The sequence below is a fragment of the Apibacter adventoris genome, assembly GCF_002964965.1.
GTDB classification, from domain to species: domain Bacteria; phylum Bacteroidota; class Bacteroidia; order Flavobacteriales; family Weeksellaceae; genus Apibacter; species Apibacter adventoris.
Window position 1 is genome coordinate 1 of record NZ_PSZN01000011.1, and the last position, 57,671, is coordinate 57,671.

The following is a 57,671-nucleotide window of genomic DNA, read 5'->3' on the forward strand; positions in this document are numbered from 1 at the left end:
TAGGAAAACGCTGTACCCTGCAACTTAAACAATACGGACAGACCACCTATATCTTTACCGGAATCATAACCCAGATCCGCAACAAACGCATAGACGGTTATAGCCATATAATCTTAGAAGGAAAATCCCCAACCATCCTGTTAGAGAATGGCTTGGATTGCCAGAGCTTCGAAAAAAAGGGACTTAAAGAAATTATTGAAGAATCTACCCGCGAATATCCTTCCGACCTGATTCAGTGGGATATACGTCCGCACCTACAGGAAAAACTGCTATATACCGTACAATATCGGGAATCTGATTATCAATTTATCAGAAGGTTAGCCACAAGGTATGGAGAATGGTTTTACTACAATGGCACCCAGCTGGTCTTTGGCGGGTATGGGGGGAAGACCGTAGAGCTGGTAGAAGAACAAGACCTGTTCGAATACGAACTGAAGATGCAATTAGTCCCCCAAAAGTTCACCTATACATCCTACGATGCCAAGCAGGCAGAGAACTACACCGTAGAATCCGAAAGTGTAAGCGTACAAGGCACCAAGAACCCCTTTCAGCAATATGCAGAAGAAGCCTCAGCCAAGACCTACAACAAAGTACCCCTTTCCTTATACAACCAAAGTTTGATGGAAAGTGGCAGGATGGAGCTTACCTCTGCAGTAAAAAGACAGAAACAAAGCCGTCAAAACGTATTTTATTTAGAAGCCAAGACCCATAATCCAAACATACGTTTAGGCGATATTGTGAAGCTCAAAGCTTGGATGCCGGGACATGAGATCTTCAAGAACGGAGAAGTTCCCTTAGAGAGCTACCGCATTATAGAGATTACCCATAACTACGAAGGCATGGAAGGCTATCATAACTTCATAGTAGGGGTACCCAAAGAAATAGAGACCCCTCCTTATATGGAAGAAGACGCCATACCCCAATGTGAAGAACAGTCGGCTACGGTTATGGATAACAACGACCCGGAAGGGATGTCAAGAATACGAGTGCAGTTTCTATGGCAGAAGCCCTTTAACGGAATGACCCCATGGATACGATCCATCACGCCCTATGCAGGAGCCGGCAAAGGGATGCATGTAGTACCGGAAATAGGAGAAGAAGTGATTGTGAGTTTTGAGAATGGGAATGCAGAGAAGCCTGTTTCTTTGGGAGCGATGTTCAACGGAAAAGGAAAATCAGGTCATGGAGGTAAGGGAAACTATATGAAGGGTTTACAGACCGCAGCAGGAAATAAGCTACAGTTTAACGATAAAGAAGGAAGTGCTATGCTTACGGATCAGCCCGGTTCTGTAAGTATGAAGTTTGATGGTGGAGGAAACTCATCTATAGGAGCTGCTGCTACGCAAGCTATTACCGTAGGTGCTAAAGAAGGAAGCCCAGATGGAGAAGCTAAATTATTAATGGATAATGCCGGAAATATTACTCTTGATGGAAAAACGAATGTTACACTAAAAGTTGGTGCAAATACTTTGGTAATTGACGGAAACGGCTTGACTTTAACAAATAAAGATGGTAACTCTGTAGCCATTACTCCGGATGGTATTACCCATATTGCCAAAACAGGAGATATAGGAACAACAGCAGAAACAGGGAAAATAACTTTAGATAGCAGTGCTTCAGAAATAGGGCTTAGAGCCTCTACCAAAGTAGATGTAACGGGCGGAGCATCTGTTAATTTATCAGCTACTGAAGTAAATTCAAACTAATAAATTATGGGAATTTTACAGGATTTATTTCAGGTGGGAATTGATACCAAAGAAACTATTCCTGCAGTAAATGGTGATATACTACTAAATTATCACTTTATATGTACACGAAAACAGTGGATTCGTAAGCATATAATTGAGCATGAAATAGAAGGAAATATAAAAATAGGTATTTCAAAGTATAGTCAAAAATTTACTAAATGGAGCATTCATTTCACAGATATTGAATGTCGTAAAAAAACTAATTTTATTCCAGAATATTACATCTTATGGGATTATGTACAAAGAGCTGATTTTTTTATGAGTACGGATGGTAAAATAACCACCCATGGTTTTACTGCTTTTGAACAAGAAAGAATTTATAAAGAAAAAATTAAAAAAATATCTCAGTATATACAGGAAGAACCACGAAAAAAAGAGATGCAGAATATTTTGAAGAAAAGTAAGAAAAATTTGGAGATTTTAGCAGCCTTATTAAACATAAATCCTGTTATGCAACTACTATGTAGGGAATTTAAATTTTATCATACCTATAAAAAAACAGAAGACAGAAATAAAGTCAAGCTCTTTTATACCAGTGAGGTTTTAAATGACTATTTTGGCGCAGATATTCATTTACCTATAAAAAAAATTTCTGTATTAGATAACAGAAATAAAGATATGATAGCAGGCTCTAGCGTAGGAGGTGTGGATAAAGGAAAAATGAGAGAAGAAGACTTTTTCAGGTATATAAAAAAAATTGCCGGAAAAGTAGTTATAGGGAGAGAATTGTTATTAGACTATAGTGAATATTACCGATACGATAAGGGGGATTTTTGGAACATATATGGCTTTGAACAAGCAGAAAATTATATACAGACAGCCATATCTGAAGCCTGGTTTTTAGAAGAACAAATTAAGATGAACCGTATAAAAAAACAAGATTATGGCAGTAGATGATTTATATATTCCTGACGGAGTCTTTTTAAAATGTGATCAGGGAGCCGTGTTGACTATTTTGAATGTTACTCCTAAAAAGCATAAATTATATGGAATGGTGATAGCCACAGAAAAAGATAATATACCCATAACTAATATTCCTAGCTTTGGTGCCTGTTCTTCCTCCGGAAGCGCCTGTATACCCAAATCGCCCCAATGGAAAAAAGTACACGAAGGAGGAACTAAAGTAGAAGGACAAAAACCGTTATTAGAGACTTCATTTTGTAAATGTATGCAGGGAGGAAGTATAGATATTTTTTTTAATGACAAAGAAGCCATGGCCTCACTGGAAGCAGACAAGAAAAGCAGGGTAGATAAAATTCCCTGGTTGGACTCCGCTTTAGGTGGAGCCCTTATAGGCCCCATTTCCTTTATATATTATGAAACGATAGGTAGTGATCCGTCCAATATAGGAAGAGGAGTCCGTAAAGGACTGAAAGGTACCTGGAATTTTATTTCCGATGATATGTGGAAAGCAGAAACTTGGAAAGGATTGGGGAAAACCGTAATGACCGGCGTGGTAGGTTACATGCCTCCAATAACTTCCGAATACCCTACAGCAAATGAAATAGAAATGCAGCAACATTGGATGAATACCACTGCTGAAGAGCGTATTGCTTCTTTTGATAAGGATATGGGGACTGATTTAACTTCTACCCACGAAGGATTGAAAAAGGCTGCTTCTGATTTTTATGATAAAAAAATTGAACATGGTACACGGGCGGAAAGAGAAGTAATGGCTGGGGAAGCACTGGAAGTTATATTTGAACTGGGCACAGGCTCAGCTACCGGTGCTTTTGTTAAAGGTGTAAAAGGAAGTGCTGCCTTAGCCAGCGCTTCGGAAAAGCTATCAAAAGCTATTATTACGATTAATGAGTTTGTGAAAGTCTCTAAATTAGGTAAATTAGTTAAACCTTGTGGTATTTTTAAGGTGGGTGCCAGAAAGTTAAAAATACCACAAGGTTTAACTAATTTACAATTTGATGAATTTTCTAAGGCTTTAAAAGAATTATTAAAAAAAGAGGGTATAGAGGGTAAAATAGAAGTGCATGGTAGTAGAGCAAAAGGAACAGCAAGACCAAATTCAGATATTGATATTAAAGTTATTTTAAGTGATGAAAATTTTGCTAAATTAGTTGAAAAAAGATTAAAAGAAACAACAGGACGGAGTAAACAGCTTATTGAAAAAACAGTGAATAATCAGCAAAGAATTCGTGCTAGAGGTATTTCTAATACATTTGAGAGCAACTTATGGGAGGAAGTTTTTCCTACTATAAATAAAAGTGGGATTGAAAAAATTCAGGTTTCTGTTATGAAAAAAAGCTCTCCATTTAATACAGGACCAAGTATTATTATAAAATAAAAAATTAGATATGCAAGATTTTAGTTTTACTATATCAATAAATACAGAAAAATCAGAAGAAGATATTTTTAATTTAATACTCAAAGAAGTACCCGAGTCCATAAAGGAAGTAGGGGCACATATAAGGTTATTTGATAATATAATGAAATTTGATTTGAATTCTGATTATGATCCATTAAAAATATTAGACTCTCAAGAAGGATATTTGTATTATAAATATTTTTTAGATGTTTTCCCTGTGCGAGAAGTTGATTTGGAAAATCAAAAAAGAATAATAACTATATTAATTAATTTGTTTAAAAAATATAATTTTAAAGCAGAATTAATTGCCGATGAAGAATTTTATGAATAATAAAGTTAAACTACCAGAATTATATGTAGCAACAGATGTAGAAGCAGATGGTCCTATACCAGGAGAATATAGTATGCTATCCTTTGGTATGGCAGTAGTAGGAATGACTCATATTAATTTTTATACAGAAATAAAACCTATATCTATTAATTTTCAAGAGAAAGCATTAGAAATATCAGGCTTAAATAGAGAATATTTAAAAAAAGAAGCCCCTACAGCTCAAGAAGCTATGAATAATGCTTATAAATGGATAAATAATTTAAGAAAAATAGGTCGTCCTGTATTTTTAGCTTCACCTGCTGTCTGGGATGGAATGTTTATTCACTGGTATTTTATTAAATATTTGAATAAAAGTCCTTTTGGACAAACTGGATCGGGGATAGATCTAAGAAGTTATTGGATGGGTAAAAAAGGTTGTGAATGGATAAAAACTCAAAAAGGGAAAATAAAATACGAGCTAAATATAGATGGTTTGCCACATATTCATCATTCTAGGGAAGATGCTATAGAACTAGCTAAAATTTTTGAAAAAGTTTTAGAATTAGAGAATTAATTTTAATATAATGGAAAAAAAGAAATATAAGAATTAAATTAGAAGATAAACTTTTTCCTGTTCAGGCCTACTTTAATTCTATTTCTTATAGAAGTTTCTTACGAGTGTTAAAAGGTTTTTCAAAAATATAGAATCAGGATTTGAGGAAACATCTATAAATTTTCCTGAAGAAGCAGAGGAATGGGTTGATGAACCATTTATAGGAGTAGAATTTGGAATACTTGAAAAAGAATTAAGCATTCCAAATGAGGATTTCATAAAATATTTAAGAATAGTTTGTGATGGATATAATGAGGGTCATCCACAACAAAAAGAAGAAGTTGAAAAGTTATTTAATACTATAAAAGTGAATTTTATTTCTAAAAATAGCTCAAATTCCCAATAATTATGTTATAATGAAGAAAAGTAATATCTATTTTAATATAAAAAAGCAGATATTTTATCTGCTTTTTTTGTTAATTAGTGTTGATGATTTTTTCTACTATATTCTAAATTAGCCAAATCAATTAAAGGTATTTTTAAGGTTGGAGTTAGAAGATTAACATTCACAATAGATCCTAAAAAATTTGATTATTTTTTTGGTCGAGTAACATCAGGAAGTACACATAATATTGAAAGATCAGCTCAAAATCTTAAAGATTTAACTACTTTAGGCATTACTAATGAAAAACAATTAATGAATGTTTTTTCAGAAGCTCTAAATAATGGAGTTGAGTTAAAAACAAAAACTAACCAATATGGAACAAGTGTGATAAAGTCCATTGGTATAGGTGAAAAAGGTGCTATTGAAGTTAGTTTTTTATACGAGATAGGTTCTGAAACTCCTAAGGTAACAACATTAATTCCTAAAATTTATAAATAATGATACAAATAATTTCAGAAGAAAAATATAGAAAATTACAATATCCTATCCTTTTTAATGATGAACAAACGGATAGAATTTTTGCTACTTTATCTTATAAAGACACTAATTATAAATTTGCTTGGCAAAGTAACAACATTACTCCCTGCGTTATAAAAATAAGAGAAAATATTTTAGCAATTGGGGTAGATCAGAATTTTATTGTTGTAAATTTTGATTTTGAAAAAATTTTAATAAAATATAGGTTAGATTATTTTTTGTACGATATACAGATGTATAATGATTTTATTTATGTACTAACAGAACTTGAAATTTTAAGGATTGAGAAAAGAACAATGGAGCTGGTAGATAAATATGATTTACCGGATATTTTAGAAAATATTGAATTTAATGATTATCAAATTATTGTTAAATGCATGGATGGAGAGGTCATTAATTTACCAATAAATTGAGCGCTTAAAATATTTTTGAGAAATAAAAATATATTGGTATTATGGTATAGAAAATAAAAGGTGCTTTTTTTTCATTATAAAAAAACCTTGAAATGCCTATAAATAAAGGGTTTTAAATAAAAAAGTGTATAATATTATTTTAATTAGCCAAATCAATTAAAGGTATTTTTAAGGTTGGAAGAAGGTTAAAGATAAGAGGGGTAACTTTTGATGATTTTTTAGCTTCCTGTAAATTTCCTACAGATGAATTAGCTAATAAAGCATGGGATTTATTTTGCAAAGAAGATTGGAAAGGTTTAGAAAAATTATTTAATGATAATAAACTTAATGGAGGATGGCCCCCTAACGGAGGGTTTATAAATACTTCTAAAAGAATATTAAAGCCCGGTGATATAATTGATAGGTATGGAGGAAAAATAGAGAATGGAAAATTTACAGATACAGGAAAATACTTTGGGATAGATGGAGCTTCTTTTGAAAGTAGAGCTTTACAAGAAAGTGCAAAAAATGGATTTTATAATAAATACGAAATTATAAAAGAACTTCCTGTTGTAGAAGGAAAAGCGATTCCTTGGTTTGGTAAGGAAGGTATGGGAACTCAATTTTTAACGGGCGAAGGTGTTGATGATTTAATTAAAAATGGATATATAAAAAAAATAAACTAAAATGATAAAAATAATTGAAAAAAATAGACGAGAACTTTATGATGGATTAGAATCAGAAGAATTATATAATATAGTATTAGTTGAAGGTATAAAATTAAAGGATATTTTAAATAATAATTTCTCAAATTTAAAAGAAAAATTAAATTCTGAGGATTTTAAAATCATTGTGGATCTTATCAAAACAAAACCTTCGAAAGATACTTTATTTTATAAATTTTTCCCGGATAAAGCTAAAGATGATACAAATTATTATTCTTTAGAGGGATTATCACTATATTATAGCATAGTAAATGATAATATTATAGAAATATTTTCATTCGGAGAATTACAACCAAGTCGTTATATCTTATATAGCGAAGGCATTTTTAAAATAGAAAATGAATAAGATACTTGGACAAAAATTAATTTATGGAGGTACAGATCAAGGATTTGTTTTTGATATGAAGCTTGAAAACAATCAGAATGTGAAATTTTTATATATTATAGAAAATAATTCTTTTAAAAATTTAAAAGAAAAAATTAGTATAGAAAATTTCAATTTCATAAAAAAAGATTTGCATATTCTTCATGGAACTGAAACTAGAGAATTTAAAGAAGATCTAAAATCTGGTATTGTAAAAGAAGTCGGTAAAGAATTTTATGACTATTATGAAATAGAAAAAAGTAATTTAAGTTTATATTATTACATAGAAAAAGAAAAAAAAATATATATATATGGTTTCGGTGAAACCCAACCTTGTTTGTATAAACTATATTTAGAAGGAGTATATGAATTATAAATAAAAGGCAGATTGTAAATAGATAAAATATTAGATGATTTTTCCCTTATGGGTAAGTATTATAAATAATGCTTTTGTGTTTTTATGTAAATAACATAACTAGAAAAATAAAACAAGGCTGTCATTATAGACAGCCTTTTGTTTTTTCAACTGTTCAACTTATCCAGGAATTCGAGTTCGTCATCAGGGATAAGAGAACATAGGAATTGTAGGATATTGTATAAATCCAATTTATCATGTTCCGTATAACTCGGAAACGAAATTTCTGCTAACAGAAAAGTTTGGATATTTTTACAGAGAGATTTAAGAGTAAAACATAATTCTCCTAATTGTGAAAGATTATAAGTTTTTAAATCGATTAAATAAAATAAGATTTTTACTTTTGAAAAGAAGCACTAAAAGTTATTTAAAATATTGTAAATGAATATATTAAGTAAGATAGGGTCTGTGAAAGATACAAATTTACAAGTCGATATTTTGAATTTGATGTTTCGGTAGGGGGGGAAATATGGAATTATGAGATAACTTGAATTTTCAAGAGAGATATCAGGAAATGATTGGTGAAAATTAAAGATGTATAGAAGCAAATATTTCTAAAAACAAATATTCGAAGATGTTGAAAAGCATGGAGTACAAAAATATCCAAAAGCTAATCTAGAAGTTATTTTAACACAAATAACTAATGCTATTTTGATGATAAATAATTTCTAATAATATTGTGCAATTAGTGTAATTTGTGTATAAAATATAATTTATCGTTTTCCATATAAAATAATATTTCATTTACTTTTGAAAAATATTATTAAAGTGATAATCCAAAAAATCTTTAGATGGTAAAAATTTTTCAGGAAGACTAATCAAGCTATTCTCGTATTTATAAAAATAGTCTTTAAAAGCTTTATTATCAATACTTTTAATTTTATCTGAGATTTTGATTCTGTATTCTGTAGAAATTGAAATAAGACCTTTATCAAAAGCTTTATCATGTAATGAATTTAGACATAACCCATTATGTGGATTTGTTCTGTTTTTTTTATCTATTGACCATGGCATTATGTGACTTGCTATTAACAAATCTGGTATTGAAATTCCTGTTATGCAGCATTTTGAATTATAAGAAGCTAAAATTGTATTCCTAAAAAAATTTTGATTGATTCTCTGTGTTGTAAAAACTTCCTTATCAATTCCCACGGGAATTGTTTCTAGAGTATTATTTAAATTTAATTTTTTTCTTTTCTCTAAATCTGCAATCAAAAGCTCACTTTGATAGGCTAATTTATCCCAATTGTTACTATATTCATTCCATATATCCCTATCCAGTTTACTAGCATTAGTTAAACCTACAATTCCCTTAGTCTTTAAGTTTTCATCAAAACTTCCAAAATTACCTATCTTCATTTTAACCGAATTGGGACTTCTTCCTATTAATTTTGAAATATAAATTATATAAGGATTAGTTGACGTTGCTTTAGAAAAAGGAATCTGACAATATAATCTTAGTACAATTATCGTTTGATCTCTTGTCCATTTTTCCATTTCTTTTCTTTTTTTATTTCTAAATCTTCAACATCATATTCAATTAAAAGATTATTTAAGAGTTCAAAAGTTATATCAGTTTTTCCTAATAATATAGTTGAGAATATTTCAATCCTATCATCAACTGATAAAGAATTTAACATATTATCATCTCTAAAAAAACGCATGAAATTATCACGATTCATATTTTACGAAATTAGTCATATATATATCTTTTTACAAATGTATAACATTTAGTTATCTTTTTTTATAATAAAAATAAGCGTCGTATATAAATATAATATCAGCGTTCAATTAAACCACGGAGCAGAAAACTGATTATTTGAATCATTATTATTCTCTTAATCAATAAAATATTTTAGTTGAAAAAGTCACAAGCCATTTTTTTCTTAATGCTTGTTTGAAAATCTGTCGAGAAATACATGCTATATTTATATTATCTGCTAATGCTAAAGATTGTAAATTGTTTATAAGATTACTGAATAATATTCATTTCTTTTAGTAATCTGCTTGCTCCTGCATATTTATCTATAATAAATAAAATATAACGAATATCAACCATAATATTTCTACAAATAGATGGATCATAATTCAGATCACTCATAGTACCTTCCCACACACGGTCAAAATTTAATCCGGTCAGGTTTCCGAAAGCATCAAAAGCAGGACTTCCTGAGTTTCCTCCTGTAGTATGATTAGTGGCGATATAATTAACCGGTAAGTTTCCGTCTTGTTCATATTTACCATACTCTTTACTTTTATACAATTCAAAAAGTTTTTGGGGAACATCAAATTCATAATCACCTGGTATATATTTTTCTATTACTCCCTGCAAGGTTGTAAAAGGTTTATAATATACTGCATCTTCAGGAGAATATCCATCAATTTTTCCGTAAGAGACCCTAAGAGTCGAATTAGCATCCGGATAAAACTTTTTTTCCGGAAAAATTTCCAATTGAGCCTTCATATAAATTCTCTGTAGGCTATCTAGTTTTGATTGGTTTGCTATAAAATTTGGTACAATAGATTTTCTATAGATTTCGTAATAAGGCTTCATAAAATTGATCACTGGGTCTTGAGACAAAGTTTCAGCAATCTCTTTATAATTATTGGAAGAAAGTATTTGTATAATATTTCCGTTTTTTCCTGTAAGGGATGATTTTTCCCATAATTGAGTGATGAAATCTTGAGCGGATACATTATCTTTATAATTTTCATACCCAGATGCCTGAAATACTTTTTCAACATTTTGAGAATACATAAATAATAATTTAGCGCTTACCTTAGCATCTATTTCAGCATTGTAATTTTTATACAGTTCTGATATTATATCTGAAACTTTTTTTTGATTTTTCACAAAATTTTCAGGTGTAGAATTAAGCAGGTTTAATATGAGATAAGACATTCTAAAAGTTTCAGAATTTACGTAAAAAACTTCATTAAAATAAGTATGTGCTTTTTTATATTGAGAATTATCTTTATATATTTTATTTAATAAAGAAAGTAAGTTTCCATATTCAGATAAAGTTTCTTTTTTTAATTGTATACGTTGTGTAAAAAGAGATTCAAACTCATTTTTTTTCTGTAGTGCATCAGTTCGTTTTAAACCCTGACTTTCTCCCATCCATTTTTTCCATCCGTTTGCAATGCTTGCATATTTAGCAGCATATTTAATCTTAATTTCCGGTTTTGTACGCATTTCTTCATCTAATATTTTTAAAGAAGCATCTCTTAAAGATATTCTTATTGGATTTTCAATTTCCAAAATTTGAATTAAGGCAGATCCGGTTAAATATTCATCAGTATTTCCCGGAAATCCATATATAAAAGAAAAATCACCTTCTTTTTTTTCTTTAATGGATATAGGTAAAAAATATTTAGGAGTATAGGGAATATTATCTTTAGAGTATTTAGCAGGATGATTATTTTTATCAGCATAAATTCTAAAAATAGAAAAATCACCTGTATGCCTTGGCCATACCCAGTTATCAGTATCAGATCCAAATTTACCAATTGAAGAAGGAGGAGTTCCTACCAAACGAACATCTTCATAAGTTTCTGTGATAAATGCATAATATTGGTTTCCTTTATAAAAAGGGTAGATCATTACTTGCTGATAATCTTTTTTAGGAATTGTAAGAGAAACTTTTTCAATGATAGAATCAATTAAAATCTTTCTTTTTTCCTCAGTAACTTTAGTAGGTAAATTATTAACTATTTCTTGGGTAACTTCTTTGATATCTACAATAAAAGTAGCAGACAGATTTTTATTAGGGAGTTCTTCTTCCAGGTTTTTAGCCCAAAATCCATTATTTAAAAGGTTGTTTTCCATAGTGGAATGTGATTGTATTTGACTGTAGCCGCAATGGTGATTTGTTAAAAGAAGACCTTGGGGAGAAATTACTTCAGAAGTACACCCTCTGCCAAAATGAGCAATAGCATCTTTCAGGCTGGGTTTTTGCGAATTAAATATTTGCTTTGTAGATATTTTCATACCTAGTTGTCTCATTTCTTTTTCATTGAGCTGATTAGGAATCCACATTCCTCCTTCCTGAGAAAAGCAATAAGAAGAAAAAAAGATAAATAAAAGATTTAGGATTTTAATTAATTTCATTTTTATCATTATATTATCGCATTTAAAGTATCAAATATAAATATTTTTAAAGAAAATCATTAAATTTGTAATAGAATAGTATGAGGCTATTGACAACTAATAAAAAACTTATTTTTAATATAATGGGTTTAATAAGAACCATAATTAATAAGATATTCTTATTCAATTTATGTATCAAATAGATTTAGATAAAGAGGCAGAAGAAATTGCAAGGCGCTATAAAAATATGCTTCGTAATACTTATAGGGATTTAACCGAGGAAAATAAAATTTTAATTCGGAAGGCCTTTGAATTAGCCAAAGAGGCACATAAAGACCAAAGGAGAAAAACAGGAGAACCCTATATATATCATCCTTTAGCGGTGGCGAAGATTGTAGCAGATGAGATAGGTTTAGGAGCAACAAGTATAGCCTGCGCATTACTTCATGATGTAGTAGAGGATACTGAATATACCCTTGAGGATATTGAAAAGATGTTTGGACCCAAAATAGCAAAAATTATTGATGGATTAACAAAAATTTCTAATGTGGACCATCAGAATTTGTCTCTGCAATCTGAAAATTATAGGAAACTATTACTTACCTTATCTGAAGATATACGGGTAATTCTTATTAAAATAGCCGACCGCCTTCATAATATGAGAACTTTGGATAGCATGAAAGCATCCAAACAAAAAAAGATAGCTTCAGAAACTACTTATATTTATGCCCCATTGGCTCATAGAATGGGATTATATGTAATTAAGTCAGAATTAGAGGATTTGAGTTTAAAATATACAGATCCGGATAGTTATTATTTTGTAGTAAAAAAATTAGAAGAAACAGAAAAAGACAGGCAAAGATATATAGAGGAATTTACTCAGATTATTAGTAAAAGGCTACAAGAAGAAGGTTTAAATTTAAAAATAAAAGGAAGGCATAAATCAGTATTTTCTATTTTCAAAAAAATGAAGAAGCAAAATGTTTCTTTTGAAGAAGTATATGATTTATTTGCCATTCGTGTTATTTATAAATCAGATAGCAAAAATGAAAAATTTTTAGCTTGGAAAATATATTCCATAGTAACAGATGAATTTACTCCCAATCCAAGTAGGATGAGGGACTGGATTACAACTCCGCGTTCTACCGGATATGAAAGCTTACATGTTACCGTTATTGGTCCTGAAAATAAATGGGTAGAGGTACAGATCCGTTCTGTAAGGATGGATGAAATTGCAGAGAAAGGAATTGCAGCACATTATAAATATAAAGAAGGATATAAAATTGAGGAAGATAATCAAATAGAAAATTGGATAGCACAGGTAAGGGAAACTATTGAAAATCAGACATCTACTAACGCAATGGAGCTTTTAGATGATTTTAAACTGAATCTATATACTAAAGATATTTTTGTATTTACCCCTAATGGAGATTTAAAAGTTTTATCTGTAGGGGCGACTGCTCTAGATTTTGCATATTCTATTCACTCTAATATAGGCGACCACTGTTTAGGCGCTAAAGTGAATAATAAATTGGTTCCGTTAAGTCATTTACTTAAAAGTGGGGACCAAGTTGAAATTTTAACCTCACAGAATCAAAAACCTAAAGCTGACTGGTTGGAATTTGTATCTACTTCAAAAGCAAAATCTAGAATAAAAGCAGCGCTTAATATAGAAAAAAGAAAATACACAGAAGAAGGCAAAGAACTTTTAATAAGGAAATTAAGACACCTAAGAGTTAATTTTTCTGATGCAGAACTGAATTCTATACAAAAGTTTTTTGGAGCAAAAACAAGCCATGATATTTTTTATCAAGTAGCTATAGGACTTATTGATACTAAAGAATTAAAAAAATATATAGATAGTAAAGGAGTTTTCAATAATTTATTATCCAGACTACGGAAAAGACCCACCTTTATTAGCAATAAAGAAAATATAGAACCTAAGGAGGAAGGAACTCTAGATATGATAGTTTTTGGAGATGATGAAAAAAAATTAGATTATCAATTAGCACAATGTTGTAATCCTATACCCGGAGATAAAATTTTTGGTTTTGTTACTATAAATAAAGGTATTAAAGTACATAAAGAAACCTGCCCAAACGCTATTGATATGAGGGCTAATTACGATTATAGAGTAATTCCTGCAAAATGGGTCAATAGTGCCAATAGAAATTTCTTAATTGATATATCTATTGAAGGTATAGACAGAAAAGGAATACTTAATGATATAACAAATTTAGTATCCCATACACTCAACATTGACGTGAAAAAATTTACTATAAATTCAGATGATGGAATCTTCCAGGGAATATTAACCTTATTTATAAAAAATACAGTGCAACTTGAAGAGGTATTGCAAAAATTACAAAATCTGGAAGGAGTAGCAAAAGTAAAACGGCTAGAAAAAAAATAGGTTTTTAATTTTATTTTTCTAATCTCTATATTATCTTTAATTTCTAAAGAATTCTTATGTAATTATAATTTTATTATTGAATTTTATTTTTTTATAATTTAAACAGATAATCATACTTTTAGTTTTTTATTTGATTCTTAAAATTGGAGGTATTTATTTAACAAGATTTATTATCTTTGAAAGGTTTATTATATATAATATCTTTTTATCATTAAAAAATTAAATTTATAAAAATACATATATATATACATTATAGTATTGGTGAAAAAAAATATGAAGAATCAACTAAATGAAGCTATGATATCTTCCATTAGATCGCATATTTCAGAAGGAGATGTACTGGTAAATGTATTAATGGATATACTTTGCATAGGTAAGGAAGCAGCATATCGACGTATTCGAGGAGATGTTTTATTTACATTTGATGAAGTAGCTAAAATATCACATGAATTAGGAATATCTTTAGATACAATTGTAGATACTAATAATAAATCAAAATCTTTTTTATTTAATTTAAATCTATATCCTACAACAGAGTATATATTGGATGTATATTGTAAAATGATGAATGATCATTTAAAAGTATTTTATAAGATGAAAAAAGATTCTGATTCTCTAGCTAAAATTTCATTTAATACTTTGCCATATTATTTTTATAATTCCTTTCAGAATATTTCAAAATTCAGATTATTTAGATGGATGTATCAAACTATGGGGATAAATGCACCGAATAATTTATCCAGTTTTAGTCTTACTTCAGAAATACTAGATTTACAGAAAAAATATGTTATTGAAAGTTCTTTAGTTACAGAATCTCATATTATTTTAGATAAAAATTCTTTTTTATCATTAATTACGGATATTAATTATTTTTATAAATTGAATTTAATTTCAGATAGTGATCTGAAAAAATTAAAAGAAGAATTATTAGAGCTACTTGCAGGTTGGGAACTAATGGCTATGACAGGAAAAACCGAATCAGGAAAAAATATACTTATATATATATCTAATGTGAATTTTGAATCATGTTATAGTTATTACAAATCAAAATCTTTAGAAATCAGTCATATTAGAGTTTATTCAATTAATGGATTAAGCTCAACCAATCCTTATGTGTGTAAAATTCATAATGAATGGATTGAGTCTTTAAAAAGATATTCAACCTTAATAACACAAAGCGGAGAAATACAAAGAATAGAATTTTTTAGAAAACAAAGAGGTTTTATTAATAAGCTACTTTAATGCGAAATTCTAATAAAAAGAAAAAATATTAAAAAAAGTATAAAAATATCATTTTTTATAAAAAGTGTCATTTAGAATATTTTTTCATTATTCATGAAAAAATATTTAAATCATTATTTATAATTTCATAAAATGAAAATATAAGAGTTATATTTTTCAAATTATGAAAAAAAAAATTCATAACAAAGCATATGAAGGCCCTATAAATTAATATTTAAAAATTACCTTTGCAATATCAAAATATAGGGCTAAATAACACTAAATAATTCAATAAAAATTACAATTTGTTTTTTTAATAAAAAACTATTTGAAAAGTTTGATAACTTCAATATTTTCAAATGAAATAAAAAAACAATTTAAAAAAATTTATTCTAAATTTAATAGGATTACTAAAAAAAACTTATTCTTTAAGTAAATTCTTATATGAAATATCAAGTTCTTTTTTTTCTTGGTTATCTATATTCGGAAATTTAGGATGCATCTTTTTTAATGTTTCTTTAATTAAATATCCCATAATAAGTTGACCATAAGATTTATAATCACAAGGTATAATAAACCAAGGAGAATAATCTGTAGAAGTATTTTGCAAAGCCAAAGTAAATGCTTTTTGATATTGGTTCCAAAATTCTCGTTCTTTAAGATCCGAAGATGAAAATTTCCAATTTTTTTCCTTGTTTTCAATTCTTTTTATAAATCGTTTTTTTTGTTCATCTTTACTTATATTTAAAAAGAATTTTAAAACTTGAGTTCCATTATTTTCTAAGAATTTTTCAAATTTGTTTATTTCATCATATCTTTGATTGAAAAACTTTTCATTAATATCATTTAGAGAATTAACACTAGGGATGTTTTCATTGAGTATAAATTGAGGATGAACCCTACTTATTAACACATTTTCATAATGAGAACGATTGAAAATACCTATTTTTCCTTTCTGAGGAATTTTATTTTGATGTCTCCATAAATAATTATATTTATATTCTTGTGAGGTTGGGGTTTTAAAAGAAGTAACTTCTACCCCTTGAGGGTTGACGCCTGTCATAATTGCACGTATAGAACTGTCTTTTCCTGCTGCATCTATACCTTGAAATACTATTAATAAAGATTGTTTCCCTTCTGCATAAAGAATATTTTGATAATAATCAATTTCTTTTACAATATCAGATAACATTTTTTTATTTTTTTCTTTATCATGAAATTCTTTTGGTGCTTTAGTTTCATATTTTTTTAAATCTAGATCCTTGGAAAAAGGAACTATAAAATCTTTCATTTTAATTTCCATAATAATGTATTTTAAATTAAACTTTATTTAACCTTGTGTATATTTTTTTATTAGAAGTATATGAAATAATAATTATCGTATAATATCTTAATTAGCAATTGTTGTAAATATTAAAAGATCTTGATTAATAAGATAAGAAAAATTCATGCCATAAATTCATACCATATTTTTTTATATTTATGAAATATTAATATATGTGTAAATCCTTCAATGACCATGTATAAATAGTTTTAAGCTGAATGTTTATTAAATATAGCTAAGTATATTTTTCATATAGAAATATATCATAAACTTCTTTTTATTTTTTTGCTGAAAATCAATGAATTGAATTTAAAAATAATTATTTTAATTTGAAAAACTCAGTAAATTAAGAAAAATTATTCAAATACTAAGCGGATTTGTGTTCCTATATCTAAGCCCATTAAAGAACTAGCACCTCCTACAGTTTTTAAATTACTTTTATACATGGAAATTTGTATGTATCCTGAAGAATTGAAGATAGCCAAAGCTTTTCCATGAAACTTTTTTTCATCAGGTTCATTCCCTAAAAGATCTGTATATTTTGTAAATATTTTAGAAAATTTAGTATTTCTTGCAAAAAGAGTAAAAGGTCTGTTTTTACCAAATTGTTGAAATTGTTTTTGAGATATATTAGTTACCGCATTTCCATAATTATCAATATAAATTATTATTCCGGTAATACTATTATCCTCATTTTTTTCAATGGGTTTTAATTGTGTAAGTTTTTTAAATGTAGTTATTTTCCGTCCCACTAAATCGAGTTTTCCCCCTCTCGCTAAGTGACAGGCTACAGGGACAAATAGATCTTTTGTTAAAAAATGTATTTCATCATATTTATTAATGGTGATTTCTATTATTTGATCAGGATTTATTTCTTCAGCAATTAAAGATAAAATGCCATTATCATTACAAATAAAAAAATGTCCATTAACTTCTGCCGCAATAGGTTTAATAAATGTATTGGGAAGCGCATCTACTCCTATAATATGAATGGTTCCTTTAGGAAAATCATTATAAGAATTTTTTAAGATATAGGCCGTTTGTATTAAATCAAAAGGCATTATTTGATGAGATATGTCTACTACAGTTACTTCTGACAATTGAGTGTAGATACTTCCTTTCAAAGAAGCGACATGAAAATCATCTAAACCAAAATCTGTAGTAAGAGTTATTATTCCCATTTTTATTATCTCTAACACAAAGTTATTGCTTATTTTTGTTTTATAAAATTTCAAAATCAAGAAAAATTTGAATCATTTACAGATTAATTTAGAAGGAGTAGATTTAAAAATCTTTTATGGAGAATATAATCAGAATTTTAAAATATTGACCGATTTTTTTCCAAAATTAAAAATTACTGGTAGAGATAGAATTATTTCAGTTTCAGGGAATGATGAAGATTTGTTGTTTTTTAAAAACAAAGTAGCTGAAATTATCAAATACATTAATAAATACAACCGATTAAATGATATAGCATTAGAAGGAATTCTGAATCAAAATAAATTAGTAAATGAAACAGAGGCTAATTTAGATGATGTGATTGTTCATGGAATTGGAGGAAAGTTAATACGGGCTAAAACTGAAAATCTTAAAAAATTAGTAGAATCTGTAGGTTATAATGATATGGTATTTGCAATTGGACCGGCCGGTACAGGAAAGACTTATACAAGTGTAGCATTAGCAGTAAAAGCTTTGAAAAATAAAGAAGTTAAAAGAATAATCTTAACGCGGCCTGCTGTGGAGGCAGGGGAGAGTCTAGGTTTTTTACCTGGAGATTTAAAAGAAAAATTAGATCCTTATCTACAACCTTTATATGATGCTTTAAGAGATATGCTTAGTCATGAAAAATTATCTTCGTATTTGGAAAAAGGAATTATAGAAATTGCTCCTTTGGCTTTTATGAGAGGACGTACTCTAGATGGTGCCTTTGTTATTTTAGACGAAGCTCAAAACACAACTCATTTACAAATGAAAATGTTTTTAACACGCATGGGGCAAGATGCAAAATTTATAATAACAGGAGATCCGGGACAGATAGATTTACCTCACCATCAAAAGTCAGGCTTAAAAGAAGCAATTCGATTACTGCATGGTATAAAAGGAATTGGTTTCATTAAATTAACAGAGATTGATGTAGTTCGTCATAAATTAATTAAAAAAATATTAGAAGCTTATAGACAACACGAAGAAAAAGAATAGTATAAAGATATTAACTATAATATAATTATTTGTAAAAGATATTTTTTACGAATAATCAAAATTTGATAAATAGGATTTTTTAAATTATTATAATTGATTGGAATTTTACTTTATATTAAATTAAATATCAATAAAAATAAGTTATAAAGAAAATCTTTTAATAACAATTTGTTCCATTTTTTTGTAGGTTTCTTCTTGTGTTAAATATGTATTATCGATTAAAAATGCATCTGATGCCATAATTAAAGGAGAATCTTTTCTATTTTCATCTATATAATCCCTTTTTTGTAAATTCTTAGTAACTTTTTCTATGGTTAAAGATTTATCTTTTTTATGAAGTTCTAAAAATCTTCTTTTAGCTCTCTCTTCAACACTGGCAGTGATAAAAAATTTTAGGTCTGCATTAGGGAAAACTACTGTTCCAATATCTCTACCATCCATAACAATTCCTCCATTTTCTCCAATTTTCCTTTGTTGTTCAACCAAAAATTTTCTAATTGCAGATCTTTCTGCTATAGAAGATACCCATTCAGAAACTTTCATATTTCTAATTTCATTCTCAACATTTGCTCCATTTAAATAAGTATCGTTACTATAAAAATTAGGATTAAATATAAAGTTAATGTGAATATCATTAAGATGTAACTCAAGCTTTGAAATATTTATATTTTGGTCTTCCCAAAAAAATTGAATTCCATACAATGTTACAGCCCGATACATAGCTCCGGTATCTATATGTTTCCAACCAAATTTTTTGGCTAACATTTTAGCATAAGAACTCTTTCCTGTAGATGAATAACCATCTATAGCAATTATAGGACTATATTTTTTAGGTTGTGGTATACTCATGAAATATTTTTAGTAGCATAAATAATATAACAATTAATCATAAAGATAAAAAAACAAATGTTTAATAACCTAAAATATCTAAAATTTCTTTATAAGTCTGTTCCTCTCTGAAAATTTTATAACTAAATTCACCTTCTTTATTCTTATCAATAAGAATATGTTTGGGTTGAGGTACCAAACAATGGTGTATACCACCGAAACCGCTAATGGAATCTTGGTAGGCTCCAGTATTAAAAAAACCAATATATAAAGGCTTATCTTCACTATAGATAGGTAAATATATAGCATTTACATGCTGTTCAGAATTGTAATAGTCATCACTATCACATGTTAGTCCTCCCAAAAAAACTCTTTCATAAGAATCTTCCCAACGATTGATTGGGAGCATTAGAAATCTTCTGGAAATAGCCCAAGAATCAGGTAGAGTAGTCATAAACGAACTATTTATCATATTCCATTTTTCTCGATCATTTTGTCTTTTTTGATTGAGTATTTTATATATTATACCACCGCTTTCTCCGACAGTATATGAACCAAATTCAGTATATATAGTGGGTTCTTCTACTCCTTCTTCCTCACAGAATTTTTTAATTTGATAGGTAATCTCATTAATCATATAATAATAATCATATTCAAAATTTAAGGAAGTTTTAATTGGAAATCCTCCTCCAATATTTAAAGAATCTACTTCCGGAGCTAATTTTTTAAGACGAGCATAAACCCTTAGACATTTGTATAATTCATTCCAATAATAAGACGTATCTTTAATTCCAGTATTGATGAAAAAATGAAGCATCTTTAACCTTGCATGAGGATGATTCTGAATTTTTTGAGCATAAAATGGAACAATATCTCTATAGCCTATTCCTAAACGAGAAGTATAAAATTCAAATTTAGGTTCTTCTTCAGATGCTATACGTATTCCTACATTAAAGGTAGTATCAATACTATCAGAAAGTAAATCTAGTTCTCTGAAATTATCTAAAACAGGAATAATATTCGAAAAACCACCATTTATCATTTCTGAAATAGTCCGTAAGTATTCATCTGTTTTAAAACCGTTACATATTACTTCAATATCCTGCTTCACCAATCCCTTTTTATATATTTTTCTAATAATTTCCATATCATTAGAAAAAGAAGTTTCTAAGCTAATTTTATTTTTAAGAACTTCTTCTAATACAAATGAAAAATGACTTGATTTGGTACAATAACAATACCTGTAATTATTTTTATAATTATTTTCCTTAAAAGCTTTTTTAAACCAACGTTTCGTTTGCTGTATGTTTTGAGATATCTTGGGCAGGTAATTAAATTTGAAAGGTGTACCAAATTTTTCAATTAAATCCATTAAAGGAATGTCATGAAAAAAAAGTTTACCTTCTTCCACTTTAAATTCAGGTTGTGGAAAATCAAAAGTTTGTTGTATTAAATCGTAGTATTTTATTTTCATTTGATGTTGAAAATTTAAGATGCAAATATCAAGAAAAAATCAGTACTGAAGTTGGATTTTTGTAAAAACTTAATATAAAAAAAATAAAATAATTAATTTTGAGATACCGCTTTCAAACCAATAATGGAACCAATTAAAGTAGTTATAAAAAATATTCTCCAAAAATTAGCAGGATCTTTAAAAACGAAAATTCCTATAAGTACTGTACCAACCGCTCCAATTCCGGTCCATACAGCATAAGAAGTGCCCAAAGGCAAATTTTGTGAGGCCTTAATTAGAAGTAACATACTCATAGTAAGACAAAGTAAAAATCCGAAAAACCAATAATATTTTTCAATACCGTTAACTTCTTTAACTTTACCTAAACAAGTTGTAAAACCAACCTCAAAAAGGCCTGCGATAACCAAAATAATCCAGTTCATTGTATTTGTTTTATAAAAGTTACAAAAATGAAAAGAAAAAAAGACTTTTTTTAATTTATAAAAAAATATTTTAACATTTTGTTCAAAACATTACTATTTGAAGTTATAATGGAAATAAATAATAGCTATAAACAGTTTCATTATAACTTGATGGTAATTTGTATTTATATAACTTAGTGTTAATTAAAAAAAATTTAATAATCTGGAATTAAGTTGCATACAATTCCGGTTAAATTATTTTATGAATAATAGTAGTTTGCATACCCATAATTCCTTAATCTATATATAGTAAATGAAAAAAGCAAATCAATAAGCCGGATTCTGTCATTTTTCAGTTCTGAAAAAGCCCTGTTATTTATCTAGAATAAGAATTACTTCTTACTTCAAACTGCTTACCCCCCGACATCGGACGGATAACCCTTATAAGTCGGTATACATAGCATTGCACCTCACAGAGTTTACCTGATTTCACTACAGCCTAACTGTACTTGCTTTCTGTTGCACTTGTCCTCACTTTACAGTGGACGGGCGTTACCCGCTGTGATATCCTATGGTGTCCGGACTTTCCTCTTTCATTAAAAATGAAAGCAACAAGGTTGATTTGCTTTCTGCAAAAATACGATATTTTCCCTAGTTTTGCATGTGAAAACTTTACACTACTTAAAAAACAATATTGTTGATTTATTTTAAATATAATAAATATTATGTATTCCTTGAAAGAAATTGAAGATGGTAAAATTTTTTTAATAGATAAACCTTTAGATTGGACTTCATTTGATATCGTTAATAAAATAAAATGGAGAATAAAAAAGCATTTTAAACTAAAAAAAATTAAAGTAGGACATGCGGGAACTTTAGACCCTAAAGCTACAGGGCTGTTAATTGTTTGTGTAGGCAAAGCAACCAAAAAGATACAAGAAATACAAGATGCATCAAAAATGTATACAGGTACAATAAAATTAGGTGTACAAACTCCATCTTTTGATACCGAAACAGAAGAATTTAATCATAAAAGCATTAATCATTTAACTGAAAAACAAATAAATGAAAATATACAATATTTTATAGGGGAAGATATTTGGCAAAAACCGCCTGTTTTTTCTGCATTAAAAAAAGAAGGAAAGAGGTTATATGAAATTGCCAGAAAAGGAGAACAAATTGATATACCCTATAGAAAAATCTCAATATATGATTTTAAAATACATCGTATAGAGCTACCTTTCATTCATTTTTCAATACATTGCAGTAAAGGGACATATATACGGTCAATCGCTCATGATTTTGGTAATAAGTTAGGGGTAGGAGGATATTTAACCCAATTACGACGTGAGAAAATAGGGAATTATTTAATTGAAAATTCTAATAATTCAATTATCGAAAAAGATAATTTTTTTCATGAAAACCTTAAATGAAATTATTTAGCAATCACAACTTCAATTCCCAAATCTTCCAGTTTTTTATAGTATATAGAAGAAATTCCATCATCGGTAATTAAAACATGGATTTTGTCTAAATCAGTAATCTTGCCAAAACCGCGTTTTCCTATTTTTGATGAATCCGCAACAACAATTACCTTTTCTGAATTGCGGATCATTAATTGATTCATTTTTGCTTCCAAGGTACTGGAAGTAGATAAGCCAAACTCAAAATCAATTCCATCAGCCCCTAAAAAAAGTTTATTACAAGAATAATTAGTAATCATAAGTTCTGCATATGGTCCCATAACTGAACCAGATTTTGTTCGAACATCACCTCCTAGTTGGATTACATCCAAATTAGGATTGCCATATAATAGAGTGGCAGATTTAAGTGAAGAAGTTAAAATAGTGAGTTTCTCATAATGATTTCCGATGATTTGAGCTATATTTTGAGTGGTAGTACCGGAAGATATTATAATAAAATCATTATTTTTAATAAAATTTAGTGCAGTATTTGCAATTTTTGTTTTTTGTTCTACATTAATTGTTTCTTTTTTATTCACATTTCTTTCACCAATAATAAAAGATTCACGCGTTGCACCACCATGAGTTCTATATAATTTTCCTATTTTTTCTAAATGATTTAAATCTTTACGAATGGTTACTGCTGAAACAGTTAATTTTTTACATAAATCGGCAACTGAAACATAATGATTTACATTTAATTCATCTAAAATTTTTTGTTGACGGATATTATTTATGTTATTATTTTTCATTTAAAAATTACTTTTTATTTAAAGTGATAATGAAATGCAAAAATAAATAATTAATTTTATCCTAAAAATTGAAACATTATAAAGATAAATTATAGTAGATGTAAAGTTTCGTTATAGAAACTTGCAAATATATATATAACTATTTGTTTTTCAATAATTTAATCTATGTTTTTGATGTTGTTCTCTTATGTTATCTTATCAAACATGTCATTTATCATAAAAAAAATACAGTTTACCCATTGTATAGTTTCGATTTGGTAAATATATTTGCTTTATTGAAAATTAAATAACATTTTAAACTAAAACCAAAAAATTAAAATTATGGATGTAACAACAAAGTTTGTAGGAGAGTTATTAGGCTCATTCACTTTAATAGCCTTAGGGTGTGGAATAAATATGAATCTTAATCTCAACAAATCCTATGGCGAAGGAAACAAAGCAGCGATAAGCGGACCACTATCTTGGGGTTTTGCTGTAGCAATGGCAGTAATTGTATCTTCTCCTTTCGATACAGGGGGGCATTTTAATCCGGCTGTAACAGTGGGTCAATGGGCAGCAGGAGTTTTAGATGCTAAATTTTTATTACCCTACATCGTAGCACAATTTATAGGTTGTTTTTTAGGAGCTATAGTAGTGTCATTTGTATATAAAGGACATTTTGATGCCACTTCTGACGACCCAGGAAAACTATTAGGAGTATTCGCTACAAGTGCTTCAATTAGAAAGAATAACGGAGTTTTCAATTTTTCTGCAGAAACAATAGCAACTTGTTTCCTTGTTTTTATAGGATTAGCAATGGGGGCTAACCATGGTGGAGAAGTTGTGGTAAATGCTCAAGTAAAAAATGTAAGCCACATGGTAGGATTTGGATCTTTAGGCGCTTTGCCTTCCGGATTTATGATTTTTGCTATAGGTATGGCTTATGGAGGGGTAACAGGTTGGTCTTTAAATCCTGCTAGAGATTTAATGCCTAGATTAGTACATCAGATATTGCCAATAAAAGGAAAAGGTAATAGTGAGTGGGGGTACGGAATAATATATGCTTCTATTGCACCTATGATTGGAGGGTTAATAGCTGCAGCCATATATTTAAGTGTTCAAGATTATTTTATAAAATAAGAATTAAATAATAAAATTTAGAATATAAATATATATTCAAAACAAAAAACAAATTAAAATATCTAAGGATGAAATTTTTTATAGACACTGCAGATTTAGAGCAGATTAAGAAAGCTCAAGAATTAGGAGTATTAGATGGGGTTACTACTAACCCCTCTATAATGGCAAAGGTTGGTATTACCGGTAAAGAAAATATTCATGCACATTATAAAGCTATATGCAATATAGTAGATGGAGATGTGAGTGCAGAGGTACTTTCAACAGATTACGAAGGTATAATCAGAGAAGGAGAGGAACTAGCTAAAATAGATAAACAAATTACAGTTAAAGTTCCTATGATTTATGATGGAGTAAGAGCAATTAAATATTTTTCAAGCAAAGGAATAAAAACAAATTGTACTCTTGTATTTTCTTCAGGTCAGGCTATTTTGGCAGCTAAAGCGGGTGCTACATATGTTTCACCATTTATCGGTAGGTTAGATGATATTTCTACTGATGGGTTAAATCTTATTGAAGAAATTAGAACTATTTATGATAATTATGGTTATAAGACAGAAATATTAGCCGCTTCTATAAGATCGCCTATGCATATTATAAATTGTGCTAAAATTGGGGCAGATGTGATAACATCACCATTAGCACCAATATTAAATCTACTTAAACACCCATTAACAGATAATGGTTTAGCACAATTTATAGAAGATGCTAAAAAATTATAATTTATTTTATTTAATGAACTAAAATATAGAATAAACATTTAAAAAATTAATATGTCAAAAGAAAGTATAGCTTCTGCCCTCAAACAAGCGACAGAAACAAAGTTTTTGGAAATAGGTTCAGGTATTTTAAATAAAGTACCTAATATATTTAAAGATCAGTTTCCAGGTAAAAAAGCTATTATTATAGCAGATCCTAATACCTACAGAGTTGCAGGGAAAGAAGTACATGAAGCCTTAAAAAATGCAAATTTAGAAGGTGTAGAACCCTATATTTTAGATGATCCTAATTTATATGCGGATTATATTTTTGTTGAACAAATAAGAGATTATTTAAGAGATAAAGATGTTACTCCCATAGCAGTAGGATCTGGTGTTATCAATGATTTAACTAAAAGAGCTAGTTCAGAATTAAAACGCCCTTACATGTGCGTAGCTACTGCAGCATCTATGGACGGATATTCTTCTGCTGGAGCATCTATCACTAATAAAGGTGCAAAAATAACTCATGCATGTGAAGCTCCACAAGCATTAGTTGCAGATATTGATATTATATCAAAAGCTCCATCATTAATGACTGCCTCTGGGTATGCAGACTTATATGCAAAAGTAGTTTCAGGTGCAGATTGGCTTCTTGCAGCTGAATTAGCAGATCCAAACAAACCTAAAAAAGGTATAGAACCAATCACAAGTGCATGGAATATTGTACAGGATGGATTAGCAGAATCTTTACAAGATCCTGTAGGAGCTAAAAATGGAGATCATAAAGCTATAGAATTATTAACTGAAGGGTTAATGTTAGGCGGTTTTGCGATGCAATCTATGGAATCATGGGGAGCAGGAGTAAGCCGTCCGGCATCAGGATCAGAACATCAATTTAGCCACCTTTGGGATATGGAACATCATACTTTTAAAGGAGAGATGGCTAAAAAATTTGGATTGTATCCTAACCAAGATGAACAAGCCCCTTCACATGGGTTTAAAGTAGGGATTGGAACTTTAGCAATAACTGCTATGTATGAAGTAATGCTTAAAACTCCAATAGAACAATTAGACGTTGAGGCTGCAGTTGAAAAATGGCCTTCATTAGAAGTACAATTAAAAGAAATTGATGAAATGTTCGGTGGAACAGATATACATCCGTTTGCAACTACTCAAACTTCAGATAAGTATGTAACCAAAGAAGAATTGAGAGAACAATTAAATAAAATTAAATCTAACTGGTCTGTATTAAAAGATAAGCTTAGAAAACAAGTAATTCCTTTTGAAGAAACTAAAAAACGTTTATCAGCAGTAGGAGCTCCTGTAGAACCAGAACAAATCGGAATAACTAGAAAAAGATTAAAAGATAGTTTTTACCGAGCACATAAAATCCGAAGCAGATATACGATTTTAGATTTTGCCTATAGAGCAGGATATTTTGATCAATGGATTGAAGAATTATTTGGAGAAAATGGAGTTTTAAAAGGTTAATATTTAATTATACCACACTTATATTATAATTATTTTTTAGCTTATATAGGTGTGGTTTTTTTATTGAAAATCAAAAAATATGAAAAATCATATTACAGATAATAGTCAAATTTCCCCAGAACTTTTAAATAAAATAAAAAAGATAAAGCATGTAGCATTAGATATGGATGGAACCATATATAATGGAACTACTTTATTTCCATTTACAATTAGTTTTCTAAACAAACTGAAAGAATTAGGCATAAGCTATTCTTTTCTCACTAATAATCCTTCAAAAAGTATTGAAGATTATCTGAAAAAACTAGAAAATTTGGGGATTTCAGCTACAGAAGAAGAAATGTATTCTTCAGCAGTGGCTACGATTGATTATTTGAAAAATAACTATCCGGAAGCAAAAAGATTATTTATACTAGGTACTCCAAGTATGATTAAACAATTTGAAAAAGCCGGATATATTTCAACAGAAGATTCTGCAGAAGATATACCTGATGCATTAGTTGTAGCTTTTGATATGACATTGACTTACGAGAGATTATGTAGAGCTTCCTGGTGGGCAAAACAGAATATTTTATATGTAGCAACAAACCCGGATAGAGTATGTCCTACCGACCAGCCCGTTGTTTTAGTAGATTGTGCTTCAATTTATTCATGTATTGAGACAGCTACAGGACGTAAGCCAGATATTGTTTTAGGAAAGCCGCAAAAAGAAATGCTAGATGGAATTTTAACTTCAAAAAAATTAAAACCAGAAGAAGTAGCCATGGTAGGAGATCGTATTTATACAGATATGATGATGGCTCACAATGCAGGAGCTTTTGGTGTTTTGGTCCTTACAGGAGAAGCAACCTTAGATGATGCAAAAAAAGCAGATCCTGAATTAGACATCATTTTGCCTAGTATTGAAACACTAGGTAATTTAATAGAATATTCACACTTAAAATAGAAAAAAATGGGAAAATATAGCTATATAAAAGAAGAAGCATACGAAGGAAATTTATTACTTCCCAAACTAAACTTAGTATTATTTACTTGGGGAAATGTTAGCGTGGCAGATCATAAAGAAGGTGTATTTGCAATAAAACCCAGTGGAGTTCCGTATGATAAATTAACTATTGAAAGTATGGTAATAGTGGATTTTGAAGGAGAAGTTATTGAAGGAAATTTAAGACCTTCTTCTGATACCCCAACTCATGCAGTTCTTTATCAACATTGGAATGATGTAAATTCTATAGTTCATACACACAGCACCTATGCTACAGCGTGGGCGCAATCACAACTTGATATACCTATTTTCGGGACTACACATGCAGATCATACTACATCTGACATACCATGTGCGCCACCAATGAGTGATGAGATGATAAAGGGAGATTATGAATATCAAACAGGTTTTCAAATACTAAATATCTTAAAAGAAAAAAAATTAAATCATAAAGAAATGGAAATGGTTTTAGTAGGAAACCATGCTCCATTTACATGGGGGGAATCAGCCATAAAAGCAGTTTATAATAGTGCTGTATTGGAAAACGTAGCTAAAATGGCCTATCTAACACGACAAATAAATCCCAAAGCACCTAAATTAAAAGATGCATTAATCAATAAGCATTACGAAAGAAAACATGGGGCTAATGCCTATTATGGACAAAAATAAAATAGACAAATAAATAAGTATAAACACATACAATAAAACTAAATAAAGCAAAAAAAATGGAAAAAATTTCAAATAATTTGGTTATAGGAATTGATTATGGTACAGACTCGGCGAGAGCTATGCTGATGGATGCCGAAACGGGAAAAGAATTAGCACTATCAGTAAAAGAATATCCAAGATGGAAAAAAGGTTTATACTGTGATCCTGTAAATTTTCAGTTTAGACAACATCCGTTAGATTATATAGAAGTGCTAGAATATATTGTAAACGATGTAGTACGTACAGTACCTGATTCGAAAAATAAAATAAAAGCACTAGCTATAGATGTTACTTGTTCAACACCAATAGTAGTAGATAAAGAAGGAACGCCATTAGCTTTAAGATCCGATTTTGCAGAAAATCCTAATGGAATGTTTATTCTATGGAAAGATCATACAGGAGTTAGAGACTGTGATCAGATTAATGAATTTTCTAAAAAATGGCATACAGATTATACAAGATATTGTGGAGGTGGGGGTAATTACTCAGCAGAGCATTTTTGGGCAAAAGCTTTACATATTTTCAGAGTTGACCCTGAAGTAAAGGAAGTAGGATACTCTTTTGTTGATGCCTGCGATTGGTTATCCAATGTAATAGTAGGAATTAACAAACCAGAAGAATTAAAAAGAAATATTTGTACAGCAGGGTTTAAAGTATTATGGAATAAAGAATGGGGAGGCTACCCTCCTAACGATTTCTTTAAGTCATTAGATCCGGCTCTAGACGGGATAGTAGATACTTTCTCTAAAAAAGTCTATACCTGCGTAGAACCTATAGGAAATTTAACAGAAGAATGGGCAAAAAGATTAGGACTTACTACCCAAGTTAAAGTAGCAGCAGGAAATATAGATGCTCATGCAGGAGGTATTGGTGCTGGGGTAAAAAATAAAGCCATAGTACAAATTATAGGAACCTCTACTTGTGACATAATTGTAGGACCTAAGAGCAATGAAAATACATTGATTTCAGGCATTTCAGGACAAGCAGATGATTCAGTAATTCCAGGAATGGTAGGGTATGAAGCAGGACAATCCGTATATGGTGATTATTATGCATGGTTTAAAAAAGTTCTAATGTGGCCGCTTCGAGAAATATTTGCCAAAACCGAATATATAGATGGAGCTACTAAAGAAAAAGTTATACAAGAAGTATATGATAAAATGATTCCTGAGTTAGCTAGACAAGCAAAGGTTATACCTGCAACAGATAGCCATATAGTTGCTACTGACTGGATCAATGGTAGAAGAACCCCTAATGTAGATTATGACTTAAAAGGAACGATTACAGGTTTAACACTTTCAAGTTCTGCTCCTTTATTATATAAGTCTATAGTAGAAGCAACCGCATACGGTTCAAGAGCTATAGTTGAACAATTTATTAATAATGGAATTGAAATAGAAGAAATTATAGCAGTAGGAGGAATTTCGCAAAAATCACCCTATGTAATGCAAGTGCTTTCAGATGTTTTAGGTATGCCTATTAAAGTAATAGCTACAAGAGAAGCTTGTGCTTTAGGAGTAGCAATGTGTGCAGCTGTAACAGCAGGAGTATACTCTAAACTAGAAGAAGCTCAGGAAAAAATGGGAATGGGAATATCTACCATTTATTATCCTAATGAAGAAAATCATTCACATTATAATATTGAATATAAAAAATACCAACAGTTAGAGAAAATTAAAGATCTAACTAAATAGTTAAAAATAGTATAAAGAAGAAAAAAGATAATTTAAATTATTCTTTTCTCTATTTATAAAGTATAAAACTAAAAAAAAACAAAAAAATGGAATTATCAAATAATTTAGTAATCGGTTTAGATTATGGAACAGATTCTGGGAGAGCTATCTTAATGGATGCAGAATCTGGTAAAGAATTAGCGCTTTCACTAAAAGAATATCCCAGATGGAAACAAGGATTATATTGCGATCCGGTAAAATCTCAATTTAGACAACATCCATTAGATTATTTAGAAGTATTAGAATATATAATAATTGATGTGTTAAAAAAAGTGCCTGGAGCAGCTGAAAAAGTTAAAGCTATCAGTGTAGATATGACTGGATCTACTCCTGTAGCGGTAAATAGGGAAGGTACTCCATTATCTCTACTTCCTGAATTTTCAGAAAATCCGGATGCGATGTTTGTCCTTTGGAAAGATCACACAGGACAGAAAGACAATGATTATATAAACGATTTTTCTAAAAAATGGCATATTGATTATACAAAATCTGCAGGATGTGGAGATTATTCAACAGAACATTTTTGGACAAAAGCTTTGCATATCTTTAGAATTCCTGAGATAAGACAAGCAGCTCATTCATTTGTAGAATCAAGCGATTGGTTACCAGGTATACTTTGTGGTATTACAAAGCCAGAGGATTTAAAAAGAGGAATGGGAATAGCAGGTTCTCGTGTAATGTGGAATAAAGAATGGGGAGGATACCCGCCAAATGAATTTTTTAAAGCTATGGATCCTGCTCTAGATGGATTAGTTAATACTTTCAATAAACAAGCTTTCACTTGCGATCAGGCAGCTGGTACTATTACAGAACAATGGGCAAATAAATTAGGCCTGCCTAAAAACGTAATTATAGCAGTAGGAAATTTAGACTGTCATGCAGGAGCAATTGGAGCAGGTGTTAAAGATAAAGCAATGGTGGAAATTGTAGGAACTTCTACCTGTGCTATTACTGTAGGGCCTAAAAAATTAGGAAATAAATTAATACCCGGTATACCTCAACAAGCAGATGATATTATTCTTCCAGGAATGACTGGCTTTGAAGCAGGGCAATCTGCATTTGGAGATTTATATGCATGGTTTAAAAGAATGTTAATGTGGCCATTAGACAATATTATGTTAAAATCAAATATTGGAGATGCAGAGACCCGACAAAAACTGAGAGATGAAGTTTATGCAGAAATGATACCTAATTTAGCAAGACAAGCAAAAGTTATACCTCCTAAAGATAGTCAAATTATAGCGACAGATTGGATTAATGGAAGAAGATCTCCCAATGTTGATTATGATTTAAAAGGAACAATTACCGGACTAGCCCTATCAAGTATAGCTCCTTTGGTGTATAAATCACTAGTTGAGGCTACAGCCTATGGTGCAAGAAATATAATTGATAGATTTATAGATAATGGAATAGAGTTAAATGAAATTATTGCAGTAGGAGGAATCTCACAAAAATCACCTTATGTCATGCAAGTAATGGCAGATGTAATCGGAATGCCAATAAAAGTAATCGCCACTAGAGAAGCATGTGCCTTAGGGGTAGCTATGTGTGCTTCAGTTGTAGCTGGTGTATATGAAAATTTGGAAGAAGCACAAAGAAAAATGGGCATGGAAATTTCAACTATTTACTATCCTAATCAAGAACATCACGAACATTACAATTCAGAATTCAAAAAATATCTACAGTTAGAGGATATAAAAAAACTTGCAGAATAAATAATTAAAAGAACTAAAAATTAATGATTTAGTATCTTTAGAGTATTTTAAATAGTGTTGAAGTTGTTTATTATAAAAAAATGGATGAATCCGTAAAATTATAAACAACTTCAATTGCTATTGTAGAAATTTAAAAAAAAGAATATTACTAAGTACAAAATAAGTCAGTATCAAGAAAAACATTTTTCTTAAAAATCAATCTAAAAGTTCTGATTTTCAACACTATATTATAAATCATGCAAATAAGTTAAAAAGTTATATAGCTGATCATTATGTTTTAGATAAATCTACTTTTTACTTTTAGCTTAAATATTAAAGTCTTTAAATACATTTTTTTATGTAATACTAAATTTTTTGAGAAGAAAATGATTTTAAAAGTTATAATAACTTATAAATAATCAATAATATACAATAACCAATTAACTTATTAAAGTATAGTAGTTAATTATAAATTATATATAAAATTAAATATATAAAAAAAACAATATTAAATAATTTTTATATATTTTGAAATCGTAAATTATATTTCTTTTATTTTATTATATATTTCGAAAAAATAATTAATAAATATTAATTAAATATGGATAAATTTATTTATATGTCTGTAAATTAGTATTTTATATTTATATATTTGCATATATGATTTCTTTCATATATGATATATTTTTATATAATATAGCCTGAAAATATTTTTTAATTCTTTATTTTTGTAAAATAATAATTACCAAACAGAAAGTGAATAAATTTTTTGTATATAGAGTTTTAATTATATAATAAAGATTAAATAATATATTAGAATTAAAAAAAATAATACAATATTGAATAAAATGGCAAATACTGAAAAATCAAAAATAGCAATAATAGGATCAGGAATTATGGCGACAGCCTTAACATTTCCGTTAGCTGAAAATGGACATGAAGTGCATTTAGTAGGTACGCATTTAGATAGGGATATTATAGATTCAATACAAAAAACGGGAATTCATCCTAATTTAGGATTAAAAATACCTTCAAGTGTAAAAGCTTACCAATTAGAACAAATAGAAGAAGCCTTTGACGGAGTAGATGTAGCCATGTCTGGAGTGAATTCATTTGGTGTAGATTGGGTAGGAGAGCAGTTGGCAAAGGTAGTTAAACCTGGAATGATGGTATTTTCCATAACAAAAGGTATGCAAGCAGATTCAGAAGGAAATCTGGTTATTCTTCCTGAAGTGATTAAAAAGTATTTTCCTGAAGATTTAGTTCGTTCTGTTACATGGTCAGCAGTTGTAGGTCCTTCTATAGCCGGAGAAGTAGCAGTACATCACGATACTTGTGTAGTTTTTTGTGGAGAAGATCAAGCATCATTAAATAGACTAGCTAATATGTTCCGTACAGATTATTATCATGTTTGGACATCTACTGACATTGTTGGTATGGAAGTAGCTGCTGCAACAAAAAATATATATGCTTTTGCTGCAGGATTTAATGAAGGTATCAGAGATAAAAATGGAGAGCAAAATGATCGTTATGTGAGATTCAATTACGGTTCGGCCGTATTTGCTCAGGGGCAGGTAGAACTTACACAGTTTATGCAATTACTATCAGATAACCAAGTATTAAGTCCTAAGCATCTCTTAGTAGGTTCAGGAGATATGTTTGTAACCTCTATGGGAGGAAGAAATGTGAAAGCAGGTCGATATGTAGGAGCAGGAATTCCATTTTCAGAAGTAAGAGATGTCCATATGAAAGGAGTTACTATGGAGGGTGTGGCAGCAATAAGAGTAATTGGAGGAGCTATGGCACCTTTAACCAAACGAGGAATAATAAAAGAAACGGATTTCCCTTTATTAAGACATCTTTATGATATTATAGTTAATGACAAACCACTTAATATGCCTTGGGAAAAGTTTTTTGACGGAGAAAAATAGAAAAATCTCTTTAAAAACTAAAAAAGAAAGAAAATAAACACAAAACAAAACTACACAAAATAATGGAGAAAGATAGTTATATATTAGGAGTAGACTTTGGTACTCTTTCAGTAAGAAGTACAATTGTTAGAGTAAGTGATGGCTTTGAAAAAGGAACAGCAGCCGTAGAGTATAAGCATGGAGTTATGGATACTCACCTTACAGCTAGTGAAGGTGAACCTTTGCCTCCGGACTTTGCCCTACAGGTACCTGCAGATTACTTAGAAGCATTTCACAAATCGGTTCATGGGGCTATTGAAAATTCTGGAGTATTAATACGTCATATTATAGGAATAGGGATTGATTTTACCTCTTCAACAGTTTTAGCTACAGATGAGAAAGGTACTTCATTAAGTGATTATCCTCAATTCAAAAATCGTCCACATGCATATGCAAAATTGTGGAAACACCATGGAGGGAATAGCCAAGCAAAACGTTTGCTAGAAGTGGCAAAAAAAAGAAATGAATCGTGGTTACCTCGTTATGGAGGATTACTATCTTCAGAATTGGCATTACCTAAAGTATTGGAAACCTTTGAAGAAGATCGGGAAATATATGATAAAGCTGCCTATTTTGTAGATGCAACAGATTGGATTGTTTGGCTTTTAACAGGGAAATTAGTATATGCCAGTGGAGACTCAGGATTTAAAAGACATTTTCAGGATGGGCAATATCCAAGCTCTGAATATTTAGAAGCAGTAGCGCCCGGATTTGGGAATATGTTTATTGATAAAATGAGTGGACCTGTACAACCTTTAGGTTCAAAAGCCGGAGAGTTAACAGATAAAATGGCAGAATGGTTAGGATTAAATCCCGGAATATCCGTAGCTGTAGGTAATATAGATGCGCATGTAACCGCTGCAGCTATTAAAGCAGTAGAACCGGGTATTATGACAGCCATTATCGGAACTTCAGCTGTTTATTTAGTGAATGCCGAAGATTTTAAAGAGGTTCCGGGTATGTTGGGAATTGTGTATGAAGGAATTAATGAAGGGTTATGGTGTTTTGAAGCAGGACAGTCAGCATTTGGTGATTTATTTGCTTGGTTTATATCAAATTGCGTACCCGAAGAATATGAAGTAGAAGCTAAAAAAGAAGGAATAAATATTCATGATTACCTAACCAGAAAGGCCTCATCTCAGGAAATAGGAGAACATGGACTTATCGCATTAGACTGGCATAATGGTAATCGATCCATTTTATCAGACGCACATCTTTCCGGACTTATTTTAGGACAGTCATTAATAACCCGGGCTGAAGATATTTACAGAGCATTATTAGAATCTTGTGCATTTGGAGCTAGAAAGATCATTGAAACAATTAAAAATAACGGAGTAGAAATTAAAGAAATTGTTGCAGCAGGAGGTTTATTAAAAAACAAATTCTTAATGCAAATGCTCAGTGATGTTACCCGAATTCCACTTTCAATTTCAGATGCCTCCCTAGTAGGAGCTTTAGGTTCTGCAATATACGGAGCAGTAGCCGCAGGGTGTTATAAAAATTTGCAAGAGGCTTCAAATGCAATGGGAAATAAAGTGCCTAATGTATATAAACCTCATGAAAATAGATCAATAAAATATGACAAATTATATCAGGAATATTTAATTTTACATGATTATTTTGGAACAGGGCAAAATGATGTAATGCATAGACTTAAAGCCATTAGAGAGGAAGCAATTAAAGAAAAAAACTATAAAAAAAATTAAGATAAAACAAAAAAATAAACATGAACGATATTAAAATTTTAAATAAAGCAGCAGATAACATTAGAATTTTAGCTGCTTCTATGGTAGAAAAAGCAAAATCAGGGCATCCGGGCGGAGCTATGGGAGGAGCTGATTTTATAAATATTTTATATTCCGAGTTTTTAGAATATGATCCTAAAAATCCAAGATGGGAGGGAAGAGACAGATTTTTTATGGATCCGGGGCACATGTCTCCGATGTTGTATTCTACTCTGGCTTTAGTAGGTAAATATTCTATGGATGATTTAAAACAATTCCGCCAATGGGGAAGTGTTACTCCTGGACATCCGGAATTGGATGTAGATAGAGGGGTAGAGAACACTTCAGGACCTTTGGGACAAGGTCATGCTTATGCAGTAGGAGCCGCTATTGCTGCAAAATTTTTAAAAGCACGTTTAGGAGATGTAATGAATCAGACTATTTATGCTTTTATTTCTGACGGAGGAATTCAAGAAGAAGTTTCCCAAGGAGCCGGACGTATTGCAGGACATTTAGGATTGGATAATCTTGTTATGTTTTATGATTCAAACGGCATACAACTATCTACTAAAGTAGCAGAAGTAAATGAAGAAAATGTAGCTGCTAAATACGAAGCATGGGGGTGGAAAGTAATTACCATAGAAGGCAATAATCCGGAAGCAATACGTAAATCATTAAAAGAAGCAAAAGCCGAAAAAGCAAAACCTACTTTAATTATAGGTAAAACTATAATGGGCAAAGGAGCGGTAACAAAAGAAGGTAAATCTTTTGAAAATCAAGTATCTACTCACGGACAACCTTTAGGAGATGCCGGAGCAAGTTTAGAAAAAACTATTGAAAACTTAGGTGGTAATCCACAAGACCCATTTGTTATTTTTCCTGAAGTAAAAGAACTATATGCCAAAAGAGAAGCAGAGTTATTAAAATTAGTAGAAGAAAAAAAATCTCAAAAAAATAAATGGGCTCAGGAAAATCCTGAATTAGCTAAAAAGTTAGAAGTTTGGTTTAGTGGAGTAGCACCTAAAGTGGATTGGAGCAAAATTGAACAAAAACCTAATGCAGCTACTCGTGCAGCTTCTGCAACAGTATTAGCAACCTTAGCCCAACAGGTGGAAAACATGATTGTTTCTTCTGCCGACTTGTCTAATTCTGATAAAACTGATGGGTTTTTAAAACATACACATGCTTTAACCAGAGGAGATTTTTCTGGTGCATTTCTTCAGGCAGGAGTTGCTGAATTTACCATGGCTTGTTTATGTTTAGGAATGAGTTTACATGGAGGAGTTATTCCAGCTTGTGCAACATTTTTTGTATTCTCAGATTATATGAAACCAGTAATCAGAGTAGCAGCTTTAATGGAGCAACCTGTTAAATTTATTTGGACACATGATGCTTTCAGAGTAGGAGAAGATGGACCTACCCATGAACCTGTTGAGCAAGAAGCACAGATACGTTTAATGGAAAAATTACAAAATCATAAAGGTCATAATTCTATGTTAGTTTTACGACCTGCAGATGTACAAGAAGCAACTGTAGCTTGGAAATTAGCTATGGAAAATACACATACACCTACAGGACTTATTTTTTCTCGCCAGAATATAAAAGATATTCCATCTCAGGGAAAAAGATATGAAGAGGCATTACAATCAGAAAAAGGAGCTTACATTGTACAAGAAGATAAAAACTTTGAAGTTATTTTATTAGCTTCAGGATCTGAGGTATCAACATTAGTAGAAGGAGCTGAATTATTACGAAAAGACGGAATAAAATCAAGAATTGTATCTGTTCCTTCAGAAGGATTATTCAGAAGTCAATCTAAAGAATATCAAGAATCTATATTACCTAAAGATAAAAAGAAATTTGGTTTAACTGCAGGTTTGCCTGTAAATTTACTAGGATTAGTAGGAGATTCAGGTAAGATATGGGGATTAGAATCTTTTGGTTATTCTGCACCTGCTTCAATCCTAGATCAAAAGTTAGGTTTTACCCCTGAAAATGTATATAAACAAGTTAAAGAATATTTAGGTTAAAATTCATAAAATTGTAAAGGGTCCATATTTGTGGTTATTTGTGGACATATATAGAAAGAAGAATTATTTTAATTCTTCTTTCTTAATTTTACTAAATTAAAAAAAAGAGTATGGAAAATATAAAAGCTTTTTTATTGGACATGGATGGTGTGGTTACCAATACGGAATCACAGTATGAAGCCTTTTGGGATCGGTTGAAAGATAAGTATGGATTAAAAATGGATGATTTTAAACATAGAGTAAAAGGTAAAAGATTAAAAGACATTGTATCTGAATTTTTTTCATTCCTTCCTATAGAAAAACAAAAAAATGTAGCCAATGACATAAGAACTTATGAATTGGAAGAAATGGTTTACACACCAATTAATGGAGTATTAGAATTTGTGAAATCCTTAAAAAAATCTAAATATAAAACAGCCTTAGTTACAGGATCTTTAAGAATAAGAGCTCAAAAAGCGATGAAAGACATAGGCCTTACAGATTATTTTGATATTTTGATTACTGCAGATGATGTAACTAAAGGAAAGCCTGATCCAGAATGTTTTAAAATGGGTGCTGAAAAATTAGGAGTATTACCATCTGAATGTATTGTATTTGAAGATGCTTTTAATGGAATAGAATCTGCAAGGTTAGCAGGAGTTGAAAAGATTGTTGGAATTATGACTAATTATTCAAAAGAAGAACTGACTAAAGTGGCAACCATAGCCATTCCCGATTTTGAAGGACTTACCATAGAAGACGTTTTACTTAAAATTAAATAAAAAAATATATGAGCACATTAAAAGCTTACCTTTTTGATATGGATGGGGTAGTTGTAAATACAGAGCCACAATATGATTTATTTTTAAAATCTTTTATAGTGGAATATAATTTACCTTCAGATTTTTTATCAAAAATAAAAGGTGTTCGTTGGCCTGAAATTATTAGTATGTATTTCTCTGATTTATCAGAAAGTGAGAAAAAAAAGTTGTCTGATAGAGTGGCTAATTTTGAAATAAATGAATTAAAATATATTCCCATACCTGGAGTTAGTGAATATATTCATCAACTAAAAAAACAAGGAATAAAAATAGCACTAGTAACCAGTTCTTTAAAATTTAAAGCTGATATTGCTTTACATAAAATGAAATTAGAAAATGTCTTTGATGTAGTAATTACAGGGGATGATATAAAAAATGGTAAACCGGATCCGGAATGTTACTTATTAGCTGCTGAAAAATTATGTATTAAACCAGAGGAAAGTGTTGTTTTTGAAGATTCCTTTGCCGGTATAGAAGCCGGTAAAAGAGCTGGTATGAAGGTTATAGCTTTATCTACAACCAATTCAGAAGAATCTTTACATTTAAGGGTAGATAGAGTAATACCAGATTTTATAAATTTTACCATTTAATTCATCTATATAAGTAAATTATAAACATTTATTAGTGTTTTTTCAAATCTAAAATAAAAAATATCTTATTATACTAGGAGTTAGATTGTTGGTAAGAGAGGTAATTTATATTATATCATATTTATAATAAACAATTAAAAATAATGTAAAAAAACAATATTTATAAAGCTATAATTTTTAATTATAAATTAGAAATTTATGTTATTAATATATAAATTCAAAAATAAAATTAAGGATTAAGCTTTTTAAATTGTTCTTCATATATGGGAAGAGATATTTCATTAGAGTTATCGTAGTAAATATTTATGCTATCACCGGGTTTATTTTTAGTTTTCTCTAGTTTTTTTATAATTGTTGAGTGAATATTACCCTGGCTGTCAGTATATATAATAGTCCATACATTTTTTTTTACATTTCCAATATCAACATTTTTTCTTTCTCCTGTAATTAGAGCTTTAGTTTTTTGAGCATTTGAAATATTTATAATATCCTCAGGAGGCAATACGATCAGATCTCCTTTTTTTTCTTTTTGCGTACAATTGATTAAAAAAGAAAAATTTATAAGGCAAATAAGAAAAAGAATTTTTTTCAATATGTTCATAATTATTAGGATTTGAGTAATATAAATTTTTTTTGCGAAAAGATTATTCTATTTCGTAAGTGGTTTCTCCTTTTCCATCTTTCAAAATAATTCCCGATTCAGCTAATCGATCTCTAATTTCATCAGATAAAGCCCAATCTTTTTCTAAACGAGCTTTGTTTCTTAGATCTATTAGTACTTTCATGGCATGGTCTAATTTGCTATGATCATTTAGAGTGTCTGATAATAATTCTAACCCTAAAATATCATAGAAAAAAGCATGAATAGCTTCTTGTAATTTAGATAAATCTTCCTGATTTAATGTTTCGTTACCTAGTTCTAAATTATTTATCAATTTTACCGCCTCAAATAAATATGAAATTAAAATTGGAGTATTAAAATCATCATTTATTGCACCATAACAAAGGTCTATCCAGTCCTGAATATTAAAAGTAGAAATTTTTGAAGATTTTATCGAAGATAATTTTTCTATAGCAGAAGAAAGACGTATAAATCCTTTTTCAGCAGCTATCATAGCTTCATTCGATAAATCCAAAACACTTCTGTAATGTGCTTGTAAAAAGAAAAAACGAACAATAATTGGATGAAATGGTTTTTCAAAAAAGTTATTATTTCCTTGGATTAATTCTTCCGGTAAAATAGTATTTCCTGTAGATTTACTCATTTTTTGTCCATTGAGTGTTAACATATTGGTATGCATCCAATATTTTACAGGTTCTACACCCAAAGTACCTTTGGCCTGTGCTATTTCACATTCATGATGAGGAAATTTTAGATCCATGCCTCCACCATGAATATCAAACTTTTCACCTAAATATTTTGTACTCATAGCTGTACACTCTAAGTGCCACCCAGGGAAACCATCTCCCCAAGGGGAAGGCCAACGCATGATATGTTCTGCCGAAGCTCGTTTCCAAAGCGCAAAATCTTGAGGATTCTTTTTTTCTCCCTGACCGTCTAAATCACGTGTATTGGCAATCATGTCTTCAATTTTACGTCCACTTAATTCCCCATAATTACCTCCTTCCATATTATATTTATTTACATCAAAATATACAGAACCATTAACCGTGTACGCCAATCCGTTTTTCAGTAATTTTTTTATAAGTTCTATTTGTTCTACAATATGTCCGGTAGCTGTAGGTTCTATATTCGGAGGTAGTAAATTAAAAAGAGAAAGAACATTATGGAAATCTACCGTATATTTCTGTACAACTTCCATAGGTTCTAGTTTTTCTAAAACAGATTGTTTTGAAATTTTATCTTCTTCATTATCTAGCAGATGTCCGGCATCTGTAATATTTCTTACATATCGAATTTTATATTTAAGATGTCTAAAATATCGATTAATTACATCAAAAGATAAAAATGTTCTTACATTGCCTAAATGCACTTTATTATAAACTGTAGGTCCACAAACATACATTCCTACAAATCCTTCATGTAAAGGAATAAAGAGTTCTTTTTTACCATGTAAGGAATTAAAAAGTTTAATTTTATTGTTATGATAAGTGCGCATTTAAACTAAATTTTAAAGTGGGAATCTATCCCTATATAATGAAGAAATTCTTTTCGTGTGGTAGGATTATTTCTAAACATGCCACTAAGTTCAGCTGTCACTGTGCTGCTGTTAGTATCCTGTATTCCTCGGGAATTTATACAAAGGTGCTTGGCATCAATAACACAAGCTACATCTTTAGTGTTGAGAGCTTCACTCATTGCTTTAACAATTTGTCTAGTAAGTCTTTCTTGTACTTGTGGGCGACGAGCATAATAGTTTACAATCCGGTTTATTTTAGAAAGACCAATTACAGTACCGTTTGATATATAGGCAACATGAGCTCTTCCAATAATAGGTAAAAAATGATGTTCACAAGTAGAATATACGGTAATGTCCTTTTCAATTAACATTTGACGATATTTATATGTGTTTTCAAATGTTGAGATTGAAGGTTTATTTTCAGGTAAAAGTCCTCCAAAAATTTCTTTCACATACATTTTAGCAACTCTTTTAGGGGTATCTTTTAAACTGTCGTCATTCATATCCAAACCTAAAATTTTCATTATTTCTGTGAAATGATCTTGTATGAGTTCCTGTTTTTTTTCAATAGACATTTCAAAAGCATCCTTTCGGATGGGAGTATATTCTGCATTAGAAAGATGGTCTATATCTTCGTCTTCGGTAAACATATTATATGCTAAAAGTTATATTTTACAAAAATAAGATTTTTTAGCTTTGGTGAATGTATGTTCAGTTTAAAAATAATAATAGATGAAAATTTTAATTTTATTTATATAAAATTATTAATTTTATTTTTTTTATATATTTTAATTAAAAACATTTTATATATTTGCTTTTATAATAAAAAAAGTATTTAAAATTATGTTCTTTGTTTATAAATTTAATATTATTTATGTTATAAAAACTTTTTAAAAAATCAAAATATACATATTATGATAAAAATTAAGCCATTGATTTTTATATTATCGATCTTTATTTTATGTACAAATCTTTCTTGTAATGACGATGATGATCACTCAGGAAATTATCAGTTAAATGTTTCAAGTACCAAAAAATTAAATGATTTTATTTCTTCTATAGAAGATAATGATAGAGGGATGGGAAGTGTATCAATTTTCAAAGGAGATCAGCAAGTATATAGTAGAAGTTATGGCTATGCAGATATAGATGCAAAATTAAAAGCTAATAATAATACCATATATAGGATTGGTTCTGTAAGTAAAACCTTTACAGCAACTGTTATTATGAGGTTAATAGAAGAAAAAAAATTAACTTTAGATACTAAACTTAGTAAATTTTATCCTCAAATTCCTAATTCAAATCAAATAACAATAGAATATTTGTTAAGACATAAAAGTGGCGTTATAGACTTTACCTCGGATCCGGATTATTTGACATGGTATACCAAACCTCAAACAAAAGATTATTTGATTAATAGATTGACATTAGGTTCAGATTTTCCCCCTGGTACTCAAACCTTGTATTGTAATTCAAATTATTTATTGTTGGCTTATATTGCAGAAGATGTAAGCAATCAGTCCTATTCTGATTTGATTAAGAAATACATTTCAATTCCTTGCAAATTAAGTAGAACAGGAGAAGGAGATGCTATCAATATCCATAATAATGAAGCTAATTCTTATCTAAGAGCAGGAAATCGATGGAAACTGGATAAGGAAACTGATAAGACGGTTTCAATAGGAGCTGGGTCTATTGCTACTACAGCCTATGAATTGAATGTGTTTTATAATAATTTATTTTCATGTAAGATTGTTTCTAAAAACAGCTTGAATCTTATGAAAGAAATTATAAATGGATATGGTTTGGGATTAACTCAGTTTAATGCTGATGGAGAAATAGGAATAGGACACAGAGGGGCAATAGATGGTTTCTATACGGCAGTATTTTATTATCCGCAATATGGAGTTACAATTTCTATATTAACAAATGCATCAAACTACTTTGTAGATGATATGATGAAAGGTATAGTAAGTATATACTTAAATAAACCTTTTGATTTACCGGTATTTAAAAAACCTTTGGATTTGAAAAGTGAAGATTTAGATAAGTATTTAGGTAATTATACCAGTCAAACATTTCCATATCCTATTACCGTAAGTAAACGAAATAATATATTAGTTGTTAATATTGCTGGATTATTGGAATATGAACCCATATGTTATGAACCAAATGTTTTTGTTTATGAATCTTTAGGGGCTGTATTTACTTTCATTCCCCAAGAAAATAAAATGCGATTATTTTATGGACAGCAAGAATATATTTATAACAAAGTAAATAAATAGAATTTTATTTATAAATATGGTAACTTTCAATTTTTATAATTTTTAGTTACTGCGTTATAATTATAAGCGATTAACCAATTACTATTAAATTATTTATAAATTTTATTTTAACTAATTAAAGTAAAATGTTGTAAATTTGTATAGATTAAGTCTAAATAAAAAATTATGAATATTTATGTTCAATATATTTTTATAGCAATAGTATTGGTTTTTGCGGTAGGCTATGTAGTTAAATTATTTAAAAATACTTTTTTTAATAAGAAAAAAGGATGCGGAAGTACAAATTGTAAATGTGGAAAGTAGATAAATTTTTTTATTTTTGGAACAATAATTGAAATTAATAGCTATAAAAGATATTTATTTCGTTCAATGAAAGCAAAGACAATTGTAAATATAGTTTCAAAAAATAAATCTTTTTTAACAAAAATTCCTCAATTATTTAAAATGTTGAGGCAGTCCTTGCAAGGCAAATATAAACCGGGCAGAAAAAATATATTTATATTTTCTTTTTTAATGCTATATTTATTATCTCCTATAGATCTTATTCCTGATTTCATTATCGGAATTGGTTTTTTAGATGATATAACAATTGCATTTTTTGCGCTAAACAAATTATTCCGAGAAGTAGATAAGTTTACAGAATGGCAGAAAAAAAAGGATTCAGTTATTACCATTGAGTAAAAATCATAAAACTTTATTGTGTATAATAGGTCCTACTGCTATAGGTAAGACAAGTTTATCTATTTCCATAGCTCGAAATTTTAATACAGAGATTCTTTCTTGCGATAGCCGTCAGTTTTTTAAAGAATTAAAAATAGGTACAGCTATGCCTACACAGGAAGAACTTGCTTCTGTTCCGCATCATTTTATCGGAAATATCAGTATAAAACAAGAATATTCGGTAGGAGATTTTGAAAAAGAAGCTATTGCTAAAATAGATCATTTGTTCAGCAAGTATGATGTATTGGTAATGGTTGGTGGATCAGGTTTATACGAAAAAGCAGTTACAGAAGGGTTAGATACTTTCCCTGAAGTTACACCTGTTATTAAGTCTGGTTTAATTAAAGAATTACAAGAAAAAGGAATTGAATTTTTACAAAAAAGACTATTAGAGGCAGATGAAGAATACTATCATCAGGTAGATATACATAATCCAGTAAGAATAATTAGAGCCTTGGGCGTATATGAAGTTTCAGGAAAACCGTATAGTTATTTTCGGAAAAATAAAAAGAAAACCAGAAATTTTGAATATTTAAAAGTAGGTTTAACAGCTCCAAGAGAAATTATTTATAGTAGAATTAATTTACGGGTAGATAAGATGATGGAGGAAGGATTATTAGAAGAAGTGAAATCATTATATCCCTATAGAAGCCAAAATGCTTTGCAAACTGTAGGTTATAAAGAACTATTTGATTATCTGGACGGGAAAATTTCGCTCGATTTTGCTGTGGAAGAAATAAAGAAAAATACACGCAGATATGCTAAAAGACAACTTACCTGGTATAGACGCGATGCACATGTTCATTGGTTTGATTATCAAAATACAAATCAGATTGTAGATTTTATATCTAAAGAAATAAAATATTAATGTTAAATTTTTTTTGTTTTTTAATTTTAGGTAAGATCATAATCATATTTGCTTAATTAGTAGATTTCATAAAACGTAATTTATTTTTGTTTAAATTTTTTTCCAATAAATTCAATTTAATTATTAAATAAATTGAATTTAAATATATAATATTTATTTTATAAACTTTATTATTAACAATAAATGAATTTTCTTTTTTATCTAATTTATCTCCATATATCAGGCTTTGTTAAAGCATCATGTGCTAAATGATTTAATCCACTGGTAATTATCCCTTGTCTAACTCCCATCCAAAAATTACCACCGGCAATAGAAGAGGAAATACCTCCGCTTAATCCTCCGGAAGCAATTGATGCTGCTTTATAATAAGTACTTGCCCCAAATTTAGATGTGCATTATTATCCTAGCTATTTTAATTTTTCTAATTCATATCTATTTCCATCATCCGGATCACCAATCCAAATAAATAGTTTTTTCCAAGGAGTTTTATTTTCTAAAATTCCACTTCCTTCAAAGTTTAAATAAGTAATAAGATGTCCTGATCTAATAGATATATAAGTAAATTCTAGGTCTATACATAGTTTTTTATCATTTATTTTCCATATTCCTTTTCCATTAAAATTTTTTTTGAATAGTTTTCTGATTCAGAAAATACTTTTGTAGGCACTTTTTGCGCGTAAAACGTGTTATCACTATTAAAATGAAAAATAGTATTATTAGTAGATTTCCATGTACCTATTACTTCTTTATTATTAGGTACATCATTCTTGCAACTATTTACTATAAACAGAATATTAGATATTAATATTATTTTTTTAATATTTATCATTTTTAAATTTTTACCAATTTAGTTTTTCAGTCCATTTAAATGTTTGAGTAGTTATCGACATAGGTCTATTTTTTTTCCAATAGAGTTTTGGTACCACTTTTTATATCTAATAACAGGTGGTCGGAAACCAGATTGAGCGGTGGAAGAATTATGAACAGTCATTTGTATTGTGGCAGATTTATTAAATATAGCTATTACTTCCCATTTTAATTGATATGACCCTAAATATGTAACAGCTAGATTTCCTGTTATTCCGCCTGTTAATAAAGTTGAGTAATCTTTTAAATATTTTCCAACCCCACCAGTTCCACTTAAGGTATAAGGATTATCACCAGAAAGTGTTTCTAAATTTCCTGTAATAATCTTTCTTTTAATCATTGTTAATGTAGATTTAATATGATCATGTTCTCTTAGTAATTTTGTAAAATAATCTCCATTTGTAAAATCTCTATGTCTTATCCTCTCACCAGTTAACCATTCTAACCCTACTTTCCATGGAGTAACATCTTTATTTGAGGGGTATTTATTATTGAATTGATTCCCTAAGTGGTTCAACCCACTGGTAATAATACCCTGTCTAATTTTCATCCAAAATTGCCACCGGCAATAGTAGAGGAAATACCTCCGCTTAATCCTCCGGAAGCAATCATCACCGCTTTATCATGGTTTTTATTTATTCTTCCGGTTCAAACCATTCTCCTTTCTCGGCTACTTTTATTAAATGTTTTATGGTTAAAGGCTTCTTAGGAAGATATTTTATTTTTCCTGAAATTTTCCCTAAAATTTCTTTTAAATTTAAAGTAGGCTCTGGATAAAAATAATCAAGTATATTAAAATCATTAATTTTTATTTTGAAATATTCAAAATAATCAACAAGTTCAAAATATATTTCATCTTCAGTAGTGTATAATTTATTTAATATAGTATTTTTATCAATTTTAACAAAACCGTTAATTTTTCTTTTAAAAAAATTGATTACTTCAAATTCTTTATTTGTAGACATAATTTTTAAATCTTTATTAGTAAAATAATCTATTATATATTTTATCACTCCAATGGAATACTCCATCACTAATAAAACTGCTTCCTAAGATTAATGAATTTCTTCCTAAAAATACGCCAAGATTACCCGTTCTTCCATATAATGTTGGTAATTGAATACCCATATTCACATTAAAACCCCCATTTATATTTAAATAAATAAGATGATTTTAATGTTGTTTTAGAGCCACCCAACCCAACTGATAAACCTTTTGCTGCCTTTGAAAAAAAAGTTGTACCTGTTCTGCAAAAAAAACTCCTAGTTTAATCTCAACATAAGCTCTAAACATATCCCAAGAAGGATCATATAAAGAACCTCCTCCTTTCATATAAGTTCTATGCCCATAGGTATCAGAAAAAAGCGTTGTAATTTCAATACTTCTAGATATGAATTCTTGTTGTATATTAAAAGTCATATCAATTAGATTATTGTTTTTCATCATATAATATGTCTACTTCATCTCCTCCTTCATTACTTATTTTTTCAATATTTCCGTCTTTATCTTTTTGATATCCATTATCAGGCTTTGTTAAAGCATCATGAGCCAAATGATTCAATCCACGGTACCCCCCTCTGTCTAACTCCCATCCAAAAATTACCACCGGTAATAGAAGAGGAGAGACCATCACCGAAAACTATGGAGGAAATCATAAAGGCTTTGTTATGATTATTAATCTATTAATTAATTTGTATTGCATCATGAAAATTATTTATGATAAAACTTATATAAATTGGATATTATAGCACTATCTTTATTAATTATAGATAAATAAGCATAGTATTTTTTGTTTTTTTTCATTAAACAATATTCATCACATTCATTTTCATTAATAGGAATAAATACAGAATCCTTATAACTTGAATTAGAAGGGAGAATTATGATCTTCTTTGACATTATTTTTTTTATTTTTTGAAGATGATCTATATAATCATATAACTTTACATTTATATTTCTAGGCAATATATTTTTTTTGGAATCTAAAATATCGTAAGATAGTGTGTTATTATTGTTTGTGGAGTCTGTAGTATCACAAAGCATATTATTGTTAGGAATTAAGATACTTATATTTTCATTAGAATAATTATGAATTGTATATTCTATTTTATTAGATGTAATATTATCAATTTTAATTTCAACAGGTTGGTGTTTACAAGACCAAACTATAAATAATAACAAGAAAAAGATTAGTTTTTTCATAAAATTTAGTTTATTGATATAATTTAATTTTTTTTCTGGCGCGTTCATCACCAACAAAGATATTCCATTTGTGCGCATATATTTCCGCTTGTTTTATAGCTCTTGTTAAAATTTTATATTTAATTTTAGAATAAGCATTTTATCTTATTAGACAAACCAATTAAACTGTCTTTAGCTGTGTCATATAATTCTAATTGTAGATAATACGATTTATTTTTTTCTAGTTGATAATAACTGTAGCAGTATTCTTTTAAAAGAGGAAAGCAAAGAGTATCATAATAGATAGTTCCAGATTTTAATGTAATATTTCTATATTCAAGTTTAGAATTATACTTTTCGTTTTCGTCAGTATTTTCATGGAAATTAATATAAACATTCTTTACTACTTTTTGATTGCTTGAATTATATATATGTAGAAAGATTCTTGGTCCTAATGGGTAATTATAACTTTTTTCATCTTTCCAACATATATACTTTGTTTGAGGGAGTATTAATTTAATATTATTTTCTGAATTATTAGAGAATGTATAAATAAAAGAATTGTTTCCGATCTGATTAAGGTTAATATTGATTTTTTTAGGCTTACATGATAGAAACACTATAATGCTTATTATACCTATAATGTATATTTTATTCATAGATTTTACTGATATAATTTAATTTTTTTTCTGGCACGTTCATCACCAACAGAGATATTCCATTTGTACGCATATATTTCCGCTTGTTTTATAGCTTTATTTAATCCGTAGAGATTAATCCAATTTTGAAAATTTCCATTTATAATATGAATAACATGAACTAGTTCATGTCCCACAGTCGTTCCTAATTGATAATAACTAGAAAATGTTGATTTCGATAATTCTAAAGATTCCACTCCTTTTACCCGATAAACTATTTTTCCTTGTTTATCATCTTCAATAACTTTAGGTGTTGTAACTCCTAGTTTTTCAAATCCTGTTATAAGGTCCTTTCTTAGACTTTCTTTTAATGTGAATGATTGATAATTAGACATTTCCCACAAATTCTGTAAAGTTTTCACTTTTATAAGTAGTTCCACAATTGGTTTTTTAGAAAATTCTGGAGTATCCTCAGGATTAATATCAGCTTCAATCATTTCTTGTTTTAAGCTCTTATTAAAATTAGATATTTTAATTTTAGAATAAGCATCATGAGCCAAATGATTCAACCCACTGGTAATTATCCCTTGTCTAACTCCCATCCAAAAATTACCTCCGGTAATATAGGAGAAAATACCTCCGTTTAGCCTTCCAGAAGCAATCTTACTGCTTTATAATAACTACTTTTTCCAAATTTAGTTAAATTTTCGGCTTTATCAGCTTTAAAGCTTTCAATTCCACTGGAAATTAAAGAAGAAACAGCTCCACTGGCAAAGCCTGACATAAAATTACCTCCATCAATAGAGCTTATAATACCTCCACTTGTTCCATGCATTTCTGCCTGTAAAAGAGCTTTGGTTATTCCGTTATTAATTCCTTTTACCGCTTCTCCTATTCCAAAACTAATACCGGAAGATACCGCACTAATGTGGCTATGATTTTTCCTGTTCCGTACCAGAAAGGAACTCGATTAATAAAGTTAAAATATTTTATGAAATTATTATTTCACTTTCTTTCACATACCCATATTCTAGGAAATTTAGTTTTTAAGTAAGTGTTTTAGGATATGAGTTAGATTAAAGTATTTTGAATATAAAGTAATTTACACAAAATAAAAATACACAAATAATTAATATAAATTTATTATAATAAAATAAATCTTTTTTTAGTAAAATTTCCCATAAATAAAAAAAGATATAAACGAATCTAATGTTTGGGATACTTATAATATAATTAAAAAATTAAATTACTATTTTGAAAGTATTTCTATTTTTATTTGAGATTGACCTCCAAAATATATTTCATTTATTTCTTCTATACGTATAACCGTATAACCGTTTTTTAAACCTTCTTCAGTATAAGTGTCAAGTAATAAATAATAATCATCAACATTTGAAATATATCCTAATATTTCGAATCCATAATTATGCTTAACGGTTATACATTTATTAGTCTTTTTACAAAAATTTATAAAATCAACAATTAATCTTTTCTTATTGTTTCTCTTATAGTCTATTCTAGGAATTGATATTTCTTTTTCTTTAGTAATTATTTTTTCAATATTTATTAGATATGTATTATTATATTCAATAAGGTAAATTAAATCTATATTTAACAACGCAAAACCATCAGTTATCATATCTGGTGAAATAACTGAAAGTAAAACAGCTTCTTCATATAATTTTTCAACGTATCCTACTGTAAATTTAGAAGTGTCTTCTGCATTTAAATATACTCCAATTAAAAATTTTTCTTTTAAGGCTTTTTTTAATATATCTTTCATCATTTTTATTTGTTTTTTTATTTGGGTTGGGTTTCCAATTTGGTTTTTGTCTATTTTTAGTATTATTTCTTCCTGCTCTTAGTTTTGTATGCTTATTCCAGTTAGATAGTTTTTTATTAGAAGTATGCTCTGAGGCAAAAAAATCTTGAATTTTTTCTAATAATACTTTTCCTTTTATGAGTTCATAACCTTTTTTTATTAGTGAAGGGGCTTTAATTATCTTATTTGGATTAATTAGTTCTAACCCACCACTACCCCCGATTGGTGATAATGCAAAATAAGATTTACCTTTGTATTCAAAAAAGGTATTACTTGGAACTTCCACCCAGCTTCCATCTCTGTATTGTAAGTTAGATCCATCTATAATTGATCTATATATTTGTCCATCCGTAGCATTTTTAGGACAAGTTAAGCAAACATCAGTAGTGATGTTAATATCTTCTTTCTCATAATTTTCACTATGTGTTAAATGATTCAACACACTAGTAATTATCCTTGTCTAACTCCCCTCCAAAAATTACCACCGGCAATAGAAGAGGAAATCCCTCCGCTTAGCCTTCCGGAAGCAATCATTACTGCTTTATAATAACTACTTTTTCCAAATGTAGTTAATTTTCCGCCTTTATCAGCTTTAAAACTTTCAATTCCACTGGAAATTAAAGAAGAAACGGCTCCACTTGCTAATCCTGACATAAAATTACTTCCGTCAATAGATCTAAGGCCTCCGCTAGTTCCGTGCATCCCTGCCTGTAAAAGAGCTTGGGTTATTCCGTTATTAATTCCTTTTACTGCTTCTCCTATTCCAAAACTGATACCTGAAGATACCGCACTAATAGCCATAGTTTTTCCTGTTCCATACCAGAAAGGAATTTCGTTAATTTAATTATTATGATAATGAAATTATATTATTTTACCAATCTGGAGTATATTTTAAATATTCTTCAGGAACTTTTTCTTTCTTCTCAAATACATGACATTGCAATTCATTTATAAATAAAGAATTTGTAAATGAATAATCAAGCATATATAATTTATTTCCTTCAATTTTTATTTTATAAGTTTTTAAAGTCATTCTCCCATCAGAAATTGCCGCAAAAAAATCTATTCTAATATTTTTATTTTTCATGTAAATTATTCCTCTTCCCCCGCCTATTTCAGGGTTAGGATTAGCATTTTTTTTCTGAAAAATTCTAATACTTCCTTTGGGGTAAAATTGAATTATACTTTTATCATAATGACTGTCATCCTTTATTTGTTGAAATTTTTATTAGCTCAATATTTATCAATACATTCATAGAAATAGGCAGGATTAATTTCATTATAGATATAAGAGTCAAAATTTTTTTTATTTGTGAATTTATAGCCTTTATAGGGTGCTTTATTTCCTTTTCCACCATCTAGTAGCCTGGTAGATATGCAAGAGAATAAAATTAAAAAAGTAAAAAAATTACATAACGTTTTACCATGATGTAAATTTATTTTGAGTTCTGTATTGTGAATAAGGTTTCCATCAAAACTCATTTTTTTTTGTAAAAGATATTTTACCTATAAAAAAATGGTTACTCAATCAATAATTTTTCTTTTCTATCCAGTCTGCTTTATAAATTAAATATTCAGGAGGGAGTTTCTTTTTTATATAGACAGTGACAGCATGTGGATCTAACTTTACTGTTCTTTTTACCAATAAAGTATCTCCTTTTACTTTTAATTCCATTGTTCCTATTCCCCATTGTATGTACTCACCTACCACAGTATATATCTCCATTTTTATAGACCCATTTTCTTTGTAATAGATTCCTCTTTGACCTCTATATAAGGGGTTTAGATCTTCAGGCTTTATATTATAATCATCTTTAAAAGCAAATAAATTTACCCCTCCATTGGGATAAAATTTATAGATACTATACCGAAAGTCTGATCTGTAACCTTTTCTATTATCTTGTTTATCAAAACTATTTTTATTTTTTGATCTGTAATAGTATTGTTCTACATAGATAGCATTTGTATCTATTATGCATAGGAGTGACCTGTCAAAAAATTGTTGATTCTTAAAAACTTGTGCAGTGTTTATAGGAACTTGGGTTCTTCCATCTTCCAAATATCTTGTATTTGTGTTGCAACAAATAAGAGACATTAGTAATATTACTGTGGTTACATAAGTTATTTTTACCATGAGGTGAATTTATTTGGAGTTCTGTATTGTGAATAAGGTTTACAACTAAAGTATTTTGAATATAAAGTAATTTACACAAAATAAAAATACACAAACAATTAATAAATTTATTAAATAAAATAAATCTTTTTTTAGCAAAATTTTCCATAAATAAAAAAAGATGTAGATTACACTTATTATATTTATTAGCTTTACTGCATAAATTATTGGGGAGAAAATACTATACTCTCCACTTGTTTTATATGGCTCATAGTATATATATTTAGAAAAAATAACAGTGGTAATTATCATTATTAAATATAAAATAAATGATATAAATATTTGTATTAATTTTTAACACCATACATAAATAAAAATTAATAGTTTAATCGCATATATTTATCCCAAAAACTTTAAATATATCATTTAAAATTCATTTTTTGTCAAAAAAATAAACTATAGTGAAAATTAAAGAAAACACGAAAAATTGCCAACCCGCTGTATCATAGATCCAGTTCCATGAAGTCTTTTTTTTTCTTGAGAGATAAATTTTTTCTTAAAATTCCAATAATCTAAATTATTTCTTAGGAAAAGGATATAATAAATTCCTAAAAATAGTAAGAATATAGTATTTTGAATTATATAATTGCACATGGTATTACTAATGCCATATAATTTTAAATTTAAATAAAAATATAATTTATAAAATATGTTTTTTGTAATGTATAGTTCAATTTATCTGCTTATTATAGAATTTTTTATTAGAATTTTTTTGATAGTTTTCAATATTTTAATTTTCAATTTCTCCAAATTTCACAATCAAAGGAATTTTATTACTATATATAATCCCATCAAATATTTTAATGTTATTTTGTTTAAGATATTTAATTTCTTTTTTACTTAATCTTTTTTTTACAAACTTAGCATCCTGTTTAAAATATAATTGAATATCGTAATGTTCCTTTTTAGAAAAACAATTTTCTGTGTATTCTAATATTGATATATTTTTAAATGTAATTTTTTTGTTAGAAATAATTATTCCTATGTTATTAAAAACTGGTATTTTTTTATGCATTTTTAATATATAATCACAATCTAAGATAGAGTCATTTGTATATATTTTATAACTCAAAAAAGAAATCTTTTTTTTTAATTTATGCATATATGTATTAGGTATATCAATTACAGGATTATCAATGAATAAAAATACTTTTTCTTCAGAGTCATTAATTATGTTTAAAGAAATAGAATCTTTATATATAGCATGAGTTAATTCTAATTTAATTTGAGAAAAAATTAAGTTAGAAAATGATAATAAGACTATAAAAAATGTTTTTTTCATTTTATTATAAATTAATAATAATAAATTCGTTTTATTCTTCTTGCCAATATATCGAAATAATTTTATTGTTATTATAAAAAGAAGTAAAAATTTTTGTAGGATTATATTCTAAAATTACTTTTGTATGACAATTAAATTTTTTATTATAAAAAAAAATAGAGTTAGTATAACTTTGATAAGGAAATAATATAATTGTATTTTCTTCAATATTCTTAACCACATCCAATTTATTTTGTATATTGTTATTTATTTTTAAATTATAATCTAAAATTTTTTCTGATAACTTTTTTAAAAGAGCACTTATTATTTTTCTTTCTTTTAGTTCTTCTTTAGATGCCTTTTGGGGCATTACCAAGATTTGACCTACAAAATCCTTAAGAACTAAAGGATAGTTTTTTAAGGTTTTTTTATTATTTTTACATGTTACATTTAAATGTTCTTTTGATATATATAGAGTGTCTGAAGTAAGATTTATTAAATTAAATTTTAAATAAACTTGATTTTTGAAAAATTTATTATTATTTTCATAACCTAAATATTCTACTTTAATTTTATCTTTTTGATAATCAATAATATTGTTTTTATTTAGTATTGTATTACAACTTACTAAAGTAAAAAGTGTTATTAAATATAATTTATTACCAACGTATTGGGAAACCATGAATTTTATTGTATTCATATAGATCATAATTTTTATCTTTTGGATATTGATTTTGCAAATATAATAGCTGTTTAATGCTTTCGACAGAAGAATCATATACATTTTTTTAATAATCTATAGTATATTGATATGCAGCAAATTCAGAATTGTCTAAATTATTTAAACCAATCTTGTAATGATAAGAATGAATTAGTTTATGTCCTAAATTTACTTCTAAAAATTGAATATTAAAATTAACTACATAGTCAGAAATATATGTAGTTCGAGTATTTTATGAGGTTATTCCACCCAATTCCTCACCATTACAAACAATCATTTGTGTACTTTTCTTATAGTAAAAGGTTCCTTTGCTTAATGCTATTCCATTTTTGTCAATCGAGCCTCCTAACATTAGTTTTTTAACTCAATATTTTTCTTTATAAACATCTCCAAATAATTCTTTAGCTAATTTGTTTAATTTCTCAGTTAGTTCGATATTATAAGTAATAGAATGTGCTAAATGATTTAATCTACTGGTAATTATCCCCTGTCTAACTCCCATCCAAAAATTACCACCGGCAATAGAAGAGGAAAACCCCTCGCTTAGCTCTCTGGAAGCAATTAGTACCGCTTTATAATAGTTTTTTTTATTCTTCAGGGTCAAACCATTCATTTCTTTTTGCTACCTCAATCATATGAGCAATAGTTATAGGTGGTTTCTGTAAAGGCTTATATTTTCTTAATTTTAAAAGACTTAACCAATACCTCCATCCAAAATCTGAAAGATTATAAAAATATTTATCTATTTCTAAATATCCTTTTTGTATATCAAACTGATCTATAAATTCCTTTAATAAAATTTCAGCATCATCATTAAGTAAACTTGGAGGGTTTATAATAGAATCTTTATTGACAACTTTTATGTTAAACTCATTATGAATTTTAAAAAAATCTAAAACTTTTTTTTCCGTTTCCATTTTATAATTATTAATATGTAAGTATTCCTCCTATACCTACTCTCCCTAGTCCAAATAAAGCTGCATTTTTTCCATAAAAAGAAAACCAAGATGATGCCATGCCAATTTTATATAGAGAGATAAATGGTAATTCCATTAAATAGATTGATTTTACTATCTCATAAACATTAGAAAAAACGTTGTAATTTCACTATTTCCAGATATGAATTTTTGTTGTACATTAAAAATCATATCAATAAGATTATTGTTTTCATCATATAACACGTCTACTTCATCCTCCCCTTCATTATTTATTTTTTTAATATTTTCTTCTTTATCTATTTTATATCCATTATCAGGCTTCGAAGCATCATGAGCCAAATGATACAACCCACAGGTAATTATCTCTTGTCTATTTCCCATCCAAAAATAACCTCCGGCAATAGAAGAGGAAATCCCTCCGCTTAATCCTCTGGAAGGAATTAGTACCGCTTTATAAGAATTATTCTTTCCAAATTTAGTTAAATTTTCGGCTTTATCTACTTTAAAACTTTCAATTCGACTGGAATTTAAAGAAAAAATAGCTCCGCTGGCAAATCCTGCTTACTGTAATAAAATAGAAGTGTCCTTTAACTTTCTGGGTACATTACAAGAGAACTGTAAAATTTTTCAATAATAAAGAGATTAGAAAAGTATTATGAAGAAAATGCAAACTGAGGGTTGAAAAAAGTGTATAGATAAATTTTCTTTAGTTTTGAAGTTTTATTTAAAAAGCGAAATAGAGTTTTTAAACAGCTTTGTGCTGAGCATAAAACCTTTAAAGCATTTTGAAATTTCCTTTTTACATGATAAAAGTAAAATAAAAAAAACAAACATGAAATTTGTCATATTATAAATATATCTAAGGATAACCTAAATAAAATAATAATTTCATGGAATTTTGTGAAAATTCTGCATAAAAAAAGTATCATAATTTTGTAGGTTTTGTAAAAAGTTATATTTTTGCACCGGCAAGTCCTGCACAACCAGCTCCTGTGAATCCTCCAGGGTGGGAACGCAGCAAAGGTAAACGGTTGTAGCGGTGTGATGCAGGTAGCTTGCCTTTTTTTATTGGTACTGACTAAACTATTCTTAAACTATAAAAGTAAACGTAATATTCTAAAATTTTTTTATTTAAACTATGTCTGACCAATCTTCTCCAAAGTATATATTTGTTACGGGTGGGGTAACATCTTCCCTAGGAAAGGGAATTGTAGCCGCATCTTTAGGGATGTTGTTAAAAGCCCGTGGTTATAGGGTAACCATTCAAAAATTAGACCCTTATATTAATGTAGATCCTGGTACTCTAAATCCTTATGAGCATGGAGAATGCTATGTTACAGAAGATGGAGCAGAAACAGATTTAGATTTAGGACATTATGAAAGATTTTTAAACAGTCCTACCAGCAAAAATAATAACGTTACTACGGGAAAAATTTATCAAACAGTTATTGATAAAGAAAGAAAAGGTGATTTTTTAGGGAAAACCGTGCAAATTATTCCTCATATTACCAACGAAATCAAAAGGAGAATTAAAATTCTTGGAAAGAAGAATGAATTCGATATAATAATTACAGAAATAGGAGGTACTGTAGGAGATATAGAG

Annotated in this window: 66 protein-coding genes and 2 other RNA genes (1 of these 68 running past the window's edge); 32 read left to right on the forward strand and 36 right to left on the reverse strand. The window is 28.9% G+C overall.

Annotated elements, in window-relative coordinates; all coding sequences use genetic code 11:
* The 8 genes from C4S76_RS05635 to C4S76_RS05665 all read left to right on the forward strand — a co-directional run.
* A partial coding sequence (locus C4S76_RS05635) for a type VI secretion system Vgr family protein (RefSeq protein WP_105193505.1) occupies positions 1–1,706 on the forward strand: 1,706 nt, incomplete at its 5' end.
* A 6-nt stretch (positions 1,707–1,712) separates the two neighbouring features.
* Positions 1,713–2,645 (forward strand): hypothetical protein, encoded by a 933-nt coding sequence (locus C4S76_RS05640; protein ID WP_105193507.1) that lies wholly within the window; start codon positions 1,713–1,715, stop codon positions 2,643–2,645.
* Complete coding sequence (locus tag C4S76_RS05645; protein WP_105193508.1) at positions 2,632–4,047, forward strand: PAAR-like protein; 1,416 nt, start codon at positions 2,632–2,634, stop codon at positions 4,045–4,047. Before C4S76_RS05640 ends, C4S76_RS05645 begins: the two co-directional genes overlap by 14 nt.
* Before the next feature lie 10 nt (positions 4,048–4,057).
* A complete protein-coding gene (locus tag C4S76_RS05650; RefSeq protein ID WP_105193510.1) occupies positions 4,058–4,399 on the forward strand; it encodes a hypothetical protein in 342 nt (113 codons plus the stop codon).
* Entirely contained in the window at positions 4,392–4,952 is a 561-nt protein-coding gene (locus C4S76_RS05655) for a 3'-5' exonuclease family protein (RefSeq protein WP_105193573.1), read from the forward strand. The genes C4S76_RS05650 and C4S76_RS05655 overlap by 8 nt, the downstream gene beginning before the upstream one ends.
* Positions 4,953–5,079: 127 nt before the next feature.
* Positions 5,080–5,337: a ribonuclease toxin immunity protein CdiI gene (gene cdiI / locus C4S76_RS12185; RefSeq protein ID WP_181044072.1), complete on the forward strand. Its 258-nt coding sequence runs from the start codon at positions 5,080–5,082 to the stop codon at positions 5,335–5,337.
* A gap of 291 nt (positions 5,338–5,628) precedes the next feature.
* Positions 5,629–5,814 carry a hypothetical protein gene (locus C4S76_RS05660; protein ID WP_105193512.1) on the forward strand — a complete coding sequence of 62 codons (186 nt, stop codon included), beginning with the start codon at positions 5,629–5,631 and terminating at the stop codon, positions 5,812–5,814.
* Positions 5,814–6,266 (forward strand): hypothetical protein, encoded by a 453-nt coding sequence (locus C4S76_RS05665; RefSeq protein WP_105193514.1) that lies wholly within the window; start codon positions 5,814–5,816, stop codon positions 6,264–6,266. The genes C4S76_RS05660 and C4S76_RS05665 overlap by 1 nt, the downstream gene beginning before the upstream one ends.
* A gap of 139 nt (positions 6,267–6,405) precedes the next feature.
* Here C4S76_RS05665 and C4S76_RS11980 read toward each other — a convergent pair whose 3' ends face one another.
* Complete coding sequence (locus C4S76_RS11980) at positions 6,406–6,546, reverse strand: hypothetical protein (protein WP_245915801.1); 141 nt, start codon at positions 6,544–6,546, stop codon at positions 6,406–6,408.
* A 94-nt stretch (positions 6,547–6,640) separates the two neighbouring features.
* Between C4S76_RS11980 and C4S76_RS12190 the strand changes: the two genes are divergently transcribed.
* The 3 genes from C4S76_RS12190 to C4S76_RS05680 are packed head-to-tail and all read left to right on the forward strand — an operon-like array spanning position 6,641 to position 7,710.
* Complete coding sequence (locus tag C4S76_RS12190) at positions 6,641–6,931, forward strand: TNT domain-containing protein (RefSeq protein WP_394335586.1); 291 nt, start codon at positions 6,641–6,643, stop codon at positions 6,929–6,931.
* Position 6,932: 1 nt separating this feature from the next.
* On the forward strand, positions 6,933–7,316 hold the full coding sequence (locus C4S76_RS05675) for a hypothetical protein (RefSeq protein WP_105193516.1): 384 nt from the start codon (positions 6,933–6,935) through the stop codon (positions 7,314–7,316).
* Complete coding sequence (locus C4S76_RS05680; protein ID WP_105193517.1) at positions 7,309–7,710, forward strand: hypothetical protein; 402 nt, start codon at positions 7,309–7,311, stop codon at positions 7,708–7,710. The genes C4S76_RS05675 and C4S76_RS05680 overlap by 8 nt, the downstream gene beginning before the upstream one ends.
* 783 nt (positions 7,711–8,493) lie before the next feature.
* On the opposite strand, the gene C4S76_RS05685 is transcribed toward C4S76_RS05680, so the two are convergent.
* From C4S76_RS05685 to C4S76_RS05695, 3 genes are all read right to left on the reverse strand, one after another.
* Positions 8,494–9,246 (reverse strand): HNH endonuclease, encoded by a 753-nt coding sequence (locus tag C4S76_RS05685; protein ID WP_221404989.1) that lies wholly within the window; start codon positions 9,244–9,246, stop codon positions 8,494–8,496.
* Positions 9,216–9,431 carry a hypothetical protein gene (locus C4S76_RS05690; protein WP_105193518.1) on the reverse strand — a complete coding sequence of 72 codons (216 nt, stop codon included), beginning with the start codon at positions 9,429–9,431 and terminating at the stop codon, positions 9,216–9,218. The genes C4S76_RS05685 and C4S76_RS05690 overlap by 31 nt, the downstream gene beginning before the upstream one ends.
* Positions 9,432–9,721: 290 nt before the next feature.
* The gene (locus tag C4S76_RS05695) at positions 9,722–11,860 is read right to left on the reverse strand and encodes a S46 family peptidase (protein ID WP_105193576.1); all 2,139 of its coding nucleotides are present in this window, start codon (positions 11,858–11,860) and stop codon (positions 9,722–9,724) included.
* A gap of 169 nt (positions 11,861–12,029) precedes the next feature.
* Here C4S76_RS05695 and C4S76_RS05700 point away from each other — a divergent pair, with 169 nt between their 5' ends.
* Both C4S76_RS05700 and C4S76_RS05705 read left to right on the forward strand, forming a co-directional pair.
* Positions 12,030–14,252, forward strand: coding sequence for a RelA/SpoT family protein (locus C4S76_RS05700; protein ID WP_105193519.1), 2,223 nt, complete (start codon positions 12,030–12,032; stop codon positions 14,250–14,252).
* A gap of 273 nt (positions 14,253–14,525) precedes the next feature.
* Positions 14,526–15,494: a hypothetical protein gene (locus tag C4S76_RS05705; protein ID WP_146105697.1), complete on the forward strand. Its 969-nt coding sequence runs from the start codon at positions 14,526–14,528 to the stop codon at positions 15,492–15,494.
* 400 nt (positions 15,495–15,894) lie between these two features.
* On the opposite strand, the gene C4S76_RS05710 is transcribed toward C4S76_RS05705, so the two are convergent.
* Together C4S76_RS05710 and C4S76_RS05715 are read right to left on the reverse strand one after the other, a co-directional pair.
* Positions 15,895–16,776: a PPK2 family polyphosphate kinase gene (locus C4S76_RS05710; RefSeq protein ID WP_221404990.1), complete on the reverse strand. Its 882-nt coding sequence runs from the start codon at positions 16,774–16,776 to the stop codon at positions 15,895–15,897.
* A 377-nt stretch (positions 16,777–17,153) separates the two neighbouring features.
* A complete protein-coding gene (locus C4S76_RS05715) occupies positions 17,154–17,978 on the reverse strand; it encodes an SAM hydrolase/SAM-dependent halogenase family protein (protein WP_105193521.1) in 825 nt (274 codons plus the stop codon).
* Between the two features lie 67 nt (positions 17,979–18,045).
* Between C4S76_RS05715 and C4S76_RS05720 the strand changes: the two genes are divergently transcribed.
* Complete coding sequence (locus C4S76_RS05720) at positions 18,046–18,996, forward strand: PhoH family protein (RefSeq protein ID WP_105193522.1); 951 nt, start codon at positions 18,046–18,048, stop codon at positions 18,994–18,996.
* A gap of 141 nt (positions 18,997–19,137) precedes the next feature.
* Here C4S76_RS05720 and cmk read toward each other — a convergent pair whose 3' ends face one another.
* The 4 genes from cmk to rnpB all read right to left on the reverse strand — a co-directional run bounded on the left by cmk (position 19,138) and on the right by rnpB (position 22,328).
* Complete coding sequence (cmk, locus tag C4S76_RS05725) at positions 19,138–19,845, reverse strand: (d)CMP kinase (RefSeq protein ID WP_105193523.1); 708 nt, start codon at positions 19,843–19,845, stop codon at positions 19,138–19,140.
* Positions 19,846–19,906: 61 nt separating this feature from the next.
* On the reverse strand, positions 19,907–21,298 hold the full coding sequence (locus C4S76_RS05730; protein WP_105193524.1) for a type III PLP-dependent enzyme domain-containing protein: 1,392 nt from the start codon (positions 21,296–21,298) through the stop codon (positions 19,907–19,909).
* 92 nt (positions 21,299–21,390) lie between these two features.
* Positions 21,391–21,720, reverse strand: coding sequence for a DMT family transporter (locus C4S76_RS05735; protein ID WP_105193525.1), 330 nt, complete (start codon positions 21,718–21,720; stop codon positions 21,391–21,393).
* Between the two features lie 294 nt (positions 21,721–22,014).
* Positions 22,015–22,328: RNase P RNA component class A (gene rnpB / locus C4S76_RS05740), an RNA gene on the reverse strand.
* Positions 22,329–22,424: 96 nt separating this feature from the next.
* On the opposite strand from rnpB, the gene truB reads away from it, so the two are divergent.
* Positions 22,425–23,132: a tRNA pseudouridine(55) synthase TruB gene (truB, locus tag C4S76_RS05745; RefSeq protein ID WP_105193526.1), complete on the forward strand. Its 708-nt coding sequence runs from the start codon at positions 22,425–22,427 to the stop codon at positions 23,130–23,132.
* Positions 23,133–23,134: 2 nt separating this feature from the next.
* Here the strand turns inward: truB and C4S76_RS05750 are convergent, their stop codons facing one another.
* Complete coding sequence (locus C4S76_RS05750; protein ID WP_105193527.1) at positions 23,135–23,914, reverse strand: DeoR/GlpR family DNA-binding transcription regulator; 780 nt, start codon at positions 23,912–23,914, stop codon at positions 23,135–23,137.
* A 321-nt stretch (positions 23,915–24,235) separates the two neighbouring features.
* Between C4S76_RS05750 and C4S76_RS05755 the strand changes: the two genes are divergently transcribed.
* From C4S76_RS05755 to C4S76_RS05810, 12 genes are all read left to right on the forward strand, one after another.
* Positions 24,236–25,033, forward strand: a complete 798-nt coding sequence (locus C4S76_RS05755) for an MIP/aquaporin family protein (RefSeq protein ID WP_105193528.1) — start codon at positions 24,236–24,238, stop codon at positions 25,031–25,033.
* A 68-nt stretch (positions 25,034–25,101) separates the two neighbouring features.
* Positions 25,102–25,752 carry a fructose-6-phosphate aldolase gene (gene fsa / locus C4S76_RS05760; RefSeq protein WP_105193529.1) on the forward strand — a complete coding sequence of 217 codons (651 nt, stop codon included), beginning with the start codon at positions 25,102–25,104 and terminating at the stop codon, positions 25,750–25,752.
* A 51-nt stretch (positions 25,753–25,803) separates the two neighbouring features.
* On the forward strand, positions 25,804–27,222 hold the full coding sequence (locus C4S76_RS05765; protein ID WP_105193530.1) for a sn-glycerol-1-phosphate dehydrogenase: 1,419 nt from the start codon (positions 25,804–25,806) through the stop codon (positions 27,220–27,222).
* Positions 27,223–27,301: 79 nt separating this feature from the next.
* Positions 27,302–28,165: an HAD-IIA family hydrolase gene (locus tag C4S76_RS05770; protein WP_105193531.1), complete on the forward strand. Its 864-nt coding sequence runs from the start codon at positions 27,302–27,304 to the stop codon at positions 28,163–28,165.
* Positions 28,166–28,171: 6 nt separating this feature from the next.
* Entirely contained in the window at positions 28,172–28,873 is a 702-nt protein-coding gene (gene araD, locus C4S76_RS05775) for an L-ribulose-5-phosphate 4-epimerase AraD (protein WP_105193532.1), read from the forward strand.
* Between the two features lie 56 nt (positions 28,874–28,929).
* The gene (locus tag C4S76_RS05780; protein ID WP_105193533.1) at positions 28,930–30,606 is read left to right on the forward strand and encodes a ribulokinase; all 1,677 of its coding nucleotides are present in this window, start codon (positions 28,930–28,932) and stop codon (positions 30,604–30,606) included.
* 86 nt (positions 30,607–30,692) lie between these two features.
* Entirely contained in the window at positions 30,693–32,360 is a 1,668-nt protein-coding gene (locus C4S76_RS05785) for a ribulokinase (RefSeq protein ID WP_105193534.1), read from the forward strand.
* Between the two features lie 827 nt (positions 32,361–33,187).
* Positions 33,188–34,270 (forward strand): NAD(P)H-dependent glycerol-3-phosphate dehydrogenase, encoded by a 1,083-nt coding sequence (locus C4S76_RS05790; protein ID WP_105193535.1) that lies wholly within the window; start codon positions 33,188–33,190, stop codon positions 34,268–34,270.
* Between the two features lie 62 nt (positions 34,271–34,332).
* Complete coding sequence (locus C4S76_RS05795; protein WP_105193536.1) at positions 34,333–36,015, forward strand: ribulokinase; 1,683 nt, start codon at positions 34,333–34,335, stop codon at positions 36,013–36,015.
* Positions 36,016–36,035: 20 nt separating this feature from the next.
* Entirely contained in the window at positions 36,036–38,063 is a 2,028-nt protein-coding gene (locus C4S76_RS05800) for a transketolase family protein (protein WP_105193537.1), read from the forward strand.
* A gap of 110 nt (positions 38,064–38,173) precedes the next feature.
* On the forward strand, positions 38,174–38,824 hold the full coding sequence (locus tag C4S76_RS05805) for an HAD family hydrolase (RefSeq protein ID WP_105193538.1): 651 nt from the start codon (positions 38,174–38,176) through the stop codon (positions 38,822–38,824).
* Positions 38,825–38,832: 8 nt separating this feature from the next.
* Entirely contained in the window at positions 38,833–39,453 is a 621-nt protein-coding gene (locus C4S76_RS05810; protein ID WP_105193539.1) for an HAD family hydrolase, read from the forward strand.
* Positions 39,454–39,682: 229 nt separating this feature from the next.
* Here the strand turns inward: C4S76_RS05810 and C4S76_RS05815 are convergent, their stop codons facing one another.
* Genes C4S76_RS05815 through folE form a run of 3 tightly spaced genes read right to left on the reverse strand, consistent with a single transcriptional unit; the run spans position 39,683 to position 42,244 of the window.
* Positions 39,683–40,054: a hypothetical protein gene (locus C4S76_RS05815; protein ID WP_105193540.1), complete on the reverse strand. Its 372-nt coding sequence runs from the start codon at positions 40,052–40,054 to the stop codon at positions 39,683–39,685.
* 43 nt (positions 40,055–40,097) lie between these two features.
* Positions 40,098–41,573, reverse strand: a complete 1,476-nt coding sequence (gene cysS / locus C4S76_RS05820; RefSeq protein WP_105193541.1) for a cysteine--tRNA ligase — start codon at positions 41,571–41,573, stop codon at positions 40,098–40,100.
* A gap of 5 nt (positions 41,574–41,578) precedes the next feature.
* On the reverse strand, positions 41,579–42,244 hold the full coding sequence (gene folE / locus C4S76_RS05825; protein ID WP_105193542.1) for a GTP cyclohydrolase I FolE: 666 nt from the start codon (positions 42,242–42,244) through the stop codon (positions 41,579–41,581).
* Positions 42,245–42,508: 264 nt separating this feature from the next.
* Here folE and C4S76_RS05830 point away from each other — a divergent pair, with 264 nt between their 5' ends.
* From C4S76_RS05830 to miaA, 3 genes are all read left to right on the forward strand, one after another.
* Positions 42,509–43,879 (forward strand): serine hydrolase domain-containing protein, encoded by a 1,371-nt coding sequence (locus C4S76_RS05830; RefSeq protein WP_105193543.1) that lies wholly within the window; start codon positions 42,509–42,511, stop codon positions 43,877–43,879.
* Positions 43,880–44,248: 369 nt separating this feature from the next.
* Positions 44,249–44,560: a YkvA family protein gene (locus tag C4S76_RS05840; protein ID WP_105193545.1), complete on the forward strand. Its 312-nt coding sequence runs from the start codon at positions 44,249–44,251 to the stop codon at positions 44,558–44,560.
* Positions 44,553–45,467, forward strand: coding sequence for a tRNA (adenosine(37)-N6)-dimethylallyltransferase MiaA (gene miaA / locus C4S76_RS05845; RefSeq protein ID WP_105193546.1), 915 nt, complete (start codon positions 44,553–44,555; stop codon positions 45,465–45,467). Before C4S76_RS05840 ends, miaA begins: the two co-directional genes overlap by 8 nt.
* A 592-nt stretch (positions 45,468–46,059) precedes the next feature.
* Here miaA and C4S76_RS05850 read toward each other — a convergent pair.
* The 22 genes from C4S76_RS05850 to C4S76_RS05945 form a co-directional block, all read right to left on the reverse strand.
* A complete protein-coding gene (locus C4S76_RS05850) occupies positions 46,060–46,296 on the reverse strand; it encodes a hypothetical protein (RefSeq protein WP_105193547.1) in 237 nt (78 codons plus the stop codon).
* A gap of 51 nt (positions 46,297–46,347) precedes the next feature.
* Positions 46,348–46,884 (reverse strand): hypothetical protein, encoded by a 537-nt coding sequence (locus C4S76_RS05855; RefSeq protein WP_105193548.1) that lies wholly within the window; start codon positions 46,882–46,884, stop codon positions 46,348–46,350.
* Between the two features lie 85 nt (positions 46,885–46,969).
* Positions 46,970–47,299 carry a DUF1493 family protein gene (locus C4S76_RS05860; protein WP_181044070.1) on the reverse strand — a complete coding sequence of 110 codons (330 nt, stop codon included), beginning with the start codon at positions 47,297–47,299 and terminating at the stop codon, positions 46,970–46,972.
* 16 nt (positions 47,300–47,315) lie between these two features.
* On the reverse strand, positions 47,316–47,462 hold the full coding sequence (locus tag C4S76_RS11770) for a hypothetical protein (protein WP_181044071.1): 147 nt from the start codon (positions 47,460–47,462) through the stop codon (positions 47,316–47,318).
* Positions 47,463–47,507: 45 nt separating this feature from the next.
* Positions 47,508–47,780: a hypothetical protein gene (locus C4S76_RS05865; protein WP_146105698.1), complete on the reverse strand. Its 273-nt coding sequence runs from the start codon at positions 47,778–47,780 to the stop codon at positions 47,508–47,510.
* Positions 47,764–47,964, reverse strand: coding sequence for a hypothetical protein (locus C4S76_RS05870; protein ID WP_105193551.1), 201 nt, complete (start codon positions 47,962–47,964; stop codon positions 47,764–47,766). The genes C4S76_RS05865 and C4S76_RS05870 overlap by 17 nt, the downstream gene beginning before the upstream one ends.
* An 80-nt stretch (positions 47,965–48,044) precedes the next feature.
* The gene (locus C4S76_RS05875) at positions 48,045–48,614 is read right to left on the reverse strand and encodes a hypothetical protein (protein WP_146105699.1); all 570 of its coding nucleotides are present in this window, start codon (positions 48,612–48,614) and stop codon (positions 48,045–48,047) included.
* Positions 48,615–48,661: 47 nt separating this feature from the next.
* A complete protein-coding gene (locus tag C4S76_RS05880; RefSeq protein ID WP_105193553.1) occupies positions 48,662–49,174 on the reverse strand; it encodes a hypothetical protein in 513 nt (170 codons plus the stop codon).
* A gap of 5 nt (positions 49,175–49,179) precedes the next feature.
* Entirely contained in the window at positions 49,180–49,755 is a 576-nt protein-coding gene (locus C4S76_RS05885) for a hypothetical protein (protein WP_105193554.1), read from the reverse strand.
* 41 nt (positions 49,756–49,796) lie between these two features.
* Positions 49,797–49,988 carry a hypothetical protein gene (locus C4S76_RS05890; RefSeq protein WP_105193555.1) on the reverse strand — a complete coding sequence of 64 codons (192 nt, stop codon included), beginning with the start codon at positions 49,986–49,988 and terminating at the stop codon, positions 49,797–49,799.
* A 414-nt stretch (positions 49,989–50,402) separates the two neighbouring features.
* On the reverse strand, positions 50,403–50,939 hold the full coding sequence (locus C4S76_RS05895; RefSeq protein WP_146105700.1) for a hypothetical protein: 537 nt from the start codon (positions 50,937–50,939) through the stop codon (positions 50,403–50,405).
* Entirely contained in the window at positions 50,860–51,414 is a 555-nt protein-coding gene (locus C4S76_RS05900) for a hypothetical protein (protein ID WP_105193557.1), read from the reverse strand. The genes C4S76_RS05895 and C4S76_RS05900 overlap by 80 nt, the downstream gene beginning before the upstream one ends.
* Positions 51,415–51,425: 11 nt before the next feature.
* Positions 51,426–51,776: a hypothetical protein gene (locus C4S76_RS05905; protein ID WP_105193558.1), complete on the reverse strand. Its 351-nt coding sequence runs from the start codon at positions 51,774–51,776 to the stop codon at positions 51,426–51,428.
* Between the two features lie 70 nt (positions 51,777–51,846).
* Positions 51,847–52,062 carry a hypothetical protein gene (locus C4S76_RS05910; protein ID WP_105193559.1) on the reverse strand — a complete coding sequence of 72 codons (216 nt, stop codon included), beginning with the start codon at positions 52,060–52,062 and terminating at the stop codon, positions 51,847–51,849.
* A 146-nt stretch (positions 52,063–52,208) separates the two neighbouring features.
* Complete coding sequence (locus C4S76_RS05915) at positions 52,209–52,457, reverse strand: hypothetical protein (RefSeq protein WP_105193560.1); 249 nt, start codon at positions 52,455–52,457, stop codon at positions 52,209–52,211.
* Positions 52,458–52,503: 46 nt separating this feature from the next.
* Positions 52,504–53,109: a hypothetical protein gene (locus tag C4S76_RS05920; RefSeq protein ID WP_146105701.1), complete on the reverse strand. Its 606-nt coding sequence runs from the start codon at positions 53,107–53,109 to the stop codon at positions 52,504–52,506.
* A 769-nt stretch (positions 53,110–53,878) separates the two neighbouring features.
* The gene (locus C4S76_RS05925; RefSeq protein WP_105193562.1) at positions 53,879–54,430 is read right to left on the reverse strand and encodes a hypothetical protein; all 552 of its coding nucleotides are present in this window, start codon (positions 54,428–54,430) and stop codon (positions 53,879–53,881) included.
* A 31-nt stretch (positions 54,431–54,461) separates the two neighbouring features.
* Positions 54,462–55,109, reverse strand: a complete 648-nt coding sequence (locus C4S76_RS05930; RefSeq protein WP_146105702.1) for a hypothetical protein — start codon at positions 55,107–55,109, stop codon at positions 54,462–54,464.
* A gap of 385 nt (positions 55,110–55,494) precedes the next feature.
* Positions 55,495–55,743: a hypothetical protein gene (locus C4S76_RS05935; protein ID WP_105193564.1), complete on the reverse strand. Its 249-nt coding sequence runs from the start codon at positions 55,741–55,743 to the stop codon at positions 55,495–55,497.
* The gene (locus tag C4S76_RS05940) at positions 55,718–56,047 is read right to left on the reverse strand and encodes a DUF1493 family protein (protein ID WP_105193565.1); all 330 of its coding nucleotides are present in this window, start codon (positions 56,045–56,047) and stop codon (positions 55,718–55,720) included. The genes C4S76_RS05935 and C4S76_RS05940 overlap by 26 nt, the downstream gene beginning before the upstream one ends.
* A 10-nt stretch (positions 56,048–56,057) precedes the next feature.
* Positions 56,058–56,183, reverse strand: coding sequence for a hypothetical protein (locus C4S76_RS12095; RefSeq protein ID WP_262494549.1), 126 nt, complete (start codon positions 56,181–56,183; stop codon positions 56,058–56,060).
* Between the two features lie 17 nt (positions 56,184–56,200).
* Complete coding sequence (locus C4S76_RS05945) at positions 56,201–56,449, reverse strand: hypothetical protein (protein WP_105193566.1); 249 nt, start codon at positions 56,447–56,449, stop codon at positions 56,201–56,203.
* 585 nt (positions 56,450–57,034) lie between these two features.
* Here C4S76_RS05945 and ffs point away from each other — a divergent pair.
* Both ffs and C4S76_RS05955 read left to right on the forward strand, forming a co-directional pair.
* An RNA gene (gene ffs / locus C4S76_RS05950) (signal recognition particle sRNA small type) lies at positions 57,035–57,132 on the forward strand.
* A 74-nt stretch (positions 57,133–57,206) separates the two neighbouring features.
* Positions 57,207–57,671, forward strand: partial view of a CTP synthase gene (locus tag C4S76_RS05955; RefSeq protein ID WP_105193567.1) — the beginning only. Its footprint extends 1,179 nt past the window's final position; the window shows 465 of its 1,644 coding nt (coding positions 1–465); its start codon is at positions 57,207–57,209; the stop codon falls past the right edge of the window.

Excerpts from the sequence above, each read along its gene's own strand:
- C4S76_RS05940 (WP_105193565.1), bottom strand. The coding sequence starts at position 56,047 with ATGGAAACGGAAAAAAAAGTTTTAGATTTTTTTAAAATTCATAATGAG.
- C4S76_RS05920 (WP_146105701.1), bottom strand. The coding sequence starts at position 53,109 with ATGGTAAAAATAACTTATGTAACCACAGTAATATTACTAATGTCTCTT.
- C4S76_RS05685 (WP_221404989.1), bottom strand. The coding sequence starts at position 9,246 with ATGGAAAAATGGACAAGAGATCAAACGATAATTGTACTAAGATTATAT.
- C4S76_RS05665 (WP_105193514.1), top strand. The coding sequence starts at position 5,814 with ATGATACAAATAATTTCAGAAGAAAAATATAGAAAATTACAATATCCT.
- C4S76_RS05770 (WP_105193531.1), top strand. The coding sequence starts at position 27,302 with ATGAAAAATCATATTACAGATAATAGTCAAATTTCCCCAGAACTTTTA.
- C4S76_RS05860 (WP_181044070.1), bottom strand. The coding sequence starts at position 47,299 with ATGTCTACAAATAAAGAATTTGAAGTAATCAATTTTTTTAAAAGAAAA.
- C4S76_RS05895 (WP_146105700.1), bottom strand. The coding sequence starts at position 50,939 with ATGATGAAAGATATATTAAAAAAAGCCTTAAAAGAAAAATTTTTAATT.
- C4S76_RS05680 (WP_105193517.1), top strand. The coding sequence starts at position 7,309 with ATGAATAAGATACTTGGACAAAAATTAATTTATGGAGGTACAGATCAA.
- C4S76_RS05905 (WP_105193558.1), bottom strand. The coding sequence starts at position 51,776 with ATGGCTATTAGTGCGGTATCTTCAGGTATCAGTTTTGGAATAGGAGAA.
- C4S76_RS05715 (WP_105193521.1), bottom strand. The coding sequence starts at position 17,978 with ATGGGAATAATAACTCTTACTACAGATTTTGGTTTAGATGATTTTCAT.
- C4S76_RS05690 (WP_105193518.1), bottom strand. The coding sequence starts at position 9,431 with ATGAATCGTGATAATTTCATGCGTTTTTTTAGAGATGATAATATGTTA.
- C4S76_RS05640 (WP_105193507.1), top strand. The coding sequence starts at position 1,713 with ATGGGAATTTTACAGGATTTATTTCAGGTGGGAATTGATACCAAAGAA.
- C4S76_RS05655 (WP_105193573.1), top strand. The coding sequence starts at position 4,392 with ATGAATAATAAAGTTAAACTACCAGAATTATATGTAGCAACAGATGTA.
- C4S76_RS05695 (WP_105193576.1), bottom strand. The coding sequence starts at position 11,860 with ATGAAATTAATTAAAATCCTAAATCTTTTATTTATCTTTTTTTCTTCT.
- C4S76_RS05785 (WP_105193534.1), top strand. The coding sequence starts at position 30,693 with ATGGAATTATCAAATAATTTAGTAATCGGTTTAGATTATGGAACAGAT.
- cmk (WP_105193523.1), bottom strand. The coding sequence starts at position 19,845 with ATGAGTATACCACAACCTAAAAAATATAGTCCTATAATTGCTATAGAT.
- C4S76_RS05915 (WP_105193560.1), bottom strand. The coding sequence starts at position 52,457 with ATGAGTTTTGATGGAAACCTTATTCACAATACAGAACTCAAAATAAAT.
- C4S76_RS05790 (WP_105193535.1), top strand. The coding sequence starts at position 33,188 with ATGGCAAATACTGAAAAATCAAAAATAGCAATAATAGGATCAGGAATT.
- C4S76_RS05830 (WP_105193543.1), top strand. The coding sequence starts at position 42,509 with ATGATAAAAATTAAGCCATTGATTTTTATATTATCGATCTTTATTTTA.
- C4S76_RS05700 (WP_105193519.1), top strand. The coding sequence starts at position 12,030 with ATGTATCAAATAGATTTAGATAAAGAGGCAGAAGAAATTGCAAGGCGC.
- C4S76_RS05850 (WP_105193547.1), bottom strand. The coding sequence starts at position 46,296 with ATGATAAATATTAAAAAAATAATATTAATATCTAATATTCTGTTTATA.
- C4S76_RS12095 (WP_262494549.1), bottom strand. The coding sequence starts at position 56,183 with ATGGAATTACCATTTATCTCTCTATATAAAATTGGCATGGCATCATCT.
- C4S76_RS05880 (WP_105193553.1), bottom strand. The coding sequence starts at position 49,174 with ATGAATAAAATATACATTATAGGTATAATAAGCATTATAGTGTTTCTA.
- fsa (WP_105193529.1), top strand. The coding sequence starts at position 25,102 with ATGAAATTTTTTATAGACACTGCAGATTTAGAGCAGATTAAGAAAGCT.
- C4S76_RS05870 (WP_105193551.1), bottom strand. The coding sequence starts at position 47,964 with ATGGTCTCTCCTCTTCTATTACCGGTGGTAATTTTTGGATGGGAGTTA.
- C4S76_RS05660 (WP_105193512.1), top strand. The coding sequence starts at position 5,629 with ATGAATGTTTTTTCAGAAGCTCTAAATAATGGAGTTGAGTTAAAAACA.
- C4S76_RS05710 (WP_221404990.1), bottom strand. The coding sequence starts at position 16,776 with ATGGAAATTAAAATGAAAGATTTTATAGTTCCTTTTTCCAAGGATCTA.
- C4S76_RS05925 (WP_105193562.1), bottom strand. The coding sequence starts at position 54,430 with ATGAAAAAAACATTTTTTATAGTCTTATTATCATTTTCTAACTTAATT.
- C4S76_RS05810 (WP_105193539.1), top strand. The coding sequence starts at position 38,833 with ATGAGCACATTAAAAGCTTACCTTTTTGATATGGATGGGGTAGTTGTA.
- C4S76_RS05735 (WP_105193525.1), bottom strand. The coding sequence starts at position 21,720 with ATGAACTGGATTATTTTGGTTATCGCAGGCCTTTTTGAGGTTGGTTTT.
- C4S76_RS05800 (WP_105193537.1), top strand. The coding sequence starts at position 36,036 with ATGAACGATATTAAAATTTTAAATAAAGCAGCAGATAACATTAGAATT.
- C4S76_RS05840 (WP_105193545.1), top strand. The coding sequence starts at position 44,249 with ATGAAAGCAAAGACAATTGTAAATATAGTTTCAAAAAATAAATCTTTT.
- C4S76_RS11770 (WP_181044071.1), bottom strand. The coding sequence starts at position 47,462 with ATGGGTATTCAATTACCAACATTATATGGAAGAACGGGTAATCTTGGC.
- folE (WP_105193542.1), bottom strand. The coding sequence starts at position 42,244 with ATGTTTACCGAAGACGAAGATATAGACCATCTTTCTAATGCAGAATAT.
- C4S76_RS05910 (WP_105193559.1), bottom strand. The coding sequence starts at position 52,062 with ATGAAAAATAAAAATATTAGAATAGATTTTTTTGCGGCAATTTCTGAT.
- C4S76_RS05945 (WP_105193566.1), bottom strand. The coding sequence starts at position 56,449 with ATGGGAAATAGACAAGAGATAATTACCTGTGGGTTGTATCATTTGGCT.
- C4S76_RS05705 (WP_146105697.1), top strand. The coding sequence starts at position 14,526 with ATGAAGAATCAACTAAATGAAGCTATGATATCTTCCATTAGATCGCAT.
- truB (WP_105193526.1), top strand. The coding sequence starts at position 22,425 with ATGTATTCCTTGAAAGAAATTGAAGATGGTAAAATTTTTTTAATAGAT.
- C4S76_RS05805 (WP_105193538.1), top strand. The coding sequence starts at position 38,174 with ATGGAAAATATAAAAGCTTTTTTATTGGACATGGATGGTGTGGTTACC.
- C4S76_RS05855 (WP_105193548.1), bottom strand. The coding sequence starts at position 46,884 with ATGAAAATTAGACAGGGTATTATTACCAGTGGGTTGAACCACTTAGGG.
- C4S76_RS05675 (WP_105193516.1), top strand. The coding sequence starts at position 6,933 with ATGATAAAAATAATTGAAAAAAATAGACGAGAACTTTATGATGGATTA.
- C4S76_RS05865 (WP_146105698.1), bottom strand. The coding sequence starts at position 47,780 with ATGATGAAAAACAATAATCTAATTGATATGACTTTTAATATACAACAA.
- C4S76_RS05930 (WP_146105702.1), bottom strand. The coding sequence starts at position 55,109 with ATGAATACAATAAAATTCATGGTTTCCCAATACGTTGGTAATAAATTA.
- C4S76_RS05750 (WP_105193527.1), bottom strand. The coding sequence starts at position 23,914 with ATGAAAAATAATAACATAAATAATATCCGTCAACAAAAAATTTTAGAT.
- C4S76_RS05935 (WP_105193564.1), bottom strand. The coding sequence starts at position 55,743 with ATGAATGGTTTGACCCTGAAGAATAAAAAAAACTATTATAAAGCGGTA.
- araD (WP_105193532.1), top strand. The coding sequence starts at position 28,172 with ATGGGAAAATATAGCTATATAAAAGAAGAAGCATACGAAGGAAATTTA.
- C4S76_RS05755 (WP_105193528.1), top strand. The coding sequence starts at position 24,236 with ATGGATGTAACAACAAAGTTTGTAGGAGAGTTATTAGGCTCATTCACT.
- C4S76_RS05780 (WP_105193533.1), top strand. The coding sequence starts at position 28,930 with ATGGAAAAAATTTCAAATAATTTGGTTATAGGAATTGATTATGGTACA.
- cysS (WP_105193541.1), bottom strand. The coding sequence starts at position 41,573 with ATGCGCACTTATCATAACAATAAAATTAAACTTTTTAATTCCTTACAT.
- C4S76_RS05645 (WP_105193508.1), top strand. The coding sequence starts at position 2,632 with ATGGCAGTAGATGATTTATATATTCCTGACGGAGTCTTTTTAAAATGT.
- C4S76_RS05730 (WP_105193524.1), bottom strand. The coding sequence starts at position 21,298 with ATGAAAATAAAATACTACGATTTAATACAACAAACTTTTGATTTTCCA.
- C4S76_RS05815 (WP_105193540.1), bottom strand. The coding sequence starts at position 40,054 with ATGAACATATTGAAAAAAATTCTTTTTCTTATTTGCCTTATAAATTTT.
- C4S76_RS05650 (WP_105193510.1), top strand. The coding sequence starts at position 4,058 with ATGCAAGATTTTAGTTTTACTATATCAATAAATACAGAAAAATCAGAA.
- C4S76_RS05885 (WP_105193554.1), bottom strand. The coding sequence starts at position 49,755 with ATGGGAGTTAGACAAGGGATAATTACCAGTGGGTTGAATCATTTGGCT.
- C4S76_RS05765 (WP_105193530.1), top strand. The coding sequence starts at position 25,804 with ATGTCAAAAGAAAGTATAGCTTCTGCCCTCAAACAAGCGACAGAAACA.
- C4S76_RS05875 (WP_146105699.1), bottom strand. The coding sequence starts at position 48,614 with ATGCGCACAAATGGAATATCTTTGTTGGTGATGAACGCGCCAGAAAAA.
- C4S76_RS05795 (WP_105193536.1), top strand. The coding sequence starts at position 34,333 with ATGGAGAAAGATAGTTATATATTAGGAGTAGACTTTGGTACTCTTTCA.
- C4S76_RS05890 (WP_105193555.1), bottom strand. The coding sequence starts at position 49,988 with ATGCATGGAACAAGTGGAGGTATTATAAGCTCTATTGATGGAGGTAAT.